This is a genomic window from Streptomyces sp. a15 (assembly GCF_059026085.1).
Window position 1 is genome coordinate 1 of the sequence record NZ_JBWLKM010000008.1, and the last position, 55,653, is coordinate 55,653.

52 protein-coding genes, 1 tRNA gene and 2 pseudogenes are annotated in these 55,653 nt (G+C 68.6%); 23 read left to right on the forward strand and 32 right to left on the reverse strand.

The window, feature by feature from the left end:
- Window positions 1–387 precede the first annotated feature (387 nt).
- The 7 genes and pseudogenes from AC5P09_RS11130 to AC5P09_RS11160 form a co-directional block, all read right to left on the reverse strand.
- Window positions 388–2,043: an AMP-binding protein gene (locus AC5P09_RS11130; RefSeq protein WP_493873699.1), complete on the reverse strand. Its 1,656-nt coding sequence runs from the start codon at window positions 2,041–2,043 to the stop codon at window positions 388–390.
- A 39-nt stretch (window positions 2,044–2,082) separates the two neighbouring features.
- Window positions 2,083–2,544 carry a DUF3592 domain-containing protein gene (locus AC5P09_RS11135; RefSeq protein WP_493873700.1) on the reverse strand — a complete coding sequence of 154 codons (462 nt, stop codon included), beginning with the start codon at window positions 2,542–2,544 and terminating at the stop codon, window positions 2,083–2,085.
- A 118-nt stretch (window positions 2,545–2,662) separates the two neighbouring features.
- Entirely contained in the window at window positions 2,663–3,268 is a 606-nt protein-coding gene (locus AC5P09_RS11140; protein WP_493873701.1) for a lytic polysaccharide monooxygenase auxiliary activity family 9 protein, read from the reverse strand.
- Window positions 3,269–3,386: 118 nt separating this feature from the next.
- Entirely contained in the window at window positions 3,387–4,568 is a 1,182-nt protein-coding gene (locus AC5P09_RS11145) for an SPFH domain-containing protein (RefSeq protein ID WP_493873702.1), read from the reverse strand.
- Window positions 4,569–4,636: 68 nt separating this feature from the next.
- Window positions 4,637–4,852, reverse strand: a complete 216-nt coding sequence (locus AC5P09_RS11150; RefSeq protein WP_493873867.1) for a peptidoglycan-binding protein — start codon at window positions 4,850–4,852, stop codon at window positions 4,637–4,639.
- Between the two features lie 108 nt (window positions 4,853–4,960).
- Window positions 4,961–5,161: pseudogene (locus tag AC5P09_RS11155) on the reverse strand (peptidoglycan-binding protein); the annotation flags it as partial.
- Window positions 5,162–5,494: 333 nt separating this feature from the next.
- A pseudogene (locus tag AC5P09_RS11160) lies at window positions 5,495–6,121 on the reverse strand (NlpC/P60 family protein); the annotation flags it as partial.
- 107 nt (window positions 6,122–6,228) lie between these two features.
- Here AC5P09_RS11160 and AC5P09_RS11165 point away from each other — a divergent pair.
- The 3 genes from AC5P09_RS11165 to glxA all read left to right on the forward strand — a co-directional run bounded on the left by AC5P09_RS11165 (window position 6,229) and on the right by glxA (window position 10,688).
- Window positions 6,229–6,302 (forward strand) — tRNA-Lys (locus tag AC5P09_RS11165).
- 439 nt (window positions 6,303–6,741) lie between these two features.
- Window positions 6,742–8,754 carry a glycosyltransferase family 2 protein gene (locus tag AC5P09_RS11170; protein ID WP_493873703.1) on the forward strand — a complete coding sequence of 671 codons (2,013 nt, stop codon included), beginning with the start codon at window positions 6,742–6,744 and terminating at the stop codon, window positions 8,752–8,754.
- Complete coding sequence (gene glxA / locus AC5P09_RS11175) at window positions 8,751–10,688, forward strand: radical copper oxidase GlxA (RefSeq protein WP_493873704.1); 1,938 nt, start codon at window positions 8,751–8,753, stop codon at window positions 10,686–10,688. The genes AC5P09_RS11170 and glxA overlap by 4 nt, the downstream gene beginning before the upstream one ends.
- Window positions 10,689–10,769: 81 nt before the next feature.
- Here the strand turns inward: glxA and AC5P09_RS11180 are convergent, their stop codons facing one another.
- Entirely contained in the window at window positions 10,770–11,789 is a 1,020-nt protein-coding gene (locus AC5P09_RS11180; RefSeq protein ID WP_493873705.1) for a glycoside hydrolase family 6 protein, read from the reverse strand.
- Between the two features lie 168 nt (window positions 11,790–11,957).
- On the opposite strand from AC5P09_RS11180, the gene AC5P09_RS11185 reads away from it, so the two are divergent.
- Window positions 11,958–12,779 carry a GAF and ANTAR domain-containing protein gene (locus tag AC5P09_RS11185; RefSeq protein WP_493873706.1) on the forward strand — a complete coding sequence of 274 codons (822 nt, stop codon included), beginning with the start codon at window positions 11,958–11,960 and terminating at the stop codon, window positions 12,777–12,779.
- A gap of 291 nt (window positions 12,780–13,070) precedes the next feature.
- Here the strand turns inward: AC5P09_RS11185 and AC5P09_RS11190 are convergent, their stop codons facing one another.
- The 6 genes from AC5P09_RS11190 to AC5P09_RS11215 form a co-directional block, all read right to left on the reverse strand.
- Window positions 13,071–14,645, reverse strand: coding sequence for a COG1361 family protein (locus tag AC5P09_RS11190; protein ID WP_493873707.1), 1,575 nt, complete (start codon window positions 14,643–14,645; stop codon window positions 13,071–13,073).
- A gap of 185 nt (window positions 14,646–14,830) precedes the next feature.
- Window positions 14,831–15,496, reverse strand: a complete 666-nt coding sequence (locus AC5P09_RS11195) for a class F sortase (RefSeq protein ID WP_493873708.1) — start codon at window positions 15,494–15,496, stop codon at window positions 14,831–14,833.
- A gap of 6 nt (window positions 15,497–15,502) precedes the next feature.
- Entirely contained in the window at window positions 15,503–16,069 is a 567-nt protein-coding gene (locus AC5P09_RS11200; protein ID WP_493873709.1) for a hypothetical protein, read from the reverse strand.
- 128 nt (window positions 16,070–16,197) lie between these two features.
- Window positions 16,198–16,977 (reverse strand): HAD-IIA family hydrolase, encoded by a 780-nt coding sequence (locus AC5P09_RS11205; protein WP_493873710.1) that lies wholly within the window; start codon window positions 16,975–16,977, stop codon window positions 16,198–16,200.
- Between the two features lie 129 nt (window positions 16,978–17,106).
- Window positions 17,107–17,895 (reverse strand): hypothetical protein, encoded by a 789-nt coding sequence (locus tag AC5P09_RS11210; protein ID WP_493873711.1) that lies wholly within the window; start codon window positions 17,893–17,895, stop codon window positions 17,107–17,109.
- 346 nt (window positions 17,896–18,241) lie between these two features.
- Window positions 18,242–19,477: an ROK family transcriptional regulator gene (locus AC5P09_RS11215; protein ID WP_493873712.1), complete on the reverse strand. Its 1,236-nt coding sequence runs from the start codon at window positions 19,475–19,477 to the stop codon at window positions 18,242–18,244.
- Window positions 19,478–19,533: 56 nt separating this feature from the next.
- Between AC5P09_RS11215 and AC5P09_RS11220 the strand changes: the two genes are divergently transcribed.
- From AC5P09_RS11220 to AC5P09_RS11230, 3 genes are all read left to right on the forward strand, one after another.
- Window positions 19,534–20,616: a Gfo/Idh/MocA family oxidoreductase gene (locus tag AC5P09_RS11220; RefSeq protein WP_493873713.1), complete on the forward strand. Its 1,083-nt coding sequence runs from the start codon at window positions 19,534–19,536 to the stop codon at window positions 20,614–20,616.
- Entirely contained in the window at window positions 20,616–21,149 is a 534-nt protein-coding gene (locus AC5P09_RS11225; protein WP_307675096.1) for a heme-degrading domain-containing protein, read from the forward strand. The genes AC5P09_RS11220 and AC5P09_RS11225 overlap by 1 nt, the downstream gene beginning before the upstream one ends.
- A 111-nt stretch (window positions 21,150–21,260) precedes the next feature.
- Window positions 21,261–22,127: an LLM class F420-dependent oxidoreductase gene (locus AC5P09_RS11230; RefSeq protein WP_493873714.1), complete on the forward strand. Its 867-nt coding sequence runs from the start codon at window positions 21,261–21,263 to the stop codon at window positions 22,125–22,127.
- A gap of 110 nt (window positions 22,128–22,237) precedes the next feature.
- Here AC5P09_RS11230 and AC5P09_RS11235 read toward each other — a convergent pair whose 3' ends face one another.
- The 4 genes from AC5P09_RS11235 to AC5P09_RS11250 form a co-directional block, all read right to left on the reverse strand.
- Entirely contained in the window at window positions 22,238–23,095 is an 858-nt protein-coding gene (locus AC5P09_RS11235) for a fumarylacetoacetate hydrolase family protein (protein WP_493873715.1), read from the reverse strand.
- A 139-nt stretch (window positions 23,096–23,234) separates the two neighbouring features.
- On the reverse strand, window positions 23,235–23,951 hold the full coding sequence (locus AC5P09_RS11240) for a YidC/Oxa1 family membrane protein insertase (protein ID WP_493873716.1): 717 nt from the start codon (window positions 23,949–23,951) through the stop codon (window positions 23,235–23,237).
- 140 nt (window positions 23,952–24,091) lie between these two features.
- On the reverse strand, window positions 24,092–24,403 hold the full coding sequence (locus AC5P09_RS11245; RefSeq protein WP_493873717.1) for a DUF6412 domain-containing protein: 312 nt from the start codon (window positions 24,401–24,403) through the stop codon (window positions 24,092–24,094).
- Window positions 24,404–24,481: 78 nt separating this feature from the next.
- A complete protein-coding gene (locus tag AC5P09_RS11250; protein ID WP_493873718.1) occupies window positions 24,482–25,009 on the reverse strand; it encodes a winged helix-turn-helix transcriptional regulator in 528 nt (175 codons plus the stop codon).
- Window positions 25,010–25,078: 69 nt separating this feature from the next.
- Between AC5P09_RS11250 and AC5P09_RS11255 the strand changes: the two genes are divergently transcribed.
- The gene (locus tag AC5P09_RS11255) at window positions 25,079–26,491 is read left to right on the forward strand and encodes an MFS transporter (protein WP_493873719.1); all 1,413 of its coding nucleotides are present in this window, start codon (window positions 25,079–25,081) and stop codon (window positions 26,489–26,491) included.
- Window positions 26,492–26,532: 41 nt separating this feature from the next.
- Here AC5P09_RS11255 and AC5P09_RS11260 read toward each other — a convergent pair whose 3' ends face one another.
- Window positions 26,533–27,333, reverse strand: a complete 801-nt coding sequence (locus tag AC5P09_RS11260; RefSeq protein ID WP_493873720.1) for a class E sortase — start codon at window positions 27,331–27,333, stop codon at window positions 26,533–26,535.
- Between the two features lie 305 nt (window positions 27,334–27,638).
- Between AC5P09_RS11260 and AC5P09_RS11265 the strand changes: the two genes are divergently transcribed.
- The 5 genes from AC5P09_RS11265 to AC5P09_RS11285 all read left to right on the forward strand — a co-directional run bounded on the left by AC5P09_RS11265 (window position 27,639) and on the right by AC5P09_RS11285 (window position 32,206).
- Entirely contained in the window at window positions 27,639–29,111 is a 1,473-nt protein-coding gene (locus tag AC5P09_RS11265; RefSeq protein WP_493873721.1) for a glycoside hydrolase, read from the forward strand.
- 61 nt (window positions 29,112–29,172) lie between these two features.
- On the forward strand, window positions 29,173–29,556 hold the full coding sequence (locus AC5P09_RS11270) for a hypothetical protein (RefSeq protein ID WP_493873722.1): 384 nt from the start codon (window positions 29,173–29,175) through the stop codon (window positions 29,554–29,556).
- Window positions 29,557–29,667: 111 nt separating this feature from the next.
- A complete protein-coding gene (locus AC5P09_RS11275) occupies window positions 29,668–30,681 on the forward strand; it encodes an SEC-C metal-binding domain-containing protein (RefSeq protein ID WP_493873723.1) in 1,014 nt (337 codons plus the stop codon).
- A 38-nt stretch (window positions 30,682–30,719) separates the two neighbouring features.
- Entirely contained in the window at window positions 30,720–31,697 is a 978-nt protein-coding gene (locus tag AC5P09_RS11280; protein ID WP_493873724.1) for a NaeI family type II restriction endonuclease, read from the forward strand.
- Between the two features lie 11 nt (window positions 31,698–31,708).
- Window positions 31,709–32,206, forward strand: a complete 498-nt coding sequence (locus AC5P09_RS11285) for a very short patch repair endonuclease (protein ID WP_493873725.1) — start codon at window positions 31,709–31,711, stop codon at window positions 32,204–32,206.
- On the opposite strand, the gene AC5P09_RS11290 is transcribed toward AC5P09_RS11285, so the two are convergent.
- On the reverse strand, window positions 32,117–33,391 hold the full coding sequence (locus AC5P09_RS11290) for a DNA cytosine methyltransferase (RefSeq protein WP_493873726.1): 1,275 nt from the start codon (window positions 33,389–33,391) through the stop codon (window positions 32,117–32,119). The genes AC5P09_RS11285 and AC5P09_RS11290 overlap by 90 nt on opposite strands.
- A 92-nt stretch (window positions 33,392–33,483) precedes the next feature.
- Entirely contained in the window at window positions 33,484–34,191 is a 708-nt protein-coding gene (locus AC5P09_RS11295; RefSeq protein WP_493873727.1) for an HNH endonuclease, read from the reverse strand.
- Between the two features lie 132 nt (window positions 34,192–34,323).
- Here AC5P09_RS11295 and AC5P09_RS11300 point away from each other — a divergent pair, with 132 nt between their 5' ends.
- Window positions 34,324–35,421: a DNA cytosine methyltransferase gene (locus AC5P09_RS11300; RefSeq protein WP_493873728.1), complete on the forward strand. Its 1,098-nt coding sequence runs from the start codon at window positions 34,324–34,326 to the stop codon at window positions 35,419–35,421.
- Here AC5P09_RS11300 and AC5P09_RS11305 read toward each other — a convergent pair.
- Both AC5P09_RS11305 and AC5P09_RS11310 read right to left on the reverse strand, forming a co-directional pair.
- The gene (locus tag AC5P09_RS11305; protein ID WP_493873729.1) at window positions 35,411–36,661 is read right to left on the reverse strand and encodes a DNA cytosine methyltransferase; all 1,251 of its coding nucleotides are present in this window, start codon (window positions 36,659–36,661) and stop codon (window positions 35,411–35,413) included. The two genes, AC5P09_RS11300 and AC5P09_RS11305, sit on opposite strands and share 11 nt — an antisense overlap.
- Window positions 36,662–36,861: 200 nt before the next feature.
- Complete coding sequence (locus AC5P09_RS11310; protein WP_493873730.1) at window positions 36,862–37,491, reverse strand: ATP-binding protein; 630 nt, start codon at window positions 37,489–37,491, stop codon at window positions 36,862–36,864.
- 219 nt (window positions 37,492–37,710) lie between these two features.
- Here AC5P09_RS11310 and AC5P09_RS11315 point away from each other — a divergent pair, with 219 nt between their 5' ends.
- The 3 genes from AC5P09_RS11315 (at window position 37,711) to AC5P09_RS11325 (ending at window position 39,428) form a co-directional block, all read left to right on the forward strand.
- On the forward strand, window positions 37,711–38,556 hold the full coding sequence (locus AC5P09_RS11315; protein WP_493873731.1) for a helix-turn-helix domain-containing protein: 846 nt from the start codon (window positions 37,711–37,713) through the stop codon (window positions 38,554–38,556).
- A 1-nt stretch (window position 38,557) separates the two neighbouring features.
- Window positions 38,558–38,788 carry a DUF397 domain-containing protein gene (locus AC5P09_RS11320; protein WP_493873732.1) on the forward strand — a complete coding sequence of 77 codons (231 nt, stop codon included), beginning with the start codon at window positions 38,558–38,560 and terminating at the stop codon, window positions 38,786–38,788.
- Between the two features lie 343 nt (window positions 38,789–39,131).
- On the forward strand, window positions 39,132–39,428 hold the full coding sequence (locus AC5P09_RS11325; protein ID WP_493873733.1) for a hypothetical protein: 297 nt from the start codon (window positions 39,132–39,134) through the stop codon (window positions 39,426–39,428).
- A 691-nt stretch (window positions 39,429–40,119) separates the two neighbouring features.
- On the opposite strand, the gene haaN is transcribed toward AC5P09_RS11325, so the two are convergent.
- The 4 genes from haaN to haaT all read right to left on the reverse strand — a co-directional run bounded on the left by haaN (window position 40,120) and on the right by haaT (window position 44,967).
- Window positions 40,120–40,593, reverse strand: coding sequence for a cyclophane-containing RiPP N-acetyltransferase HaaN (gene haaN, locus AC5P09_RS11330; protein WP_493873734.1), 474 nt, complete (start codon window positions 40,591–40,593; stop codon window positions 40,120–40,122).
- Window positions 40,594–40,685: 92 nt separating this feature from the next.
- On the reverse strand, window positions 40,686–41,849 hold the full coding sequence (locus AC5P09_RS11335) for an FxsB family cyclophane-forming radical SAM/SPASM peptide maturase (protein WP_493873735.1): 1,164 nt from the start codon (window positions 41,847–41,849) through the stop codon (window positions 40,686–40,688).
- A 13-nt stretch (window positions 41,850–41,862) separates the two neighbouring features.
- Window positions 41,863–42,054, reverse strand: a complete 192-nt coding sequence (gene haaA / locus AC5P09_RS11340) for a HaaA family cyclophane-containing RiPP peptide (RefSeq protein WP_493873736.1) — start codon at window positions 42,052–42,054, stop codon at window positions 41,863–41,865.
- Between the two features lie 132 nt (window positions 42,055–42,186).
- Window positions 42,187–44,967, reverse strand: coding sequence for a cyclophane-containing RiPP biosynthesis TPR protein HaaT (haaT, locus tag AC5P09_RS11345; protein WP_493873737.1), 2,781 nt, complete (start codon window positions 44,965–44,967; stop codon window positions 42,187–42,189).
- 203 nt (window positions 44,968–45,170) lie between these two features.
- Here haaT and AC5P09_RS11350 point away from each other — a divergent pair, with 203 nt between their 5' ends.
- Window positions 45,171–45,833 carry an HAD family hydrolase gene (locus AC5P09_RS11350; RefSeq protein ID WP_493873738.1) on the forward strand — a complete coding sequence of 221 codons (663 nt, stop codon included), beginning with the start codon at window positions 45,171–45,173 and terminating at the stop codon, window positions 45,831–45,833.
- Here the strand turns inward: AC5P09_RS11350 and AC5P09_RS11355 are convergent.
- Complete coding sequence (locus tag AC5P09_RS11355) at window positions 45,814–47,088, reverse strand: NsdA family TPR-like regulatory protein (RefSeq protein WP_493873739.1); 1,275 nt, start codon at window positions 47,086–47,088, stop codon at window positions 45,814–45,816. The genes AC5P09_RS11350 and AC5P09_RS11355 overlap by 20 nt on opposite strands.
- 343 nt (window positions 47,089–47,431) lie before the next feature.
- Between AC5P09_RS11355 and AC5P09_RS11360 the strand changes: the two genes are divergently transcribed.
- From AC5P09_RS11360 to AC5P09_RS11375, 4 genes are all read left to right on the forward strand, one after another.
- Window positions 47,432–47,773 carry a hypothetical protein gene (locus AC5P09_RS11360; protein WP_493873740.1) on the forward strand — a complete coding sequence of 114 codons (342 nt, stop codon included), beginning with the start codon at window positions 47,432–47,434 and terminating at the stop codon, window positions 47,771–47,773.
- Between the two features lie 234 nt (window positions 47,774–48,007).
- Window positions 48,008–48,445: a UCP032817 domain-containing protein gene (locus tag AC5P09_RS11365; protein ID WP_493873741.1), complete on the forward strand. Its 438-nt coding sequence runs from the start codon at window positions 48,008–48,010 to the stop codon at window positions 48,443–48,445.
- Window positions 48,446–48,759: 314 nt separating this feature from the next.
- Complete coding sequence (locus tag AC5P09_RS11370; RefSeq protein WP_493873742.1) at window positions 48,760–48,891, forward strand: hypothetical protein; 132 nt, start codon at window positions 48,760–48,762, stop codon at window positions 48,889–48,891.
- A 50-nt stretch (window positions 48,892–48,941) separates the two neighbouring features.
- Window positions 48,942–49,244, forward strand: coding sequence for a hypothetical protein (locus AC5P09_RS11375; protein WP_493873743.1), 303 nt, complete (start codon window positions 48,942–48,944; stop codon window positions 49,242–49,244).
- On the opposite strand, the gene AC5P09_RS11380 is transcribed toward AC5P09_RS11375, so the two are convergent.
- A complete protein-coding gene (locus AC5P09_RS11380; RefSeq protein WP_493873744.1) occupies window positions 49,237–50,085 on the reverse strand; it encodes an NAD(P)H-binding protein in 849 nt (282 codons plus the stop codon). The genes AC5P09_RS11375 and AC5P09_RS11380 overlap by 8 nt on opposite strands.
- 97 nt (window positions 50,086–50,182) lie before the next feature.
- Here AC5P09_RS11380 and AC5P09_RS11385 point away from each other — a divergent pair, with 97 nt between their 5' ends.
- Window positions 50,183–50,599 carry a winged helix-turn-helix transcriptional regulator gene (locus AC5P09_RS11385; protein ID WP_493873745.1) on the forward strand — a complete coding sequence of 139 codons (417 nt, stop codon included), beginning with the start codon at window positions 50,183–50,185 and terminating at the stop codon, window positions 50,597–50,599.
- An 18-nt stretch (window positions 50,600–50,617) separates the two neighbouring features.
- Here the strand turns inward: AC5P09_RS11385 and AC5P09_RS11390 are convergent, their stop codons facing one another.
- The 3 genes from AC5P09_RS11390 to AC5P09_RS11400 all read right to left on the reverse strand — a co-directional run bounded on the left by AC5P09_RS11390 (window position 50,618) and on the right by AC5P09_RS11400 (window position 55,279).
- Window positions 50,618–51,055, reverse strand: a complete 438-nt coding sequence (locus AC5P09_RS11390) for a hypothetical protein (protein WP_493873746.1) — start codon at window positions 51,053–51,055, stop codon at window positions 50,618–50,620.
- Between the two features lie 161 nt (window positions 51,056–51,216).
- Entirely contained in the window at window positions 51,217–51,948 is a 732-nt protein-coding gene (locus tag AC5P09_RS11395) for a hypothetical protein (RefSeq protein WP_493873747.1), read from the reverse strand.
- Between the two features lie 22 nt (window positions 51,949–51,970).
- Window positions 51,971–55,279, reverse strand: a complete 3,309-nt coding sequence (locus AC5P09_RS11400) for a CHAT domain-containing protein (protein ID WP_493873748.1) — start codon at window positions 55,277–55,279, stop codon at window positions 51,971–51,973.
- Window positions 55,280–55,653: the final 374 nt, after the last annotated feature.

Here is a 55,653-nt window from a genome sequence, read left to right on the forward strand (position 1 = left end):
TCCTGCGGAAGCGGGGGGCCTTCAGCGCGAAATGAACCACGCCGACCCGCAGAAAGCGGCTGGGGGTCCGGGGGTCATCCCCCGGGAAGACACAGCATCAGCGGGTCCGGGGTTCGAGTCCCTGGCGGCGCACAGACGACCGAAGGCCTCCTGCGGAAGCGGGGGGCCTTCAGCGCGAAATGAACCACGCCGACCCGCAGAAAGCGGCTGGGGGTCCGGGGGGCATCCCCCGGGAAGACACAGCATCAGCGGGTCCGGGGTTCGAGTCCCTGGCGGCGCACGATGTCGAGGGCGAGGCGTGTTCGCGGAAAGCGCGAACCGGCCTCGCCCTCGTCGCTTCTGCGCGGCTACGCCGCGCGTTGCGGGGGCGCCGCCACCCACGCCCCCTCAAGCAGGGCCTCTCGTGGAAACGAGGGGCCCTTCGGCGTCCGCCGAGGTCAGCCTCCGGTACGCCTGCTCCCCGGGCGGCCGCCACCACACCGGACCGGTACACCGGACCCCCTCCTTCCTGAGCCGCGCCCGGTGGATCTTGTTCGTCGCGGTGACCGGCATCCGCTCCAGCACGCGCACGAACCGGGGCGCCATCTTCGTCCCGAGGTCGGGCTGGGCGAGCAGGAACTCGGCGAAGGACCGCGGGTCGAAGTCCCCGGCGATCGCCGCCATCACCTGGTCCCCGGTCACCGGGTCCGGTACGGCGTAGACAGCGACGGCGACCGCGCCCTCGTAGCGGGCGAGGATGTTCTCGATCATCGCGGCGGCCAGGTTCTCGCTGTCGACGCGCAGCCGGTCGTCGGTGCGGCCGGCGAAGTAGAGGAAGCCGTCGGCGTCGCGGTAGAAGAGGTCGCCGGTCCAGTACCAGCCGTCGTCCCGCAGCCGTGCCGCGTCCGCGTCCGGGTTGCGCCAGTAACCCTCGAAAGGGCTGGGGCCGCGGTTCACCAGCTCCCCGATGGCCTCCTCGCCGTTCAGCAGCCGCCCGGCCGCGTCGAAGACCGCCGGCGGGCACTCCTCGCGCGTGTCCGGGTCGAGCACCACGAGGCCGGGTGCCGCCGGGCCGACCGCGCCGGACGGTGTGCCCGGCGCCCACTGGATCGCCGCGCCGCCCTCCGACGACCCGTACCCCTCCACCAGCCGCACCCCGAACCGCCGCTCGAAGGCCGCCGCGTCCACCGCCCCCGCCTCCGTGCCGAAGCCCAGCCGCAGCGGGTTGTCCCGGTCGTCGGGGCGCGGCTCGGTGGCGAGGAGGTACTGGATCGCCCGGCCCACGTAGGTGAAGTACGTCGCGCGGTAGCGCCGTACGTCCGCCAGGAAGCCGGACGCCGAGAACCGCCGGCGCAGCGCCACGCCCGCGCCGGCCGCGAGGGCGGGGGCCCAGTCGGCGATCACCGCGTTGCCGTGGAACATCGGCATGCAGACGTAGTGCACGTCGTCCGGGCGGACGGTGAACTGGTCCGCCAGGGAGCGCCCGGCGGCGGCCAGGCGGCCCTGGGAGCAGAGCGCGGCCTTCGGGGCGCCGGTCGAGCCGGAGGTGAAGTAGAGGAGGAGGCGGTCGGCCGGGGTGGCCCGGGAGGGGTCCGGCCGCGCGTCCGCGTAGGGGGCGAGCAGGTCGTCGTACTCCTGCGCATCGGTCACCAGAAGGCGTACTCCCCCACGCTCGACTGCGCTCGCGCGGGGGGACCCCCATGGCAGCCGCAGGCCGGTCAGGAGCGGCAGGTGGGCGCGCTCGGTGACCAGGATGCGGCACTCGGTGTGCAGGATGTCGCGGGCGAGTTCGGGGCCGCGGCGGGTGGGGTTGACGCCGGCGACGGCGACCCGGGCGAGGGCCGCGGCGCTCAACCACAGGGGGTACTCGGGGGTGTTGTCGAGCAGGACCCCGATGTGCGCCCCGGGCGGCAGGAGGTCGGCCAGCAGCGCCGCACGGGCCGCCGCGCCCGCCGCCACCTCGTGGTGCGTGAGCGTCCGCTCCCCGCACCACAGCCCGGGTCGGTGGTCGCCCCACCGTGCCGCCACGAGTTCCGCGACCGTGCTCCGTCGACTGGACTCCATGGGCGCGCACGGTAGTTGACGTACCGTCAGATGTGGAGGCTAGGGCATGAATCCGTCCGCCACGTCGAAGATCGCGTGGGCCGTGACCATGAAGCCGAGGCAGAACAGGACCATCGTCCCGAAGAAGGCCAGCAGGCAGCCCGTGCCCGCCGCCAGCTTCCCGGGCGCCGGCGCCTTGGCCGTGGCCCGCTCCGGGCGGTCCGCCGCGTAGTGCACGGTGACGAGGTCGCCCTCGATGGTCGTCCCCCGGCCGCCCGTCTCGTCGAACCGGACGACGCGGCCCTCGCGCGTGGCGAACTCGTAGACGTGGTGCAGGGTCGTGCGCACGGACGAGTCACCGCCGCCGCTGGTCGTCGTGTACACCCGCAGACAGCGCGCCTGGGCCGTCAGGCCGCTGTTCCAGGCGCTGCTGACCTCCCGGGCGCGACGGACCACCGTGAACGCGGCGAATCCCAGGATCCCGATCATGAGCAGCGGCACGACGTAGAAGAACGCTTCCATGGTGTCCCCCGATGTTCGTACGCCGTCACGTTCGGCGGCGTGTGGGGAACCTACCCGCGGGGGGTGCCGGACTGTCTCAAGCAGTGCTCAAGCTTCCGGCAGCCCCCGCGGGCGGCGCTCAGAACGTGACGTCCGAGCAGGCGTAGAACGCGTTCGCCGTGTCCGCGATCGTCCACACCGCGACGATGACGTGCCGGCCGCTCAGGCCGGACGGCAGGGTGCCGCTGTGGGAGAGCGTGGACGGGGGTCGCTGGCCGTTGTAGGGGACGGTCAGGAACGGGGTGAGGTTGAGGTCGGTACGGGCCAGGTTGTGGTTCTGGTTCCAGCCCGGCTTGGTGACGTAGTACTTGAAGTCGGTCGTGGCGTGCATGGCCGTGAACTGCCAGCGGAACGTGTAGCTCTGACCGCCCGACACCTTCGTCGTGGGCCAGGCGCCGCCCGACGGGGTCTTCGGGCTGTCGAGCTGGGCGAAGGGCGTGTTGCCCCCGGAACAGATGCGGCCGTCGGCCGGACCGGACGCGGGGAAGCCCTTGGGGCCCTCGACGCTCTGCGGCTCCCACTGGATGTTGCCGCAGTTGGTCACGGTGCCGTTCTGGCAGAGCTTCTGACGGCTGATGGGGAGGTCGGTGTAGCCGTGTCCGCTCGCACCGCCGGACGAGAGCACGAGGGCTCCGGTCGTCGTGAGGCCGAGCGCGGCGGCGTACCACTTGGTCTTTTTGCGCATGCTGCCGCTCCTGGTGAACGTGGGGGAGTTTCAGTGAGCTGTGCAGGTAGGTCTAGACCAAGTCCCAGATTATTGCCGACAGTTGACTGTGTCCATATCAAAGACGTGTCCATACCAATCAGGAGGTTGCTTCCCCACGCCCCGCGCAGAACGCCACCGTCAAGTCCTTCACCAGCGCCTTGCGTTCGTAGTCGTCCAGCTCCACCAGCCCGCGCATGGTCAGCCGCGTCACCGTGTCCTCCACCGAGTCGACGACCGAGGTGAGCACGGTCGCCCGGTGCTGGGCGTCCAGCGCCGCGATCCGGCGGCGGTGCATCGCGGACGCGACCTCGGGCGCGTACTCCAGCCGCACCGGCTGCACCGAGAACACCTCGACCCCGACCGGCGCCGCGTCCGCCGCGACCATCCGGGTCAGCGCGTCCCCGGCGGTGTCGGCGGACCCCCGTCCGGACCCGGGCATCACCACCGGCACCCGGGCGAGCCCCGCCTCCACGCACTCGCGCAGATACGTCTCGTGGTCCTCGACGCCCAGCGTGGCCCGCGCGGTGTCCCGCACCCGCCACACCACCAGCACCACCGCCCGGAGCGCGACCCCGCTCGCGTCGGCCGCCGGCATCGGCTCGCTGCGCCAGTGCCGCAGCCGTACGTCCACCCGGCGGCGCAGCAGCAGCGGGTTGACCCACAGCAGGCCGGTGCGCCGGACGGTGCCCCGGTAGCGGCCGAACAGGCCGAGCACCCAGGCCCGCCCGGTCCGCCCCCGGGCCAGCCCGCCGAAGCCGAACAGCCCGAGCGCGCCCGCACCCGCGTACGCCGCCCACTGCGCCGGGCCGAGGCCCGCCCCGGCGTACGACGGCAGCCGGAGCGCCTCCACCGCGAGCGGCGGCAGCGCGCCCGCCCACCACGACGTGACCACACAGCCGGCCGCTCCGCAGACACCGGCGAACACGCCCGCCGCGCCCGGCAGCACCCGCGCGGGCCGCTCCCTCAGCGCGGGGTCGACCTCGGGCGCGGGCCGGGGCTTCGACGGCATCGGCCGCCTGAAGCGGGGCTGCTCCCCCGTCCCCTGCCGGCGCCCCACGACGGCCGGCTTCAGCGGCACCGACACCGGGTCGGGCTCGTCGCGGAACAGCAGATGGACGGGGATCTCGGTGGTCGCCTCGTTCTGGATGAGCCGGGCGGGACGGGAAAGCCCCTCGGACTCGGGGATGCGCTCCGGGATGCGCTCGGGAACGTGCTCCGGGATGTGCTCAGGTGTGTGTTCGGGGACGTGGTCGGGTGTGTGTGAAGTGGTCGTGCTCATGCGTGCCTCCAGCCTCCGCGCCAGATACGCCGTGCCAGTGCGTGGGTTGCCCATGCCGGTGCGTGGGTTTACGAGAAGAGCCGCCGCCAGGTCTCCGGACCCGGGTAGCCGTCCGCCGCGCCGCCCCGCCAGCCCTGGGCGCGCTGGAAGGCCTCGACGCCTCGCCGGTCCGCCTCGCCCCAGCGCGGTCCCGGGCCGGTCGTGTAGTACGTGCCGAACCCTTTCTTCACCAGCTGCTTCCCGAGCTGGGTGACGTACTGGTTGGTCGCCCCGGGCCGGAACATCGCCCGCCCCGGATAGCCGGGCACCCCGTGGGAGGCGGGCCCGGCAGGCACGGGAGGTCCGGCCGCCCCGGCCGTGACGTCCCTGCCCTGTCCCGTCACCAGCAGCTGCCAGGTCCGCGGCCCCGGCAGCCCGTCGGCGTCCCCGCCCCGCCAGCCCTGGGCCTGCTGGAAGGCCTGGGTCGCCCTGCGGTCCGCGTCCGACCAGCGCGGTCCCGGACCGGAGGTGTAGTAGCGCCCGGCGCCGCGCTCGACGAGCATGCGGCCGAGCTGGGTGACGTACTTGTTGTTCGCGCCCGGCCCGAAGTACGCCGCTCCCGGGAACGGCGCGTTCGCCGGGGCGGCCGGTTTCGCGGTGTCCGGCTTGTCGGGATCCGGCTTCGCGAGGTCCGGTTTCACGGGGTCCGGTTTCACGGGGTCCGGCTTCGCAGGGTCCGGCTTCGCGGGATCCGGTTTCGTCCCCGCCGTACTGCCCGCGAGCCCCTTGTAGCGGTAGGCGACGTACCGGTCGGAGTGGCTCCAGTAGGCGTACGGGGTGGACTGCCTGCGGGCGTACGGGCGGGTCGCCTCGTAGGCGATGTAGTAGGTGTGCGTGTAGTCCGTCCAGCCGCCGAAGATCACGACGTGCGAGCCCTTCTCGGGGTCCGCCGGATTGTGGAAGAGGAGGATGTCGCCGGGCCGCAGATCGTCCTTGGCGATCCGCACCCCGTACTGGCCGAGGCTGCCCGTCCACTCGTTCCCGGGGAGATTCCAGGCCATCGACACAAAGCCCGAGCAGTCCTGCCGGTACCCGTCGCCCCAGTACCCGCTCATGCTGTACGGCACCTTCGCGGCGACCCACCGCTTGGCCCGTTTGATGATGTCCGCGCGGGTGGTCGCGGGCGTCTTCACCGGCGCCGGCCGCCCGCCCGGGCCGTGCAGCGGGGCCTTGCCGCCCTGCGGGGTATCGGGCTCGTCACCTGCGGGAACGCCCGGACGGGCGGGCGCGTGGGGGGCGGCGAGGGCCGGTGCCGTATGGCCGGAAACCAGCGCCGTGGAGGCCGCTGCCGCGAGGATCACCGCCCGGTGGGCAGCGGGGTGACGGCCGGTCGGGGACGACGGGGAAGACGGCAGGACCCGTCGCCAGTGAACGCATCCGGGGCAGTCGCAGTCGCTCGCGGGATCGAATTCCTCGAAGACCGGAGTCGTCATGCGATTCCCCTCACACTCCAGATGGAAATGTCCGCACCTGTGCACATTCGCCAGTTTCTCAACTGTCTTCCCGACGCGCATGCTGACGGTCCGAATGATGTACGGCGGCCCGCTCCGGGCCGCCCTCCGGCCCCCGTCGGCGGTCCGGAGCACCCTCCGCCATCCGGTAAGCTCGTGCAGGTCAGCAGGCGCCGCTAGCTCAGTTGGTTAGAGCAGCTGACTCTTAATCAGCGGGTCCGGGGTTCGAGTCCCTGGCGGCGCACAGACACGACAGGCCCCCTGCTCAGGCGGGGGGCCTGTCGCGCTTCCGGAGGGGTCGTCACCCACCCTGCTGTCCACAATGACTCCACAAGGTCCCCACAGGCGCCACAATGAACGCGTATGACCGGTAAACACCGCGTTTCGCATCTTGCGATCATGATGAACACCGTAGAACCCTGGTTTTCAAGATGCTGCGGATTCGCGGCAGTTGGGGGGCAAGGAGCCGGTTGCCCGGTTGATCGGGGAGAGGGGCCCCGTTCGTGACCGGATGCCGAGGGGGGCATCATGCAACCGGAAGGTCGTGGTTCCGTGTCTTGTAAGTGTGGAGCATGTGGTGACTGCGACCCACCGCTGATACGAATGTGAAGGTCGAGGGGGACCTGAGCAGACGTAAGGAAACGACGAAACACGCGGCGCTCCCGCGTGTGGGGGGATGACTCATGACGTCGACGCCGACGGGCGCCCGGCAGGACTCCGACCCGTCCCGAACCACCCAGCTCAGGGTGCCTTCGCATCGGACCGGTACGTTCCGCCGGATCAAGAAGACACTTCCGAAATACGACTACGAGCACTACAGCAGACTGGCCGGCCCCCTCACGCAGCCCGATCCGGGCAAGCCGTACAGGGTGCAGTACCGCTCGTTGATCTCGCAGGAGCCGCACCGCATCAGGGTCGCGCTGATGCTCGCCGCCGCGCCGCTGCTCTCGCTGGTCCTGCTGGCCTGGCTGCTCCAGCCCGAGCACTGGACCGAGCGCGACTACCCGGCCTTCTCCTGGCTGCCCGCGCTCGACATCGTGATGCTCGTCTCGATCGGCCTGATCGAGTTCTTCCGCTGCATGAACGTGCTGTCGAACGCGCACGCCACCCTCGTCGCCCGCGACCCGATCCCGGTGGTGCCCGAGACCGGCACCAGAGTCGCCTTCCTCACCTCCTTCGTGCCCGGCAAGGAGCCGCTGGAGATGGTGACGAAGACCCTGGAAGCCGCGGTGAAGATCCGGCACCGCGGCCTCATGCATGTCTGGCTCCTCGACGAGGGCGACGACCCGGCGGTCAAGGAGGTCTGCGAGCGCCTCGGCGTGCACCACTTCTCCCGCAAGGGCGTCGCGAAGTGGAACCAGGCCTCGGGCCCGCACCGTGCCAAGACCAAGCACGGCAACTACAACGCCTGGCTGGACGCGCACGGCGACAACTACGACTTCTTCGCCTCCGTCGACACCGACCACGTGCCGCTGCCGAACTACCTGGAGCGGATGCTCGGCTTCTTCCGCGACCCGGACGTCGGCTTCGTCATCGGCCCGCAGGTCTACGGCAACTACGACAACTTCGTCACCAAGGCCGCCGAGTCGCAGCAGTTCCTCTTCCACGCGCTGATCCAGCGCGCCGGCAACCGCTACGGCTCGCCGATGTTCGTGGGCACGTCGAACGCCGTACGCATCAGGACGCTCAAGCAGATCGGCGGCCTGTACGACTCGATCACCGAGGACATGGCCACCGGCTTCGAGATCCACCGCCACAAGAACCCGGTAACCGGCAAGAAGTGGCGCTCGGTCTACACCCCGGACGTGCTCGCGGTCGGTGAGGGCCCCAGTGCCTGGACGGACTTCTTCACCCAGCAGATGCGCTGGTCACGAGGGACGTACGAGACGATCCTCAAGCAGTACTGGAAGGGCTGGTACTCGCTGCCGCCGAGCAAGCTCTTCAACTACACGATGATGATCATCTTCTACCCGATGTCCGCCCTCAACTGGATCCTCGCCGCGATCAGTTGCGCGCTGTTCCTGGGCCTGGGCGCCTCGGGAGTGAACATCGACCCGACCGTGTGGCTGATGCTCTACGGCAATGCCTCCGCGCTGCAGATCGGCCTCTACATCTGGAACCGCCGGCACAACGTCTCCCCGCACGAGCCGGAGGGCTCCGGCGGTGTGGCCGGCATGGTGATGTCCGCGCTGTCCGCGCCGCTCTACGCGAAGGCGCTGATCGACTCCGTCCTGCGGCGCAAGAGCAAGTTCGTGGTCACCCCCAAGGGCGACTCGGCGAGCCCGGACCGGTGGTTCGGGACCTTCCGGTACCACTGGTACTTCATCGTGCTCTTCACCGGCTCGATCGCCGCAGGATTCGTCTTCGGGCACTCGCACCCCGCGATGATCATCTGGGCGATGTTCGCCACGCTGATCACCGCGACGCCGATCTTCGCCTGGCGCCACATGCTGCGGCAGGCGAAGAAGCGGCCCGACGTGCCCGAGCAGGGGCCGCAGGACGCGGCTCCCGTCGCCCCCCAGACCGCGGCTCCCGCAGCTCCCGCAGCGGGGCCCTACGAGCCGCAGCCGCTGCCCGCGCAGCGCACGCCGGCCCAGCACGCCCCGCAGCACAAGCCGAGCTGGGCCGCGTCGAACGGGACGGGCGACCAGACCATGCAGATCGCCCTTGGTGGACTTGGGGGACGTAAGGAATGAAGGACCAGGCCGGCCGCCGCCGTGTCCGTCGACTCGCGATAGGCACAGCGGTGGTGCTCGCGCTGGCCGGGATGAACGGGCCGTGGCTGTACCGCTTCGGCACCGAGAAATACCACCAGTACCAGATCAACAGACCCGAGTACAAAGCCGAGAACGGCAAGTGGGACGTCATCGAGTTCCCGGAGGAGTACCGGCAGAACACCATCCACGCGGCGCTGCTGCGCACCGGCAAGGTCCTGCTCGTCGCGGGGTCGGGCAACAACCAGCAGAACTTCGACGACAAGAAGTTCGACACCCGGATCTGGGACCCCGTCAAGGGCACCATCAAGAAGGTCCCGACGCCCAAGGACCTGTTCTGCACCGGCCACACCCAGCTCGCCAACGGCAACCTGCTGATCGCGGGCGGCACCAAGCGGTACGAGAAGCTGAAGGGTGACGTCACCAAGGCCGGCGGTCTGATGATCGTCCACAACGAGAACCCGGACAAGCCGATCACCCTGCGCGCGGGCACCAAGTTCGTGGGCAAGGAGAACGGCCAGACCTTCGTGTCGAAGGACCCCGTCGTCGTCGAGCGGGCGAAGAAGAACTTCGACAAGGAGACCGGCAAGTTCCTCGGCAACACCCCGGGACTGGGCCGTATCTACGTCGAGGCGCAGAAGAGCGGCGCCAAGTACGAGACCGGCACGCAGGACAACTACACCGTCCAGGGTCTGTCCGGCGCCGACGCCAAGAACACGTACGGCATCGCACAGAAGCTCGCCCTCGACAAGAAGGACTTCCAGGGCATCCGGGACGCCTTCGAGTTCGACCCGATCGCCGAGAAGTACATCAAGGTCGACCCGATGAAGGAGGCCCGCTGGTACCCGACGCTCACCACCCTGAGCGACGGGAAGATCCTCAGCGTCTCGGGCCTCGACGACATCGGGCAGCTGGTCCCCGGCAAGAACGAGGTCTTCGACCCGGAGACCAAGAAGTGGAAGTACCTGCCGAAGACCATGCAGTTCCCGACGTACCCGGCGCTGTTCCTGATGCAGAACGGCAAGATCTTCTACTCGGGTTCGAACGCGGGCTACGGGCCGGACGACGTGGGCCGCGACCCGGGCGTCTGGGACGTGGACACCAACAAGTTCACCAAGATCCCCGGGCTCAGCGATCCGAAGCTGCTGGAGACGTCCGGGACCGTGCTGCTGCCGCCGGCGCAGGACGAGAAGTACATGGTGATCGGCGGTGGCGGGGTCGGCGAGTCCCCACGGTCCAGCAACAGGACCCGGATCGTCGACATGTTGGCGGACAGTCCGAAGTTCGAGGACGGGCCGACGCTGGAGAAGGGCACGCGCTATCCGCAGGCCTCGGTGCTGCCCGACGACACCGTGCTGGTGTCGGGCGGTTCGGAGGACTACCGCGGGCGCGGTGACTCCAACATCCTGCAGGCGCGGCTCTACCACCCGGACACCAACACGTTCGACGAGGTCGCCGAGCCGCTGGTGGGCCGGAACTACCACTCCGGGTCGCTGCTGCTGCCGGACGGGCGGGTGATGTTCTTCGGGTCGGACTCGTTGTACGCGGACAAGGCGAACACGAAGCCCGGGGTGTTCGAGCAGCGGATCGAGATCTACACGCCGCCGTATCTCTACCAGGGCTCGCGGCCGTCGCTCTCGGGCGGGCCGCAGACCATCGAGCGCGGGGAGTCGGGGACGTTCACCTCGCAGCACGCGTCGTCGGTCAAGTCGGTGCGGCTGATCCGGCCCAGTGCCGCGACGCACGTGACGGACGTCGACCAGCGGTCGATCGCGCTGGACTTCAAGGCGTCGGGCGACAAGCTCACCGTGACGGTGCCGAAGAACAAGAACCTTGTTCAGTCGGGGTGGTACATGGTGTTCGTGAACGACGACCAGGGAACGCCCAGCAAGGCCCAGTGGGTCAGGGTTCCCTAGGACGTACGAAAGGACGTACGTGACTGGGGGCGCCCTCCGGGTCGGAGGGCGCCCCCAGTCACGTAAGGACCGGTGGTCGGACTAGTCGGAAGCCTTGGCCAGCCTCAGCGCGTAGTCCGCCCACCACTCGCCCGCCTTCGGGCCGCCCTTGCACTCGCCGTCCGACTCTCCCGGGCGTTTGACCCAGACGTAGGCGTCCACCAAGGGATCCGCCGTCTTGGTCGTCGGGGTCTCCCCCAGTGCCCGGCCCGGCGGGTTGCACCAGCGTTCGTCGGGGTTGCCGCCCGTGTAGGGGCCGTTGCCGTTGCGGCTGGTGTCGATGACGAAGGGCTTGTTGCCCACCTTCGAGGAGAGCTCCTTGCCGTAGGCGATGGAGTCCTCGGTGGAGTAGAAGTTGGAGACGTTGACGGAGAAGCCGTCGGCCTGGTCGATGCCGGCGCGCTGGAGGGGTTCGAAGATCTGGTCGGGCTTGCCCCAGCCGGCGTTGCCCGCGTCGATGTAGACCTTGGTGTTCTTCTGGGACGTGAGCTTGCCGACCGCCTCGTTGAGCAGGGCGTAGCGCTCCTCGTGGAACTCCTCCGGTGTGCAGTTGTCCACCATGTGCAGTACCGCGTCCGGTTCCAGGATCACCGTCGCGGGGCGGTCGCCGATGCCCTTGACGACGCTGTCGACGAACGCCCGGTACGCGTTGCCGTCGGCGGCGCCGCCTCCCGAGAACTGGCCGCAGTCCCGGTGCGGGATGTTGTAGAGGACGAGCAGCGCGTCCCGGTCCGCCTTCTCGGCGGCCTCGGTGTAGCCGCGGGCCTGCTCCTCGGGGTTCTCCGGGACGATCCACTCGGCGGTCGGCTGCTCCGCTATCTTGCGGATCTGCTCGGCCTCCGCCTTCTTGCCCGCCTTCTCGTAGTCCTTCACCTGCTGCGCCGCGCTGCCGTCCGGGTTGACCCAGAACGGGTCCGTCTCCTTGGGCTGTTGGGTGATCGCGGCACCGGCGTCGTCGTTCTCCTTGTCCCCTCCGTCGTCCGAGGAACAGCCTGCCACCAGCAGTGCCGCCCCCAGCACCACCGCGGCAGCCCGCGTTCCGGCCCCCCTGCTGACGTACATCCAACTCCCCCTTGGGTGCACCGTTCCAAGTCTCAATCCTGACACACCAGACACGTTGCCCACGAGGCCGTCCGAACCTTGTCCAAGAGCTGTTACAGCGCCGATGGTCGGGGTACGCGCGCGCCCGTCCGGGGGCGCCCGTCCGACTCGGAAGAGGAGTGCTCGGATATGCGGTACACCACCAGGGAGATCCGGCTCGCGGCAGCACTGGTGGAGGCCGCGGACACACTCACCGACGGCTTCGAGACCACGCCCTATTTACAACGGATGTCCGACCACTGCGTCGAACTGCTCTCCGCGCGGACGGCCGGGGTCATGCTCATCGACGGCGGCGAGGCGGTGTCGCTGGCCGGCAGCAGCCGGCACCAGGAGGTGGCGCTCGACCTGCTGGAGGCGCAGTACGGCGGCGGACCCTGTCTGGAGAGCTACGGCTCCGGGAAGCCGGTGGCGCCGGTGTCCATCCGGGTGGCGCACGCGGACGCCCGCTGGCCGGCCTTCACCGAGCGGGCCCTCAGGCACGACATCGTGGCGACCTACGCGGTCCCGCTGCGGCGGCGCGAGACGCTGCTGGGCGCGCTGAACGTGTTCGTGCCGACGCCGCCCTCCGGGACCGAGGACTCCGAGGGCCCCGAGGATTTCCAGGACTCCCAGGATCCCGAGGACGGTACGGCCCAGGAGCTGCTGGTGGCGCAGGCGCTGGCCGACGCGGCTGCCGTCGGCCTGCAGAACCACCGTGTGTACAGCCAGTACCGCACCCTGTCCGGGCAGTTGCAGCAGGCCCTGACCAGCAGGGTGCGCATCGAGCAGGCGAAGGGCATGCTCGCCGAGCGCTGGCGGGTCGGCGCCGACCAGGCGTTCCTCGCGATGCGCCGGCACGCCAGGCGGCGCCGGCTGTCGCTGGACCGGGTCGCGGGCGCGGTCATCGAGGGGCTCGCGGACGACGCCGGACTGCGCCGGGAGGTGGAGGGGCCGCTCGACGGGCCGTCGTAGAAACCGCGTACCCTTCGCGTCGCACCAGGCATCACCAGCACTGATCACGGAGAGCCACCGGCCCGGGACTTGGCGTCAAACGACCTCTAGGCCCCGGCGCGCATCCGTTCTAGAGTCTTCTCATACGGCCCCGGCCCCCGGCCACGCGTTCACTTGCTCCGTGGCTTCCAAGCCTCCCGCGCCGGCGCCGGGTTACTCCCGCAACCCGTGCGTGCGCGGTCGAGGACCAGCCCGGTCGGCGGCTTCGGGGGGAGCGGGTCGCCGACCGGGCCGGGTGCGACTGACTTCTGTTCAGGCCCGCCTGTGCCTCACGAAGAGGACCAGCGCGCCGCCGAGCAGCAGTGCGCCGGCGCCCGTGGCGGCGGCCACGGGCAGGATGCCGCTGCCGCCGGTGCTGGCGAGGGAGCCGGTGTCGTCGGCGGCGGAGACCGTCTGGGTCCGGGGCGTGTTGCCGTCGGCCGTGGGCGTGGCGGACGCCGACGCGGAGGCGCTCGGCCCGGCGGCGCCGTCGCCGCCCTCCACCTCGACCGTGACGGCCGCGGTGTCGTTGCCGTGCCTGTCGTCGAAGCTGAGGGCGCTGCCGGACGGCGTGCTCGCCTGGGCGTGCCCCGTCGTGGTCACGGCGTTGTCGCGGACCTGCAGGCCGAACCGGTAGGTGCGGGTGTCCCCGACGGTGAACTCGCTCGGACGGGGCACGCAGATGTACTCCGGTGCGCCCGGCGTCTTCTCACCGGTGCCGGACGACGCCTCCTTGCTCCACACGCTGCACTGGTCGGGGATCTCCACCGCCTTGGCGCCGGTGGGCACGGTCAGCACCAGGGACGGATAGAAGTCGCCGTTGATGTAACCGACGCGGCCCGGGCCCTCGTTACTCAGGGAGATGTCCACGTACACCATGTCGCCCGGTGCGCCCTCGGCGGTGTCGCCGCCCGCGACCATGTCGGCGGTGTTGTCGACGTCGATCTTCTGCCGGCCGACCTCCGTGCCGTCCGCGGCTGCGTCTCCGGCGGGGACGAGGGAGAGCGCCGAACCCTTGCCCGACGGCGGCGTGGCGTCGGCGCCGGACACGGGCAGGGCCTCGCGGCCGAAGTACTCGAACAGGGCCTCCTCGCTCACGTCCAGCCCGACGGGCCGGTCCAGCCGGTAGCTCTTGCCGGGCTCGATGACCGTGTCGAACGTGCACAGCGCCTGCTGCGGCGCGTAGGACTCGTTCGGGCCGCTGGTGACCGTGGAGTACACGCAGTTGGAGAAGCGGTCCTCGTACGAGAGCCCGAGGGTGGTGAGCATCCGCAACTGCACGCCCTCGGCGGGCAGGCTGCCGGTGTTGCTGATGGTGACCGGGGCTTCGATCGTGGACCCGGGCTTGTCGCCCTCGCGGTTCGGCAGGGGGTTGACCTTCAACTCGGTGCTGCCCACGGTCACCTGCGCGGTGACGGGGACCACGGTGCCGTTGGCGGACGTGCCGCTGAGGGTCACCGTGCCGGTGGTGCCGAGCGGGGTGCCGGGCTTGGCGTTCAGGCCGATGAGCGAGCCGGCCGCCGCGCCCTCGGGGACGTCACGGGTGGGCCAGGTGTAGATGTGGTCGGCGGGCACGGTCGCGTCCGGGGTGACCCAGTCGATGATCTCGCTCAGGTCCGCCGTGATGGTGACGTCCTCCGCGGTACCGGGACCGTCGTTGCGCAGGCCCCAGTTGATCAGCGGCGGGTCGGACGACGGCGGCAGGGGCAGTGCGAGGTCGTCGTCCTGCAGGTGAATGCGTACGACCGGGCCGTCCGCTGCCTGCGCGGAGGTCACGGGCAGCCATACGGCGATCGCGGCCGCGAAGGCGGCCACTGCGGCCCCGACACGGCGCCGACGGGTGGTCATCCTGGCTCCTCCCGGCGGAGCGCCCTTCGCCCCTGCCAGCCCTTCAGACACTCGAGGAACACCAAGGGTTGTCCGGGAGTTGGGCCCGAAGTCCCGTGCCCGTGAGATACGTCCAGGGTCCGTGAGGTACGTCCAAGGTCCCGGACCCCGGAGGTACGTCCAGGGTCCCGGACCCGTGAGGGGGCCTAGAGTCCCGTGCCCGTGAGGTACGCCGAGACGATCACGTTCGCCGTGTAGCTGCGGCTCGCCCGGTCGAAGTTGCCGCCGCAGGTGATCAGCCGCAGCTCGGCCCGTCCGGTCTGGCGGGGGCCGTACGCCTGCTGGGCGTCGAAGTGGTCGCGGGTGACGACCTGGACGTCGTCGACGGTGAACTCGGCGACCTTGCCGTCGTCGCGGATCACCCGGACCGTCTCGCCGGGCTTGAGGGAGCTGAGCTTGTAGAAGACGGCGGGCCGGGTCTCGGTGTCGACGTGCCCCACCATCAGCGCGGTCCCGCCCGCCCCCGGCTTCACGCCCCCCGCGTACCACCCGACGACCCCGGACTGCTCGAACGGGGGCGGGTCGATCGCCCCCGCCCCGTCGAGCCCCCGCGCCACCACCGGTGCCTGCACGTCGAGGAAGGGGATGTCGACGCGCTGCGGCAGGGCCGCGCCGATCGGCCGGTGTGCGGGCGGGAGTTCGACCTCCGGCGGCCGCCCGACCGCCGCCATGTCACCCGTGGTGGGCGCGGAGGTCCCGTGCCGTACGTCGGTCACCTCGCGCCCCCACAGCCACAGCCCGAGCAGCAGCACAGCCCAGGCCACGCCGGTGATCAGACGTCCGGTGCCGGAGGAACGTTCGTGGTCGGACATGGCGGGTCAGCCCGTCCCGCGGCTCCGGCGGGTACTCCGGAGCACGACGGCCACCGCGGCGGCCGCGGCGAGAAGCAGTCCGATCACGGTGTGTCCGGTACCGGGACCGGTGGCACGGGCGTCCTCGCCGGCTTCCGCACCGGCGAGGTGCGCGGTGCCACCGCCACCGGCCTGCACGGGGGCGACCGGGGAGGCGGGGGTCGTGGGCTGATGGGTCGGCTGGTCCGGCCGCGGCGTTTTCTCTACGACGGTCAGGCGGGCCTTGCGGTCGGCGCCGCCGCAGGTGACCGTCACGTCGTACGCGCCCGCCTGGAGCGAGGTGCGGATGCGCGTCTCGCCGACGAGTGTGCCGTCGGCGCCGGTGAGCCGGACCTCCGCGACGAAGGCCGCGGAGACCGCCGTGGCGGTCTTGGCTGTGCAGCCGGAGACGCGCAGCGCGATGTCGGTGCCGGGGGCGGGGGACGAGGGGGTCACCGCGATGCCGCTGCCTCCGTCCGCCGCGTACGCCGCCGGGGTGAGGGCGGCGGTGGCGAGCATCAGGCCGGTACAGAGAGTGAGACGTAGGGAACGCATCGTGAACCTCCAGATACCTGGAGCCTCCCCCTCCGGCCGGGGCCCCGCATCCTCAGCGGGGCCCGCACTGCTCCGAACGGGGGACGTTCCGCCGCTCCGAACGGGGCACGTTCCGCCCCTGCCGGGTTTCAGACCCGGTCGACGAGGTCCGCGATCGAGTCCACGACCTTCGACGGCCGGTACGGGAAGTTCTCCACCTGCTCGGGCCGGGTCAGGCCGGTGAGCACCAGGTATGTCTGCATTCCGGCCTCCATGCCCGCCAGGACGTCGGTGTCCATCCGGTCGCCGATCATCGCGCTGGTCTCGGAGTGCGCGCCGATCGCGTTGAGCCCGGTCCGCATCATCAGGGGGTTCGGCTTGCCCGCGAAGTACGGCTGCCTGCCGGTCGCCTTGGTGATCAGGGCGGCGACGGCACCGGTGGCCGGGAGCGGGCCCTCGGTGGAGGGGCCGGTCTCGTCGGGGTTGGTGGCGATGAAGCGGGCGCCGCCCTCGATGAGCCGTACGGCCTTCGTCATGGCCTCGAAGGAGTAGGTCCGCGTCTCCCCGAGGACGACGTAGTCGGGCTCGTGGTCGGTGAGGATGTAGCCGATGTCGTGCAGCGCGGTGGTCAGGCCCGCCTCGCCGATGACGTACGCCGATCCGCCCGGCCGCTGGTCGTCCAGGAACTGAGCGGTGGCGAGGGCCGAGGTCCAGATGGACTCGACCGGAACGTCCAGGCCCATCCGCCGCAGCCTGGCGTGCAGGTCGCGCGGGGTGTAGATCGAGTTGTTGGTGAGGACCAGGAAGGGCTTCCCGGACTCCTTCAGCTTCTTGAGGAAGGCGTCGGCGCCGGGGATCGGTACGCCCTCGTGGATGAGTACACCGTCCATGTCGGTGAGCCACGACTCGATGGGCCTGCGGTCTGCCATGTGCGGGATCTCCTGCCGTACGCATGCCGCATGTACGCGGTGCTGGATGCGCCCCCAGCCTAAACAGTGGCCGGATCTTGGGGAATGGCCAGTTTCCGGTGGGGTGGCGGAGAGCGGGTCAGCACCGGGTCAGCGGCGTCTGCGGGCCCGCAGGAGGGTGGTGCCGGTGAGGATCAGCAGGGCGGTGCCCGCGAGGGCGACGACCACGGGGAGCCCGGTGCGGGCGAGTTCGTAGGCCTGGTCGGGACGGTCGGCCCTGTCGTCTTCATCGGCTTCGCCGGTGCCGGGGTCGGTGGCTGTGGCTGTGGCTGTGGCGCTCGGGCCGCGTTCCCGCTCCTCGCTCGGCTCGCTGTCGATGCGGAAGCGGTAGTCGTTGGACTGGCCGATCCACTCGCCGTCGTCGTCGTGGCGTTGTACGACGGCCGCGTTGGCGGTGACCTCGTTCGGTACGGCGTCCGAGGTGACCGCGAGCCGGACCTTCACGGTGAGGGTCCTGCCCGGGCCGACGGTGAAGCCGGGGAAGGCGGCCAGCTCGTCGGCGAAGACACCCACGAGTTCGTCGGCGTCGGTGCGCTCGAAGCGGACGGGGTGCGGGCGGGTGCCGCCCCGCGCTGTGCCGTCGTAGAACTCCAGGCGCGGCTGCGAGGGTTGGAGCGCCCGCTCGTCGTCGGCGAGGACGACAACGGGGTGGATGTTCGCGCAGATCCGGCGGGTGGTGTTGGTCAGGTCCAGATACCAGGTGCCGTAACCACCCCCGGCCTCATAGGACTCGGGCCCGCCATGAATCCGCGTGGTCACCGGAAAGTCCCGGTCACCGGGCGCGACACAGGAGACACCGGAGTCGGCGTACGCGGCGTACGCCGACGCGGGAAGGAAGGCGGCGGCGGCTGCGAGACAGAGGGATACGGGCACGGGCATAGGCAGTCGCATGAACACATGACCATGCCGGGTGGGGGTGAGGTGGTGGCGGTGCCATGCCGGGTGGAGCGGGGGTGGCTGGTGGAATCCGCCCGTTTGGCGGGGGGGGTGTGCGGTGGCCGGCTGACGCCGTCAATCCGCGGGCAGTCGTACCGCTGGGGCAGCTCCCGCCCCAAAGAGACGCGGCACCCCGTCAGCGCCGGGCTGCGACACCCGCCCGTCAATCCGCGGGCAGTCGTGCCGCTGGGGCGGCTCCCGACCCAAAGAGGCGCGGCACCCCGTAGCGCCGGGCTGCGCGACCCACCCCCGGTCAGCCACAGCCAACCCGCACGCACCACACGGCCGGCTATCCGTCGCCCCGCCCGAACAGCGGCGCCAGCAGCAGCTGGGCCGCCCCTTCCGCCACCCCGCCGGAGGCGACCCGTACCGGTACCGCCCCCTCACCCCGGGCCCGGGCGTCGAGAACGTCCGCAACCCCTCGTACGAAAGCGTCCGGCGCCCCGACGACCGTACGGCCGCCCAACAGAACGAGGTCGATGTCCAGCAGGCCGACCAGGTTCGCGGCGCCCTCCCCCAGTACCCGCGCCGCCTCCTCGATCTCGCCGCGCGCCACCGCACCCAGACAAAGGGTCTCCACACAGCCCCGGTTCCCGCACTCACAGCGCGGCCCGTCCAGCTGGATGACCTGGTGCCCGAACTCCCCCGCACCGGTCCGGGCCCCCCGATGCACGGCCCCGCCGATCACGAGCCCGGCACCGAGCCCCGTACCGAGATAGAGGTAGGCGAAGGACCCGCCCGCGCCGCCCTCTCCGGCCACCGCCAGTCCGAGCGCCGCCGCGTTGGTGTCCTTGTCGACGACGACCGGCACCCCGAGCCGCCGCACCAGCGCGTCCCGCAGCGGAAAGCCGTCCCACTCGGGAAACCCGGTGACCCGATGCAGCACGCCTCGGACGTGATCAAGAGGCCCGGGGAGAGCTACGCCGACACCGAGAAGAGAGCCGATGTCAGAGACGGACGCGGCAACCGTGGAATCCGGCACAGAGGGAACAGGCGGAACAGTGGGAACAGACGGCCCAACCGACCCGGTCGGCCCCGCCGCCCCCAGCCCCTCCCCCACCAACCCCTCGACCACCCGAGCCACCGCCCCCACCACGGCCTCCGCCCCCGCACCAAGGTCCAGCGGCGCCCGGCGTTCCCCCACCACAGCCCCGTTCAGGTCGACCAGCACCGCACGCAGCTCGTCCCGGTCCAGATGGACCCCGACCGCATGCCCCGCCCCCGGCACCAGCCGCAGCACCGTCCGCGGCTTGCCGCCCGTCGACGCCCGGTGCCCGGCCTCCGCCGCCAGCCCCTCCTCCCGCAGCCGGGCGGTGATCTTGCTGACGGCCTGCGGGGTCAGCCCCGTCCGCTCGGCGAGTTCGAGCCGGCTGATGCCCTCCGCGCCGGCCGTGCGCAGCAGGTCGAGCACCAGCGCGGTGTTGTGGCTGCGCAGAGCGAGCAGGTTCACCCCCGCCGGGCCACCGACCACCCCCGCACCCCCGTCGGCCCCCGCACCGCCGCTACCGCCCTTCGCCCTGTTCACACCCCCATTCTCCCCGGCGCTTGCACTTTGGCAACAGCGTTGCGAAAGTGGAGGCCATGACTGGACGCAAGACTGCTGGTACTCCCCTCCGCGTGGGCCTCGTCGGTTATGGCCTCGCCGGCTCCGTCTTCCACGCCCCGCTGATCGCCGCCACCGAGGGCCTCACCCTCGACACGGTGGTCACCTCGAACCCCGAGCGGCAGGAGCAGGCCCGCGCCGGGTTCCCGGACGTACGCCTGGCCGCCGCGCCGGAGGAACTGTTCGACCGGGCCGACGAGCTGGACCTGGTCGTCGTCGCGTCCCCGAACAAGACGCACGTCCCGCTCGCCACCGCCGCCCTGAAGGCGGGCCTGCCCGTGGTCGTGGACAAGCCCGTCGCCGGCACGGCCGCCGAGGCACGCGAGCTGGCGGCCCTCGCCGAGGAACGCGGCCTGCTCCTGTCCGTCTTCCAGAACCGCCGCTGGGACAACGACTTCCTGACCCTGCGCAAACTCATCACCGAGGGCGAGCTGGGCGACGTCTACCGCTTCGAGTCCCGCTTCGAACGCTGGCGGCCCCAACTGAAGGGCGGCTGGCGGGAGTCCGGCGACCCGACAGAGATCGGAGGTCTGCTGTACGACCTCGGCAGCCACGTCGTCGACCAGGCGCTCGTCCTCTTCGGCCCCGCCGCCTCCGTGTACGCCGAGTCGGACGTCCGCCGCCCGGGCGCGCAGACCGACGACGACACGTTCATCGCGATCACCCACACGAGCGGCGTGCGCTCGCATCTGTACGCCTCCGCGACGACCGCCCAACTCGGCCCCCGCTTCCGGGTGCTGGGCTCCAAGGCGGGCTACGTGAAGTACGGCCTCGACCCGCAGGAGGCGGACCTGAAGGAAGGCCGCCGCCCAGGGCCCGACTGGGGCCTGGAGCCCGAGGACCTGTGGGGCCGCGTCGGCGCCGGGGAGTCCCCCCTGACCGGCGGCGGCCGCCCCGAACCGACCCTCCCCGGCGACTACCCGGCCTACTATGCGGCCGTGGCCAGGGCCCTGGCCGACGGCGGTCCCAACCCGGTGACCGCGCTGGAGGCGGCCGCCGCCCTCGACGTACTGGAGGCGGCGCGCCGTTCGGCCCACGACGGAGTGGCGGTGTCGCTGTGATGAGCAACCAGTCGCACAACAAGTCGAACCAGTCGCACCACCAGGAGATCACCCCGAAGTTCCACCCGGAGCTCACCCCGCCCCTGGAGGAGCTGGAGGCTCAGGAACGCCGGCTGGTCTTCCGCCAGTTCACCCACGACGACGCGTGGGCGCTGGGCTCGCTCCTCGTCGACCTGGCCCGCGAACGCCAGGCCCCCGTCGCCATCGACATCCACCGCGCGGGCCAGCAGCTCTTCCACGCCGCCCTGCCCGGTTCCGCCCCCGACAACGACGCCTGGATCGCCCGCAAGCGCCGGGTCGTGGAGCGCTACGGCTCCGCGTCCTACCTGGTCGGCGCCCGCTGCCGCGCCAAGGGCACGACGTTCGAGGAGTCCTCCCGCCTGGACCCGGACGAGTACGCGGCCCACGGCGGCTCCTTCCCGATCAACGTTGAGGGCGTGGGCGTGATCGGCGCGGTGACGGTGTCCGGGCTGCCGCAGTTGCAGGACCACCGGTTCGTCGTGGAGGCGCTGGAGCAGTTCCTGGAGCAGTAAGGCGTACGGGCGCATTGGCGTGCGGGGAAGATCTCGCCGCCCCCTCCGGTTGGCACCGATGTGTTGGCACCGATGTACAGCACACCCACCGACCGGAGGGATCCCTACCCCATGAGTGACGCCTTGAAGGAAACCATCGGACGGTACGGCATCTGGAGTGCCGGCCTGCGCTCGGAGGACCCCGCCCGGCGCGGCGAACTGACCGAGGCGGCGGCCGAGTTGGAGGAACTGGGTTACAGCGCCGTCTGGCTGGGCGGCAACAGCGCCGCCGCCCACGCCGTACCGCTGATCGAGGCGACCTCGACGCTCACCGTCGGCACCAGCATCCAGAGCATCTGGGAGCACGAGCCCGCCGACAGCGCCGCGAGCTTCGCGGAGTTGGAGGCAGCCCACCCCGGCCGCTTCCTCCTCGGCCTCGGCGTCAGCCACGCCAAGCTCGCGGACCAGTACCGCCGCCCCTACTCGGCCCTGGTCGCCTACCTCGACGCCCAGGACGAGGCGGCCGCACCCGCGAACCGCCGCCTCCTGGCCGCCCTCGGCCCGAAGACCCTCGAGCTGGCCCGCGACCGCTCCGCCGGCTCGATCCCGTACCTGGTCCCCCCCGAGCACACCGCATACGCCCGCGAGATCCTGGGCGAAGCCCCGCTGCTGGCCCCCGAGTTGGGGGTGGTCCTGGAGTCGGACCCGGCCCGCGCCCGCGCGCTGGCCCGCGGGTTCCTCGCCATCTACCTCCCGCTCCCGAACTACACCAACAACTTCCTGCGCCACGGCTTCACGGAGCACGACCTCACCGACGGCGGCAGCGACCGCCTGATCGACGCCCTGTTCGCCTGGGGCGACGAGACGACGATCCGCACCCGCATCGACGCGTTCTTCGAGGCGGGCGCGGACCATGTGGCACTGCAGGTGGTGAACGGCGAGCCTAGGGATGCCCTACCGCGCAAGGCATGGCAGAGCCTGGCTTCCCTACTGGCCTGAGCTGACCGACTTCTCAGGGGCGCGGGGCTGTGACATATGCGGCTCCGCCGCGTGGGCGCGACCAGCCACGGACGGCCCGCAGCCGCCGTACAAGCGCAGTCCCCCGCCCTCTACGCGTCCTTGAACTCCTGCCGCTGCCGACCGAGCCCTTCGATCTCCAGCTCCACCACGTCCCCGGCCCGAAGGAACGGCTTCGGGTCGGGCGCCCCGAGCGCAACCCCCGCCGGGGTACCGGTGTTGATCACGTCACCGGGATACAAGGTCATGAACTGGCTGACGTACCGCACGACTTCTCCCACGGGGAAGATCTGCTCGGCGGTCGTGCCGTCCTGCTTCAGCTCCCCGTTCACCCACAGCTTCAGCGACAGATCCTGCGGATCCGGCACCTCGTCCGCCGTCACCAGCCACGGCCCCAGCGGGTTGAAGGTCTCGCAGTTCTTCCCCTTGTCCCAGGTCCCGCCCCGCTCGATCTGGAACTCCCGCTCGGACACGTCGTGCGCGACGGCGTACCCGGCGACACACCCCAGCGCCTCCTCCACGGACTCCGCATACCGAGCCGTACGCCCGATGACGACCGCCAGCTCGACCTCCCAGTCGGTCTTCACCGACCCGCGAGGGACCAGCACCGTGTCGTAGGGCCCGACCACCGTGTCCGCGGCCTTGAAGAAGATGACCGGCTCGGCGGGCGGCTCGGCCCCGGTCTCGCGGGCGTGGTCGTGGTAGTTCAGCCCGATGCACACGATCTTGCCGATCCGTGCGAGCGGCGGTCCGACCCGCAGCCCGGTGGCGTCCAGCGCGGGCAGCGAACCCGCGTCGACGGCGGCTCGGATCCGGCCGAGCGCCGCGTCGTCGGCGAGCAGCGGTCCGTCGATGTCGGGTACCACGCCGGACAGGTCCCGCAGGGTGCCCTCGGCGTCGAGCAGCGCGGGCCGCTCCGATCCCGCCGTACCGACTCGCAGCAGCTTCATGATCACAATCTCCCTCGATCGCGGGGTCGCCGACCGACGGGTGCAGCCATCGGATGACTGGTAGATCGTCCAAGGTCGGCGTCCAGTCCGCAATACCCGGTTCACGGACTGGACCGTAACCACCTCGGGCCCCTGCTGGTCAGCGGTACAGCACCGCCCGCTCCACCGCACTCCACGTCGTACTGGTCACCACGTACAGCGCGGCGGCGAGCGGCACCACCGCCACGGTGACGAGCGTGAAGAAGGACATGAACGGCATGACCTTGGTCATCGCGCCCATCCCGGGCACCGGCTGGTCCCCGTTCCCCACCGGCATCGCCGGATTCGCGGCCATCATCCGCTTCGTACGGCGGAAATTGAACACGGCCACCACGGCGACGAACACGAACAGCCCGACGTACACGAGCCCGGGGGCCCCGAACATCCCGCCGTCGCCGAGCGCGTCGGCCCAGCGCTCGCCGAGGGGCGCGGCGAACAGCTGGTGGGAGAGGAGCTCGTTGGCCTGTCCGCCGATCTGTGTGTTGGAGAACGTGTGGTAGAGCAGGAAGAACGCGGGCAGCTGGAACAGGCTCGGCATACAGCCCGACAGCGGCGACACCTTCTCCTCGGCGTGCAGCTCCATCACGGCCTTCTGGAGCTTCTGGGGATCCTTCCCGTGCTTCTTCCTGAGCTCCGCGACCTTCGGCTGGAGCGCGGCCCGGGCCTTCTGTCCGCGCGCGGCGGCCCGGGACAGGGGATGCACGAGGAGTCGTACGAACGCGGTGATCAGGACGATCGCGGCAGCTGCCGCGGTGGCTCCGAACAGCGGCTGGAGCAGGTCGGCGAGGTGCCGGACCAGATCGGCGAAAACGGACATGGGTGAGCCCTCCGAGGGTCTCGTCGTGCCGGGGTGAAGAGTGAGTCGGCATGACGACCCGCGCGGGGTCGGACTCGTAAGAGGTGCCCTACGGCCTTACTGCTCTACGGCCTTACTGTCCTACTGCCTTACGGCAGGCCCTACGCGACGGTCGCCGGGAGGGCGTGTCCCGGCGCTCGGGGGCGGGTGCGCCCCCTGGCATCGGGGTCGCGTTGGGGCAGGAACGCCGTACGGCGGTCACGGTCGCGGATGGCCGTACGCACCCTGGTGGGCGGCACGGCGAGCGCGGAGCGCGAGGCGACGAGCGAGCAGACGGCGAACGCGGAGCCGGCCGCGGCGGTCGCGGCGAGCGCGACGGTGGCGGAGAGGCTGCCGGCGTCGAGCAGCACGACGTCGAGGAAGAGGATCAGCAGGAGGGCGGCGGGGCGAAGCTTCGACAGCGTACGGTTCACGCTCGGCCCCTCCCCTCTCACGTCTACTGGTTCTACTGGCTCTACTGGTCCTGCCCTTGGTTATACCTGATCGACTGGTTATACCTGATCGACCAGGACCGGCTGCAACAGCCGCCTGGGCTTCAGCAGCGCCCGGCTGACCGGATCCGCCGGGTCCGGATCGAGTCCGGGGCCCGGCTCCATGAGGACGTCCTCGACCGGTACGACGGTTGCGCAGGCGGGGCATTCGCCGTACGGGCCGAGTTCGGTGCCGCAGTCCGCGTGCCGGAAGTAGCGCAGCTGGGCCGTGGAGAAGTGCTCGCGGCCCCACAGGCCGAGCGAGCGCATGGTGGGCCACAGCGCGATGGCGCGGGCGGTGACGACGTACTCGTCGCGCGGCGGCGACTCCTGATAGCGGCGCTTCTCCAGGATCCCCTCGGCGGTGAGCGTGTGGAGGCGGTCGGCCAGGACGGCGCGCGGGATGCCGAGGTGGACGAGGAAGTCCTTGTAGCGCCGGACGCCGTAGAGCGCGTCGCGGATCACCAGGAGCGTCCACCGCTCGCCGACGATCTCAAGCGCGCGGGCGATCGAGCACTCCTGTGTCGCGTAGTCCTTGCCCAGTGCCATGGCGTCCACTGTAACCACTTTGCGAGGGGTTGATTCAATGAACGAACCGATGCTGCTACGGTACGTCGCATGGCTAGGTTCAGTGAACGAACTCTCGTTGACGTCGAGGCTACCCGCACCGCACCCGAAGCGGAGGTGCCCGCACGCCCCGCCGCCACCCTCGCCCTCACCAGCGCCGCGACCGCCGTCGCCCTGATGACGTACACCGCGCCGATGGTCACCCTCCCCGAGACCGCCGCCGCCCTGCACACCCCGCTGTCCGCCCAGGCCTGGCTCCTGAACGGCACCCCGCTGGGCCTGGCCGCGCTCCTCCTGGTCGCCGGCACCCTCGCCGACGACTACGGCCGCCGCCGGCTCTTCGTCTCCGGCACCCTCGCCCTCGGCATCACCACCGCCCTCGGCGCCCTCGCCTCCACGACCTGGCTGTTCACCCTGGCCCGGGTCGCCCAGGGCGCGGCCAGCGCGGCGCTCCTAGCGAGCAGCCTGGGCCTGATCGTCCACGCGCACCCGACGCCGGCCGCGCGACTCCGGGCCACCGGGGTGTGGGGCGCGTTCGTGAGCGGCGGCATCGCGCTCGGTCCGGTCGTCACCGGGGCGATACCGAACTGGCGGCTGTCGTACGGCGTCCTGGGCGCGGCCTCGCTGATCGTGGCGGCCCTGGCGGCCCGCACGCTGACCGAGTCCCGCGCCCCGCGCGGCGGCCGCCCCGACCTCCTGGGCGCGGTGACCTTCGGACTGGCGCTGGTCGCACTCGTGGCGGCGCTGACGCTCGGCCGGGACGGCTGGCTGCGCGCCCCGGTGGGCCTGTTGCTGCTGGCGGCCGTCCTCCTGCTGGGGCTCTTCGCCGTCGTGGAACGACGCATCCGTACGCCGATGATCGACCTCGGTCTCTTCCGCAGCCCCCGCTTCCTCGCCTCCTCCCTCGGCGGCCTGTTCACCGGCCTCGCCGTGATCGGCCTGTTCAGCTTCCTGCCGGCGCTGCTGCAACAGACCCTCGGGCTGTCCGCGATGGACACGGCGTGGCTGTTCCTGCTCTGGTCGGGCCTGTCGTTCGCCGTCGCCCTGCAGGCGCGGCGACTGGCCGGCCGCGTCCCCCATCGCCTGCAACTGGCCCTCGGTTTCGTCCTGCACGCCGCCGGCACCCTCACCATGCTCGGCGCCCTCGACGCGGGCTCCTGGCCCCGCCTGCTGCCCGGCCTCGTGATCGCCGGCGTGGGCAGCGGCCTGCTGAACGCCGCGCTGCCGCTGCTCGCGGTGGAGTCGGTGCCGGCGGGACGGGCGGCGATGGGCTCGGGAGCGCAGCAGACGTTCCGCTACATCGGCTCCTGCGCCGGAGTCGCCCTCACCATCGCCCTCGCGACGTCGACGGGCGGCAGCGGGATCGCCGGGCTGGCGCACGGGGCCGACATCGCGATGGTGGTGTCGGCGGGGCTGGCGCTGGTGGCGGCGGTGGGTGTGGGGGTGGCCCGGGAGCGGGCGTGAGTCCTTCCCGGTGCCCGGCCCAGCGGTGGCCTGGCGGTGGCCTAGCGCGGCCGCATGGAGACAAGCTTGCCCCAGACCACCAGCCGGTACTTGGAGGTGTACTCCGGGGTGCAGGTGGTGAGCGTGAGGTAGTACCCGGGGTCAGTGTAGCCGTAGGCGGGACGGACGGCGGAGCGCGGGACGGGCCGGATCACGCCGCCGTCGCCGGCCGAGGTCTGCGGAAGCGTGGCGTCGACGGCGTACGTGTAGACCCCGCTCCGGGTCTCGACCTCGATCGTGTCCTTCGGCCGGAGCCGGTTGATGTACCGGAAGGGCTCGCCGTGCGTGTTGCGGTGCCCGGCGAGCGCGAAGTTCCCGGCCTGGCCGGGCTGCTGGGTGCCGGTGTAGTGGCCGACGTACCCCTTGTTGAGGACCCCGCCCTTGCTCGTCCCCTCGGCGACGGGGACGCGGAGGTCGAGGCGGGGGATGGTGAGGATGGCGTAGGCGCGGGACCAGTCGGGGCGGGGGGAGTCGGGGCCTGAGGAGCCGGTGCCGGCGGGCCTCTCCGGTGAGGCGGACGGGGCGGTCGTACGGGGCTCGATGGACGTAGGTTCCATGGCCGTGGGCGACGGGGCGGGCACGGCGTCGCCCTCGGCGCCGCTGGCGTCCCACTCCCGCTCCAGCGCCCGTACCTCCCGCTCGGCTCCCTCCCTGGCCTCCCGGTTGGTCCACCACACCTGATGGACGACGAACAGCAGAAGCACGACCCCGACGGTGACGAGGGTTTCCCCGCCGGTCCACAGCAGGCGCCGGACAAGGGCGCGCCGCCGCCGGGTGCCGTGCCGTACGACGGGAACGCGCATCGGTGCACCGCCCTCCTCCCCGGGCCGCCCGCACCGGCCGCCCGCACGATAAGGGCCGAGGCCTCAAGTAGCCAGAGACCCGTCCACGTCTCCGGACCTCCAAGCCGCTTGTGACAGCGGCCTGTTCGGTACCTCGCACAGTCGCCTCCCTCCTTCCTCCACAGGTTTGGAAAAGGGCTGTGGAAAAGGGCTGTCGCACCCCTCGACAACCCCACACGCCACACCCGATGCTTCGTCGTGGCATGAACGGGACAGGCCGCCACGACGTCGGTTCAGGGCCGTCGTCGATTCGAATCGGAGAAGCCATGATCCGACGCAGAACTCTGCTCACGGCCGCGGGCGGGACGCTCCTCGGCAGCGCCCTGGCGACCGGCACCGCCCACGCGGACGCCACGATCGCCGTCAACCCCGGGACCTCGTACGGCACTTGGGAGGGCTGGGGCACCTCCCTGGCCTGGTGGGCCAACGTCTTCGGTTCCCGCAACGACTTCGCGGACGCCTTCTTCACCACCAACTCGGTGACGTACAACGGCACGACGCTCCCCGGCCTGGGCCTCAACATCGCCCGCTACAACCTCGGCGCGTGCAGCTGGAACACCGTGGGCGGCGAGTCGATGGTCGAGTCGGCCAACATCCCCGCCTTCAAGCAGATCGAGGGCTTCTGGCAGGACTGGAACAACGAGGACCCCACCTCCTCGGCCTGGGACTGGACGGCGGACGCCAACCAGCGCGCGATGCTGCAGAAGGCGGTCCAGCGCGGCGCGACGACCGAGCTGTTCGCCAACTCCCCCATGTGGTGGATGTGCGCGAACCACAACCCGTCCGGCGCCGCGGGCGGCGGCAACAACCTCCAGACCTGGAACTACCGCCAGCACGCCTCCCACCTGGCCGCGACCGCCCTCTACGCCAGGAACAACTGGGGCGTGAACTTCGCGACGGTGGACCCCTTCAACGAGCCGGCCGCCTCCTGGTGGACCGCCACCGGCACCCAGGAGGGCTGCCACATGGACCCGGCCGTCCAGGCCGCCGTACTCCCCTACATGCGCAGCGAGTTGGACAAGCGCGGCCTCACCGGCCTGCGCATCGCCGCGTCCGACGAGACGAACATCGACACGGCCCGCTCCACCTGGGCCTCCTTCAACTCCTCCACCAAGGCCCTGGTCAGCCAGGTCAACGTGCACGGCTACCAGGGTTCGGGCGGCCGTAGGGACTTGTTGTACACGGACGTGGTGACGACCTCCGGCAAGAAGCTCTGGAACTCGGAGACGGGCGACAGCGACGGCACAGGCCTCACCATGGCCTCGAACCTCTGCTACGACTTCCGCTGGCTCCACCCCACCGCCTGGGTCTACTGGCAGGTCATGGACCCGACGGCGGGCTGGGCGATGATCGCGTACGACCAGAACACCCTCCAGCCGACGACCGTCCAGCCCAAGTACTACGTAATGGCCCAGTTCAGCCGCCACATCCGCCCGGGCATGCGCATCCTCGACACGGGCGTCAGCTACGCGGCGGCGGCCTACGACGCGGCGGCGAGGCGCCTGGTGATCGTGGCGGTGAACACATCCACCTCCGCCCAGACCCTCACCTTCGACCTCTCCCGCTTCACCACGGTGACGGGCGGCTCGGGCGGCCTGGTCCCCCGCTGGAACACGGTCACCACGGGCGGGGACAAGTACGCGGCGTACTCGGACACGCGGCTGAGCGGCAAGTCGGTGGCGGTGCCGTTCGCGGCAAAGGCGGTGCAGACGTTGCAGATCGACGGGGTGACGATCTAGAACGGATGTCCACGCCTCCGGAGTCCCGGGGACGCCGGAACCCCGGGAAGGACACCCGCCAGTGCTCGCGTCCGTTGCCGAAGAGTGGCTGTGGCTGATGGCGGCCACAGCCACCGTCGTCCACTGCTCCGCCATGGCGAGATGGATCCCCGCCCAGAAATTCTGGAGGGTGTATCCCTTCATCTGGGTTCTGTGCCTGGCCGGCATGATCGTCGTCGGCCAGGCAATGGGTCACTCCCTGGCCGCCATGCTCGTCATGTACGCCTTCATGCTCATCGGCCTCACGATCGGCATGTTCCCGACCCGCAAGCTGTTCGCGCAGTGGAGCACCGCGATCAAGGCGGGCGAGACCCCCGAGGGCTACGACTATCCGCGCTCCCACCTCACGTTCTGCGTGGTCATCGTGGTCCTCATGCTGTTCGCGGCGTTCGCACTGACACGCTGATCCACGTCTGGGGCGATCTGAGAAACCAGTGCCTCCCGACGATCTCCAGATCCACGGGCTGGCCTGGGGATACCTCTCCCTTTGTCACGGCCCGGCAGTACCGTGTCCTGCATGCGCCCCGACACGCCTGCCGAGAACGTCGACCACACCGCCGAAGCCGCCCGCCTGGAGCGGACCGCCGGCCTGTATCCGGAGGACGCCGAAGCCCTGCTCCTGCAGGCCGCGGCCCACCTGGAACTCGCCGGCGACCGCCCCGCCGCGAGCAAGCTCTACGACCGCCTGCTGTCGCCACCGGCGGACCTGGAGAACCCGTATCTGGTACGGGCTCTCAAGGCGTCCAACCTCTGGGAGTACGGCCACGAGGCCGAGGCCCGCGCCATCATCGAGGGCGTCCGAGCGGCGTCCCCGCGCGAGGCGGCCCCGTGGGTGATCGTGGCGGAGGCGCTGGAGGCGCACGACGAGCTGGAGCAGGCCCAGGAGACCTTCACAGAGGCCGTACGCCTCCTCCTCTCGGAAGAGACGGAACCCCCCTACTCCACGCACCCCCTCCTCTTCGGCCGCCACAGGGTCCGCCGCATGCTGGGCGTGGGCCACGACGACTGGGACGTCCTGGCCGACACCCTCCACTCCTCCCCGGTCTCCCTCGACGAACTCCACGACCCGAAGCGGGTGTGGTCCCTCGGCTCGGACAACCCGGCGGAGTTGGCAGCGGAGATCTCGAGGCTGCGAGCAGAACTCGGCACCTACCGCGAGGCCCTGTCCCGCCCTTTCCCGGTGGCGGTACTCCACTGGCCGGCGGGCGAGCTGACGGAGCTGGTGTCGGCGTACCCGACGCTGGCGATGGAGTACCCCTCGCATGAGGAGCACCTCGCGACGATAGAGGCCTCGCTGCGGGAGCTGTCCTCTTCGGGAACGCCGAACCTCGGCATCGTGACGGGCACTGTGCCGTCCTACGAGGCGTTCGCGGCGTCGGAAGGCGTGTCGCCGGGGGACGTGGCGCTGCTACCGCAGTACGCGACGACGTTGGCGGCGCGGGGGCGGGCTGTGGTTTGGCCGCCGCAGCGGGGGGCGGTTTGCTGGTGTGGGTCGGGGCGGGCGTACGGAGAATGCCACGGGCTTTCTTAACTAGCGAAACATTCCACACAATTCGAGGAAAAAGAGCTTTGGAAGACGCCCTTTTCTCGCGCGACATAGCCGCTGCGAATAATATTGCCCGAACTGCAGGGCCTCTCGAAGAAGACCCCGACCTACAGGAAGTCTTCCACTGGTTTACGAAGCAGCCAGACCTTGAGAAGCGGTTCGGTCAATCAATTCGGCAATCGATCGATGAAGTGCTTGACGGCCAACGGACGGGTCGATTCAACATCGATGAACTCGAGAAGACAGAGAAGACGTACCTGGGCACAAAAGTCGAGATCATCCTTCGTGCGGAGTTCCGCCTTGACCGCGGACGGGATATGGATTATTCCATAGCAACTCACGAAGTGGACTCAAAGTTCACAATAGGGGAAAACTGGACGATTCCCAGCGAGGCGGATCGGCATATCTGCCTACTGGCCAGGGCAAATGACCATAGAGCCAGCTACAGGGCAGGGTTACTGCGCATTCATAGCGACTTCCTGAACGCCGGAAAGAACAGAGATGGAAAAAGAACTCTATCCGCTGCGGGCAGATCGGCCGTAAGATGGATTATCCCCAACGGCAAGCTTCCCGAGAACATCTTGCTTACTCTTTCCAGCGAGGAAAGAGCCTCAATATTCAACGCCTCCGCTGGACGTCGCGGCAGCGGAAACGGCGGCCAATCACGGACGAATGAGCTGTTCCGCCGAGTCCAGGAGCGTCTCATCAATCGAAACACAGTCCTCACTGTGGCGCGACAAGACGACAGCCCCAAGCGAGTGCGTGACGCTCGAATCCATCTTCGCGGTGATGGCATCATCATCCTCGGCCACATGAAGCGGCACCCGCATATTGCTCGCGACCTGGTCCTTCCTGTGCCCGATAAAGGATCCTGGGTAGCAGCCCGCGTTGCAGAGGTTACCTCCACTGGTTCAGGGCGGAGAACAACACGGATCTCAGGCAGGGACTACGCGATTTGGCAGAAGGGTGACCGCGATGACGTTGCCCCTGCCGAATACTGACTGACGGCGAAATGAAAGAAAACGAATCAGGGAACGAACATTCCCCCTGGACGCCCCCGGAAGGCTCATGGGCATCGTCCGCGGCGCGTCGCCGCAACATGCAGGCCATCCGCAGTCGCGACACCGCTCCTGAACGCCTAATCCGTCGGCTTGTCCATGCTCAAGGGTTGCGCTATCGGGTAGGGGCCAGGCCCCTACCCGACCTTCGCCGGACGGCAGACATGGTGTTCCGGCCGACGAAGGTCGCCGTCTTCATCGACGGTTGCTACTGGCATGGCTGCCCGGAACACTATGTGCCGCCGAAAACCAACCCTGGCTACTGGTCAGGCAAGGTCGCCGGAAACGTGGCCCGTGACCGGGACACTGACCGCCACCTCACCGAAGCGGGCTGGACAGTCCTGCGATTTTGGGAGCACGAGTCACCGGAGGAGTGCGCTAGCACTGTCCTCCGCGTCGTCCTCGATCGTCGGGACGCTCTGCTGAAAGGGAAGCTCCGGAGCCAGGAATGATGGATCTTCTTCAGGCTCAAATTCGGGGTTCGGGTCGTCGCGAAGTGGTCCGGTGCGAGTGAGCGCCTCCCTGATGCACTCACCTACGGCATGAGCCACGGGTGGCGGAAACGCGTTACCTACCTGGCGGTATCGTGTGGTCTTTCCTCCGTGAAACTTCCAGGCGAGGCTCCCGTCAGCTTCTTCAGGGAAGCCCTGAATGATCGCCGCCTGCTCCACCGTAAGCTTCGGCCCCCTGTCCACGGTGCCTAGGTCACGTTTCGGATCCACCATGTCACGTTCATCGTTGGCTACACCCATTGCGTCTACGCCTAGGGCTGCCCACGCCTTCTTTGCCCGGGTAGGCCCCAGATCCGCGCCACCGTGCTTTTTGGATCCGCCCACAAGAGTCGGTGCAACTGTGCCATGTTCGACATTCTCCAGCCAACGCTTGTGGAGCGGGCTGCCCTTGCCGAGCCGCCTCTCCATTGACGGCCCTAGCGCCTCCAGAACCGTTCTCACCTTGAGCTGAGGACTAGGCCAGTCAAACCCTCTGTAGTGATCCTTGTGAATAGCGACAAGAATTGCCCGAGGCCGAAGTTGCGGCACACCATAGTCTTGAGCCTGAAGCAGACGCCACCCGCACACCACATATCCAGCCTTGCGAAGTCTGTTTTTGATGTGGTTCCGGTAGTAGCGGAATTTGTGTTCAGGCTCCACCAAACCGCGCACATTCTCAATCATTACGGCGCGCGGCCGGAGCTCCTCAACCAATGCAAGCATTCGAGGAAATAGATCCCGCTCGTCCTCGCGACCGAGCTGCTTCCCTGCAGCCGAGAAAGGCGGGCAGGGCACTCCCCCAGCCAGCAGATCAAGTTGCCCCGGCTGGAGCAGTTCGGGCGTTTTCTTCCCTTTTGCCGACTTCTCTCCCTCCGAGCACTCCGCAGTCTGGTCATGCAGCTCGGGGTTGGCCACCTCTTCCAGTGGCCGGAAGTCGTTGACGTCTGCTTCCCGAATCAGGCAGTGCTTCTTCTCCCAGCTCCACTCGGGGCGATTGTCAACGTTGATCCTCAAGGTCTGCGCCGCATCCTTGTCGATCTCAACAAGCGCAAGATGCCGGAAGCCTGCACGGTGGAGCCCAATAGCTTGGCCACCGGCACCCGCGCAGATCTCGATCGAGGTCAGTTTGCGGTCGGCGGTACCCATCGGCTCCTCCTGGGGCGGTGCTTACAGACACGCAAGTGTCGCATCCCCCACTGACAGGAGCCACGAGGCCGGCCGGATGTCCCGTACATCACTCAGCGCTGAACGAGTGCCTCCAGGTCACGCGCAAGCTCCTCCCGGGCGACGGCCGGGAGCTGCCGGTACATCCCCCAGACCTTCTCGGCCTCGTTGAGCAGTCGGCGATCCTCCTGGATCCACTTCAGAAGATCCCTCTTGTCTCGCGCCCGAAGCTCCCGCACTCGGTCCCAGACTTGCTCCTTGGTCATCTGCACACCGGTGAGATGCCTCACCGTCTCGTTGCAGCGAGCGCATTCAGTAATCAGGTCTTCGGCGTTCGCCGCGCCACCTGAGTTGTGCGGCTTGACGTGACCTAGCGTGAGCTGGGCCCGGGTGCCTGGATCGTCCGCGTACGCTTCGCCGGCTGCAATCCCACAGCGGCGGCACATGTGGCCATCATGCTCAAAGACAAATCGCTTCGTCTTGGCACTAATCTGCCTCAGGCCCGCCGCACGATGCTCTGGCTCCCAGACCGGCAGCCCCATCTGTTCCAGGTACAGCTGGTCCGGCTGGAGGCTCGGCATGTCCCGATAGGTCCTGATGACCCAGCCCGCAGGCCGCAGATCCCGCATGCGGCGATCCACTTGCTCCGTGCCCTTGATCGCCTCCCGGAGCCGCGCCTTGGAGAACGTTCCGCCCTCGCCGACCTCATCCCGGAGCCACAGGGCCACACGGATCCGGGCCCCCAGCGATTCGTTGCGCCAATCCAGGCCTCTATCAGACATGCATTCCCCCATCGGGTTTAAGTCCAGAATTAACCAGTTCGAGTGAGCACCCTAGCTTGCCGCCACTTGCCGCGGCAAGTGGCGGCAAGCTGACCTGGCTTCTTGCTACCGCCCTTAGAGAGGACTCCGGCCGTGCCCCACCAGCACTATTCCACTGCCAGCCATACCTGCGTCGAACTCTGTGCGGGTGCTGGCGGACAGGCGCTTGGCCTGGAACAGGCCGGCTTCCGCCATATGGCGCTCATCGAACTGGATAAGGACGCATGTCGGACGCTGCGCACGAACCGGCCGAACTGGAACGTTGTGGAAGCGGATATCCGGTCTCTTCCCGCAGTTTCGATCAGCGGCGGCGACCGCGTCTCCCTGCTGGCAGCAGGAGTTCCTTGCCCACCCTTCTCACTTGCTGGCAAGCAACTGGGAGCCGACGATGAACGCGACCTCTTCCCTTCCGTCTTGTCGCTGATCTCAGTGATCAAGCCGCGGGCAGTCCTCATCGAGAACGTGAAGGGTCTGCTTCAGCGAAAGTTCTCCACCTACCGGTCCAACATCATCGAAACTCTGGCCGTCCTGGGCTACACCGCCGAGTGGAAGCTGTTGTACGCCCGCGACTTCGGGGTCCCTCAACTCCGCCCGCGTGCAGCCCTGGTAGCCCTGGAGGCACACGCCTTCGGAAGCTTCCAGTGGCCGAGGGCTGAGTCGACGATCAGTGGGAACGCACTCGTGGGCAATGTCTTGCGCGACTCGATGGCCTCCCGTGGATGGGAGCTGGCAGATCTCTGGGCCCAGCAGGCCCAGCAGATTGCACCTACGCTCTGCGGCGGCTCCAAGAAGCATGGCGGACCAGACCTCGGACCCTCGCGCGCGCGGCAGGCTTGGGCAAGGATTGGGGTGAACGGCTCAGGCGTTGCCGACGTACCACCCGCCCCCGGCGATCCCCTTCCTGTGAAACTCACTATCGAGCAGATGGCGCTTCTCCAAGGCTTCCCCCCTGACTGGAAGTTCGAGGGACTCAAGACATCGGCGTACCGACAAGTGGGCAACGCCTTCCCTCCCCCAGTAGCTCAAGCGGTCGCCCTCAAAATTGCGGAAGCGCTGCGCCAAACGGATCTGCCAGCAAGCTGCGATACGCCGCAGACAAGCTTGGATGCTGAAACAGCTCTCAACGGAATCTGCCGACCGTCTCCTCTGAAGCTGCCCGAAGCGACGAGTTCACTCTCGTCTAAGCGCTGAGCCGCTCGCTGCCCAGGGCCACCTCCTGAGCAGACTCGCCGCATGCCCCAGCTGCAAGGAGTCCGTAGATGGCGTCGGCGAGGGCGCGGCCCAATCCAATAGGTACGGCGTTGCCGATCTGTCGGGCGATATCGAGCTTGTTTCCATACCAGAGGTAGTCGTCGGGGAAGCCCTGAATCAGTGCTGCCTCGTAGTGCGTGATGGGGCGGTGCTCGGTGGGGTGGAGGTAGCGGCCCTTTTCGGGCTTGAAGAACTCGGTTCGGATCGTGACAGAGGGCCTGTTAACGTGCAGGCGACCCATCACGTCTGCGGAGCCGCTGAGGTGGCTGTCCCAGCTCTGGGTGCTCAGGTACTGGCCATCGTCGCTCCACTTGCCGGTGAGATCATGCCGGTTGCCGCCTGGCGGGATCGCCTTGTACCGGGCCACGGACAAAGCAGTCGGCGTCCGTCCAATGTGCAGCTCGTCGGTGCAGTAGGGTCCGGGCAACCCGTGCGAACTGCGTCCCTCTGGCAGATGGTTGCTGCTGATCTCCATCCGCGCCGACCGCTGGAAGACGGTACTCACGGCCGCCCAGGGCTCAAGGGCCTTCTCGGCGCCGAACAGAACCGCGCCATCCGCCACGAAAGGTTCCTTGGCGTGGGTTGGTGCGGGATAGCGCACAGGTTCCCCCAGATCGCGGAGGGATCCGATGACGATGGTCCGTTTGCGAGCCTGCGGCACGCCGTAGTCGGCCGCGTTAAGGACCTTTGCGTCCAAGTGGTAGTCGCGCAGCACACCGCCGGATCGTGCTTCGGCCTTCAGCAGAGCGAATTCTGAGGAGGCGGCGAAGCGGTCGACGTTCTCCATGACGAAGACCTTCGGCCGAACCACGGTGACGACCCGCAGGTACTCCTTCCACAACTCATTGCGAGGATCGTTGCCGGATCCGCGGCCAAGGCCGGAAAAGCCTTGGCAGGGAGGCCCGCCGGCGATCACGTCAACACCGTCTTTGAACGGGCGGGGGTCGAAGTCGGCTATATCACCACGGGACAGGAAGTGAGGTTGATGATTGGCTTCATAGGTCGCTGCTGCGGCCTTGTCGAACTCCACTGCGGCAACAGAGCGGAAGCGGGGCAGGCGGGCGCCCTGGCCAACCGCACATGACCGAAACCCTTCACTGAAGCCGCCACAGCCCGCGAAGAGGTCCATCACCGTGAACGAGTTGCCTTCAGGCTCCGGTTCGTGATCGCCAAGTGTCATGCCCTGGAGCATAAGCAGCACCACTGACAGTGCGCTTGACCTGCGGCGTCAGCACTTGTGACGAAGGCCCTCGATGTATCGGCGCGGCGCCGCTCCCTCAAAGAAGAGGGATCGGCGCCTCACCACGAAGCACACGCCCAACTCATGGACATGGGTCCCACACGAAACCCGCCGATGCGAGGACGGAGAGGTACACAGGCTTACGCAGCCTCAGCCTCTGCCTCGAAATGCATCTGCGCCCGATCGAGAACGTCATCCGGGTCTCCACCCTGCGCTGCGAGCCAGTGGAGCAGGTCCGCAATGACGTCCGTGACCGATTCCTCCAGCACGGCGTAGGTCGGTACGACGGTCGAGTCGGCACCGATCACCCGGCGATACTCATCGAGCACGGCCGCTGCCCGCTGGACTTGCGTGCACTGGGGCACAGGGTCCAGCGAGATTTCACACCACACTGCCTTACCAGCCGCCGTGAGAAGAGTGCCCCAGCCCAGGCTCATCCCTGAGAGCAGATGGAGCCCGCGGCCACACTCGTCCTCACAGCTCCCTGAGCTCGGAGTCGGCACCTCGTGACTCTTGTCGTGGAGTTCCAAACGCAGCCGATCTGACCTGGGTTCCAGGACCAACGTCGCAGCAGCTCCCTCCCCAACATGCTTGACAACATTCGTTGCGAGCTCGGTTACAGCAAGCTCCACCTCATCGGCCACGGCCGCCGCTCCCCACTGCCCAAGTGCGCAGCGGACTCGCTTACGTAGCAGCCGTAGCTCTGCAGGCACGGCTTCGAACGGCATGACACAGCGAAGCCGAGGTTCGAAGTTGCCGTATTCCGACATGGCCACACTCCCTCCCACGCGCCACAGCGCTGCGCCAGCCGTAACCATACGGCTGCACTGTGTAACGCTTTGTGACGAGTATGGCATTGAGAAGTCTTGCTGTGTAACTTCTCATGAAACTCGATCGGGTGAATCGGTAGTAGATCAACTCCAGCCGCACCTAGCCTGATTGACGCTCACCAGGCATGTGGTGCAGCACCCCACCGGGAGGACCACACCATGTCCACAAGGGCCACAACTCGGCGTCGCCAACTTGGCGCTGCCATGCGCAAGTTGCGGGCACGCAAGGGCATGACGCTGGAGGAGGCCGGGCGACTCGTCGGGGTTTCGAAGGCGACAGTCAGCCGCTATGAGACTCAGGCTGGACCAGTGAAATGGCTGGTCATCGATGCACTTTGCCGCGCGTACGGGGTAAGTGATGCTGAGCGTCGGGCGGTTGTCGCACTAGCAAAGGATGCCAAGCAACAGGGCTGGTGGAGTCCCTTCGCCGACTCCATCCCGGAGAGCATGAACCTTTTGCTCACGCTTGAGAACGAGGCTGTTCGCGAGGACCACTTCTCCTGTGTCTACGTCCCTGGGCTCTTGCAGACGCGGGAATACAGCACAGCTCTGCAACAGGCCAACGAAGTACGCCTGGAGCCCACTGAGATCGAGCGACTCGTGGACATCCGCATGAGACGTCAGGAGATCCTTACGCGGCCGAGGCCTCCGCACCTATGGGCGATTCTCGATGAGTCCGTGATCCGCCGAGTCGTCGGTTCACCGGAGATCATGAAGGAGCAGCTCGGAAGAATGCTCGAAGTGAACGAGTCACCGCACATCACGCTCCAGGTGCTTCCGTTCTCCAAGGGCGCCCACTCCGCGGCGCTCGGCAGCTTCGTCATCATCGGTGGCAGCGAACCGACCCTGGACGTGGTCTACGTCGACTTCCACACGGGCTCCCTCTTCCTGGAGAAGGATGAGGAACTGGATCGATACAGACTTGCGTTCGAGTACCTCCGCGCACAAGCGTTGGACATGGAGGCTTCCTCCACCATGATCCATCGCGCCCGCAAGGAGCTATGAAGTGACCGCTTCCCCTCAGGCTGGTTCCCAGCCCATATGGTTCAAGTCATCTCACAGTGGCGGTAACGCTACCGAATGCATTGAAACTGCCTTCGTTTCATCCGGCGTGCTCGTGCGTGACTCCAAGCGGCAAGGATGCCCACCTCTTGCGTTCTCGGCTGGTGCATGGAACTGGTTCATAGCCAGAGCGCGGCATGGGCTGCCCCTAATTTTCCGGACAGAGGACCAATAGTCAGCAGCAGGAGGCTCTGGGCAGGGAATTGAAGGCTTTGGGGGGATGTTGGGCTTCGCCATGCGAATCTCGGTAGTGATCGGAGACGCGGGTGCCGACGGTGATCATCATCATGGCCAACGCAGGTACTCACCTACTGCGGAAGTCCCGAGATCATCTTGTCTTTTTCCTTCACTGAAAAGCCTCTTCGTTTTGCGGATTGTTTTGACGACGAGTCCGCGAACCTCAGTGTCGTCGGGTGCCAGCGAGCCAAGGATGTAGTGGCGCCGACCATCCACCGCCGTCGAGGTGATGTCCCCAAGCTCTCTTAGTTAGGACAGCGGACAGCAAGGAGTTGACGATCGTGAGCGCACAGTACGCGGAGACGCCCGGGCCTGCGGCGCTGCCGTTGAAGACCATCGGTGACATCCGAGCTGCTTTTCGGTCCGGGCATGGCTTTCCGGGGGACCGGGAGTTCTTTGAAGCAGATCTTCAGCGTGCGCTGGAGGCATCGTCCGAGACGGATCTCAACGCTGTTGCCGCGGTGATCGTCGACTACCGGGGCAGGATCCGCCTCTACCAGGATCCCGACTTTGACATCGTTGTACAGGAGGGCATTGACCTCACGGCTCGGTTGAAGCAGGAGGAACAGGGCCGATGAGCGGCATGATCAGGCCGTAACAGCTCGGGTGGCCGATCGGGCCAAGGCTCTCGGAGCCGAGCAGGCACTGGAGACGCTCCGGCAGGAGCTGGAACAGGTACCCAGGCTCGGGGTCCTGCTCGGGCCGCCCCGTCAGAACGGCACCGAAGTCCGCAAGACGCGGATCGAGCCGCGGGGCGGAATGCCAGGGCTCGCGGTGGCGTACGTGTACACACCGGCGCCGCCGCCTCCCACCGGAGCCATCGTCGCGGTGACCCCTGACGATGGCATTCCGGCTGAATGATCCTCTGGGTTGAGGACCGTCACCTGGCATCAAGGCAACAACCCACCTCATGCCACGGCACTGTCGTCCAGGCGGAGGGCGACGGCGCAGAGCTATGACGCCTTGCCTGCGATCTCGGCGGCCATCAGCAACGCCATGCCCGGGCCCGATGGATTCTCACGCAGGCCAGCCGCGCGCGAACGATGGAGGCGTACACCGATCTGCCACGTGCGACCTGGACGGCGTACATCCTGAGGCTCGGGCCTGTGCCGAGTTATGCCGAGTCGGGACCGCTGATCTCACGCCACAGGGCAATTACCTCGTCGGGCCGGAGCACGTTGACGTCCTGATCGAACTCGACATCGGGCCAGCACGTTCGGTCGCTGAAAAGCGTCCGCCGCTGGCCCTGGCGTCACGACCCGCCCGCGCTCACGCCACTCCGCTGTCGACCCGATAAACGATCTTCCCGTCGAACTCCGCGAACCCAAGCGACTTGTAGAAGGCACGAGCGCCCGGGTTGCTGCGGTCCGTCATCCACTCGACGCGGCTGCAGCCAGGGCGGGCGGCGGCCAGGACACGCAGTTCGCTCATGAGCTGGGCGCCGACTCCCTGCCGACGGAGCGTGTCACGGACGTACAGCTCCTTGAGGAAGAGCGAGTGGGAGGAGCCCGCCGCCGGCCAGAGGAAGGAGTAGGCGGCGAGGCCGACCAGCTCTCCCTCCTCGTCCTCGACCACGAGAGCGGATGCAAGGGGCGGGGAGCCGAAGAGCGCCTCCTCGACCTGGGCCTGGCGTTCCTCGAAAGGCTGGACATCGGTCGCCCCGTAGAACCGCTCGATCTCCTCGATCAGTTCGGCCAGGGCCACGGCGTCCCCCTTCTCGGCGGGACGGATCGTCGCGCTCATCGGCGTGCATCTCCTGTCGTTCTCGTGTCGCTCTCGGCTCGGCTGGGCTCGCTGTCTTCAACGCCTGCGTCCATCGTGATGGTGCGGCTCGGCTACGGAGGCGAGGCGGCAGTCGGGGTGTATGGATCCCAGCCGTGCCGGCGCAGTGATTTCTGGACGTGCCGGATGAGGTACTCCAGGTCCGCGCAGTAGACGGAGGGGTTGAGGTAGCCGCTGGCCGTGCTGAACCGGTGCGGGAGGTAGCCCCCGCCGCACACCTCCACCAGCGGGCAGCGCTGGCACTGCTCGGCGAGCGCATCCTTGCCGTACAGCCGGTGCTGGAGCTTCGGATGGGCGAGGGCGTCGTCGAAGGACTGGTCGAAGACGTCGAGTCCGAGCCAGGAGGCACCCTCCTCGACGGACCGCAGGGTGTCCACGCCCTCGACGGTGCCGTCGGACTCGATGACGACGCTGGTCGGCGGGGCGAGGCCGAGTGTCTCGACCGAGCCCCGCACGCCGGAGCTGAGCGCTACGACGTCCTCCAGCATCCGGACGCTGTGCTGGTGGTCAGGGTGGGCGAGCCAGGCGTCGTACACGCGGCTCATCCACAGTCCGTACTCGGGCACGTCGGGGTCTTTGCGGCGCGGTGGGTCGTCGTGAGTCCCGTGCGGCAGGCCGAAGTCGATCACTGGTGGCTCGAAGGAGGCCAGATAGTCGTGGACCTCGACCGGGTCGTTGGCCAAGTCCACGACGGCGAGCAGTCCCGCGAACAGGTGCGGCCGGGATCGCAGTAGTTCGATGCCTCGCACCGTGGCGGCGGCGCTCGACCGCCCGCTGTGCGTGAGCCGGTGCCGGTCGTTCGCAGTGGGCGGTCCGTCGAGGCTGACGCCCACGACCACCTCGTACTGATCGAAGAGGTCCAGCCACGCTTCGGAGAGAAGGGTTCCGTTTGTCTGGAGCTCGAAGCGGACCTCGGTGCCCGTTGGAATCCCTTCCCGGACGGTGCCCAGCAGATCGGCCATGTGGCGGACCCCGGCGAGCAGCGGTTCTCCGCCGTGCAGCACGACATGCACGGTCGGCAGCCCGTGCGCTGCCGCGTGTTCGCCGATCCGCCGGGCTGCGGCCCGGGCCACGTCCAGGTCCATCCGTGCGGGCAGCCGCCGTGCCACCTGGTCCTTGGAGTTGAAGACGAAGCAGTAGTCGCAGTCCACGTTGCAGCGGTTGACGGCCTTCAGGATGAACGTCCGGAAAGGGGCGGTGACTTCGAGCGGGATCATCGAGCGTGCGGGCTCACAGGGGCCAAGGCCAGATGAGCGAAGCCGCGTGGGAGCCGTCGCCGACACGGTTCGTCGTGGCCTGCTCGACTGCCCGCCGCTGCCGTACGCGGGCGGCGACGCGGTCGAGGACCACGTTGCCCTGGTCGGGTTCCCGATCTGCGGAGGCCGTGGCGTGCGGCGCGGAAACGGACGTGCGTGACGGCATTCAACGCTCCTCGTGTTGGACATGCCGGAGAGGACAGGCACGGGCGACGGCGGTGGTTGAAGCGACAATCGGCTCGCAACGTAGCAGCCCCGCCGCTCACCGCGACACAGAGAATCCGGCCAGGTCCCCGGGTCATCCCGCCTGCGACGCCAGGAGCCGTTGGACGTCATCGGCCGACGCGCTCACGCCCAACCGCTGGTACACGGTCAGGGCTTCGCGCAGCGACCGGTCGGCGGCTGCGGGACCGTCGGTCATCCGGTCGCACCGTCCGATGCCCTCCAGCGCCCGCGCCTCCTCCAGCGGGCAGCGGATGTCCCGGGCCAGGCCCAGCGCCTGCTCGAACCGCCCGCGTGCCGCGGCCGCGTCACCAGAAGTACGCAACAGCGCTCCCCAGTGGTTCAGCACTTCCGCCTCGCCGCTTCGGTCGCCGAGCTCGCGCAGGATCTGACGGCTCCGCTCGAATGCTTCGACGGCACCGTCCCGTTCACCGAGGACTGCGTGGGCGGCCCCGAGCTCGCTGAGCGCGGCGGCCTCGCCTCCGCGGCTGCCGAGTTCGCGGTACGCCTCCAGGGCTTCCTCCAGCCCCCGGACCGCCGCTGCCGCGTCCCCGGACAGGCGGTCCAGCAGTCCGAGGTGGCGGACGCTGTTCGCGCGGCCGAAGCGCTCGCCGAGTTCGGTGTAGTGCTCCAGGGCCTGGGTGTGGGCCTCGCGCGCGCCATCCAGATCGCCGGTGAGCCGTCGCACGACACCCAACTCGTTCAGGGCGTACGCCTGATGGACCCGGTCGTCGAGTTCCCTGTAGATGTCGAACGCTTCGCGGTGCCGCTCGCCAGCCCGCTCGTACTCGCCCATTAGGCAGTGGATGACGCCCAGGTCCCGCAGCGAGTTGGCCTCTCCGTAACGGTCGCCGAGCTCGCGGTAGATCGACAGGGCCTCGGACTGGGCCGCGACGGCCGCGTCGAAGTCGCTGGTCTGGCGACGCACCATGCCGAGGTCGGCGAGTGCGTTGGCCTGCCCGAGCCGGTAGCCGAGCTCCCGGTAGAGGGCGAGGGCCTCTGTCTGGGCACGGGCGGAGGCGTCGTTGTCCGCGGTCAGGTACCAGACGATGCCCGCCTGGTTCAAGGCGTCCGCCTTGCCGCGCCGGTCGCCGACCGCGTCGTAATGCGTCACCGCCTCGTTCAGCGCTTCGGTTGCCGCGGAGTAGGCGGCCATGAAGCGCCGTACGACGCCGAGTTCGGCAAGTGCGTCGGCCAGGGCCTGTCGGTCGTCGGTGTGCCGGGCGGCCGCGGCGGCGGTCCGATGGAGCCCCACTGCCTGGTCCCAGGGTCCGGACTGGCGCAGGAAGGGTGCCATGGCCGCGGCCATCCGGATCACGGCGTCGTAGAGGGCGAGCCCGTTCGCTCTCCGGATGCAGGCCAGGATGTTCGCGCGCTCGTTCTCCAGCCAGCTCAGGGCGTCCGTTCGGGACTCCAGGGCGGGGGTCTCCACCTGCTGAGCGCCGTCTGGAGGTGGTAGCACCGCGGCACCGCTGCGGACGATGCGCTCGTTGGCGACGGCGAGAACGGCGAGGTAGTAGGTGCACACACGTCGAACGGCCTGTACGTGGTCCATGCTGTCTCCTTCGTCAGCAAGACCGCGCGCGTAGTCGCGCAGGAGATCGTGCAGCCGGTACCGGCTGCCGGGGTGCTCGTCGATCAGGTGGGCGTCGTAGAGCGCGTCGAGCTGATCACGGGCCGCCGTCATCGACTCCGCACCGAGCGCGGCGGCGACGTACGCGTCGAGATCCGTGCCGGGGTAGAAACCGAGGCTCCGGAAGAAGCGCTGCCGCTCCGGCGGGAGGTCCCGGTAGGACAGCTCGAACGTCGCGGCGACCGCGCGTTCCCCGGCCCGCAGTTCGCCGAGCCGGTCCCGGGCCGCCATGAGTCGTTCGCGCAGGTCGTCGGCGCTCCAGGACGGGTGGTGCCGCAACCGTGCCGCGAGGAGCGACACCCCGAGCGGCAGATACCCGCACAGCCGTACGAGCTCCTCAAGCGCATCCCGGTCGAGCGCATCCGCCGGCCGCCCACTGAGCCGTACGAACAGGTCGACCGCGTGATCCGGCGGCAGCGCCTCCACCGGCACCACCACCTCCTCGTGCGCGGCCAGCCGCTTACGACTGGTCACCAGCACGAGACAGCCGCTCCCACCTGGGAGCAGCGGCTCCAGCTGCCGGTAACTGGCCGCGTTGTCGAGGATGAGCAGCGCCTGCTTCCCCGCAAGCCGGCTGCGCCACATGACAGCCCGCGCCTCCGTGATCGCCCCCACGTCGTCACCGACAGGTATCTGCTGCGTCGGCACGCCGGCGGCCGCGAGCAGCGAGGCCAGGGCCTCGGTCGCCTGCACAGGGCTACGGCCCGTCGTATGCCCGTTCAGGTTCACGAAGAGCTGCCCGTCCGGGAACCGCTCGGCCAGCACATGACCGGCGTGGACGGCGAAGGTCGTCTTTCCGACCCCAGGCATCCCGTCGATCACATGAACCGGCAGGACCTCACCGGTCTCCTGCGCGGCACGCACCGAACGCACCAGAGACTCCAGCTCGGCAGCGCGGTCGGTGAACGCGGTGGCATCGCGCGGCAGCGACCGCAGCACCAGGGCCGCGCCGGGCAGGCCCGACCCGTCATCCGAGCGGACTGTCGGCTCCGGACTCCCGTCCGGTGCACGGCGGTCGTCCAGCGCGGCGAGCAACGCCGTCAGCCCGGCCGTGACCGTCCCCAGCAGGACGAACGACAGCCAGGGATGCTCTTGTAACCAGCCCAGCCAGGCGGGCCAACCCGACTGCTCCGGGACGGCGTTCGTGACCAGACCGACGAGCATCGTGGTGACGGCACCGCCGCCGGCCACTACGGCTACGGCCACGCCTCGTCTCAGTCTCATACGGTCACCGTGCCGCTGTGGTCAAACCGTAAGAGCGCAGGTTGAACCAGCCTGGACACCAAGAGACCCCCGAAATCGGCACTCGACCGTCCAAGGGCATCAGGCACACGCCGAGTGGTCAAGGATGCGTATCACTGCACGGGCCTCCGGCGACGACCTGGCGCACTCAATCTCCGAGCCTGGTGCCTCGCTACCCTGCCCCCATGATTCGCGCAGTGGTCTTCGACGTCGGTGAATGCCTTGTAGACGAAACCCGTGAGTACGGGACCTGGGCCGACTGGCTGGGCGTGCCGCGGCACACCTTCCATGCGATGTTCGGCGCCGTCATCGCTCAGGGGCGCGACTACCGGGAGACCTTCCAGGAGTTCAGACCCGGTTTCGACCTCTACGAAGAGCGCGAGAAGCGGGCCGCTGCCGGGCAGGCGGAGACGTTCGGGGAGAGCGATCTGTACGGGGACGTTCGGCCGGCTCTCGCTCAACTCCGTGCCGACGGACTCTGGCTAGGCGTCGCGGGCAACCAGACCGTCCGGGCGGGGCGAATTCTGCGGTCGCTCTTCTCCGACGACGTCGACCTGATCGGTACGTCGGACGACTGGGGCGCCAGCAAGCCAGATCCCGAGTTCTTCAAACGGGTCGCCGATGTGGTGCCCTTCCCGGCCGACGAGATCCTTTACGTCGGTGATCGATGCGACAACGACATCCGTCCGGCCCGCGAAGCCGGCATGCTCACCGCGCTCGTGCGTCGCGGACCGTGGGCGACCATCCAATGGAACACACGGGAAGCCAGGGAGCTGCCGACCTTCCGTGTCGACAGTCTGCTCGAACTGCCCGACAGCATCCGGGTGTTCAACGGCCCAGTGCGCTGATGGTCGTCGACCAGTCGTACAGCCGGTCGTCGAGCTCGCGGACGCAGGGGTGGTGCTGGTGTGGGGTCAACGTGCGGCGGACCTCGCGTACGCGGTCCATGCCCGTCGCGTACCAGGTGATGGCCAGTTGATCGAGTGCTCGACCCGCGTACTCACAGGCTGACTCGAGGTTTCCGGACGCCGCCTCGACAGCAGCGAGGTCACCGTAGACGACGGTGCGCTGTTTGTCCTCACCGGGGGACATCGCGTCCAGGACTCCGAGGAGCGTCTCGCGAGCCTGGACGAGGTGCCCTGCGGTCATCTGGGTGTTCCCCTTGAACGCCGCCAGCCGGGCCGGAGAGAACCAGTCCATCCACTCGGGTGAGGAATGCTCGTTGCCGGTCTCGAGAATGTCCTCGGCGTGCCCGATCAGATGCAGGGCGGTGCGCGCATTGCCGCAACGGGTCTCGCATTCGGCTTCCACCGCGTCCAGCCATGCGAGGAATGCTGCCGAAGCGGGGACGCGCCGAGCGTAGGTGCGTGCCGCGATCATTCGCTCCAAGGCTGCGTCGCGATCGGCCGCCCAGCCCGGGACGAACGCCATGTGCGCGAGGATCGCCGAGCCGAGTAGGGGGTCGTCGGCCTGGCCCGCGGCTTGCAACGCGAGGAGGAGGGTGTCGTTCGCCGTGCTCGGTTCGCGGAGGTCGAAGAACTCGATCCGACCGGCGAGCAGATACGTCTCCGCCAACGCGGCCGCGATCGTACGACGAGTGGTGTCCGTCGTCTCGGGGAGCAGCGCACACCCCAGCGTCGCGTGCGCGATGACGGCGGGGTGCAGCGTGGTCGGTGCGACCGACCAGTAGAGCCGGCGGTGGGAGCGCGTCACAGCGTCGAAGTCTGCGCCTGCTGTAGCTGGTTGAAGCGCTGCGACGACCCGTCCGGGCACCACCGCCGGTCCGAGAGCGGCGGTACCACCGGCCACCAGCGGGCGCCGGGTGTGATTGGGCTGGGGTCCGTCCGAGCCCCATGGGGGTGTGAAGCCGAGAGCTTCCATGCTTTGGCCCAACAGGTGGACCAGTACACGCTGGCAGTCAGGTTGCGGCCACGGCGGGTTGTCGGACTCCCATCGGCGAACCTGCCGTACGCCGACAGACAGGCCGCGAATACCCATCTGCCTGGCGTTCCGGGTCAGGGCGTCGGCCAGGTCCTGCTGCGAGTTGAAGCCCGCAGCTACACGGGCGGCCTTGAGACGGACGTTGCCTGTGGGCCGGGGCAAGGAACACACCTCCTGGTAGCGGCTGCTGCAACCATGGCACAGCAAGTCCAGTGTTGGGCGTGTGATCACTCTCAGGGTGTCATCCAGGCCCTATTAAAGCCCTATTGATGGCCTGTCAGAGTCCTCGAATTGGCGATTCCACTCATGAACTCTATGTGCCGTACCTGATCGCAAGCGCCGACGAGGGCAGGCCATGGACAGACAAGAGACTTTGGACAGAACGATCACGGAGTGGCTCGCGGGAGCGCACCCAGCGCCGGAGCAGGCACGGGCGGAATGGTCGAACCAGGGGGTAGCGCTTTTACCTCTTGGTCAACGATTCGCCGCTGTAAGGCTCTCGGGGGTGCTGGTGTACGCCGCGCTGGACTCCGACGACCCGAGCGTGGTGGCCGAGGCTCTGTCTGAACGGCTGCGCGGTCCCGTCATCCACGACAACCGCACCGCGGGCCCGACGTACTACGCCCTCATCCAGTGGCACGCCGGCCTGGTCTGGGACTACAACCGCAGCGCGCCGTGCCTTCGGGACGACACGTATCTGGGCGTCCCGCGCATCGATCGCCGGGAGCCGCCCGGAACGTACTGGGTCGTTCCGCCTCGCTACGACGGCGACCTGTGCAGGCCACAGGCGGTGCGAGACCTGGTCGACGCCGGCCACCGGCAGCTCGTCCAGCAGACGTTGGTCTGACCGCCCGCTCGGCCGTCTTCCGCCGCGCGGCCTGTCCGCACGACGTCGCGCCGCGGTCTGCAAACCCCCTCTCCCTTGAGCACACGACAGGCATTCAGCACTTGAGGAGAGGGCTGCCCGAAGGTCCACCCCACGGTGAGGTGAATCCGTGCTGCACACAACCCCGACCGGTCCCGACATGCCACCGGGTCCGACTCCACCCAGGAACGACAGTGGTACGAAGGGAGGCTTCCGATGACGACCGCCGCTGCCGCCGGACTCCGCACCGGCCAATCCCTCGTCACGGACGCTGAGTTCGACATGCTCGCCGCGTTCTGCGCTGACGAGTACGGCCTGGAGCGCTGTGTCGCCGACCGTGTCGTCGACCAGGCCCTCGCGATGGTCTTCGTCATGGGCTCATCCGGTGCGGGGGCCGCCATGGCGCCTTCGCAGCAGGTCGATCCGGGGTGGCACACGCTCATCCTGCACACCGGTTGGTACGCCGACTGGTGCGAGAGGAGCTTCGGCTACTTCCTGCATCACCAGCCGAACTCGAAGGTGCGCACGCGCGGGCTGATGGTCGACGTCGTGGACCGGATCAGGTCCGCCGGCTTCGAGGTCGACGAGCGGCTGTGGGGTACGGCCGCGGACTGCAACCCGCCTGCGTGCTGCGGCGACGGTCCCTGCTGCTGATCCATCCCCCGGGTTGGGCGGGTCGGCCTCCCCGGTCGGTCCGCCCGCCCCCTGTGCCAGAACGGACCCCGCCCCTTGTCCCTCACCGAGCTGACCGCGACCAGCCGCGTGACCGTCTTCCCGCTGGAAGGTCTCATCGTCGCCTACACCACGCAGTCCAGTGACGAGCGTTGCCTCGGCGACATCGGGCTCGTCACTGTCGTCGATGCGGGCAGCGATGGCGAAGAGCTGTGGCGCCTCGCCTACGATCTCGGCGGCATCAGCAACGTCCTGCCCAGGCCCGCTGGATTCTCACGCAGGCGAGCCGCGCCCGCGTGGTCAAGGCGCACACGGACCTGCCGTACGCGAAGTGGGCGGCCCACATCAAACGGCGCTTCGACCTCGACGCACTCTTCGCGAACCACGACGTGCTGATGACCGGCCGGATCGTACTGTTGGATCTCTGAGCGGAGGTGCCTCAATGCAGGAGACAGCTGCCAGCAAGGACCCAACGATCGTGAACGCAGGGGACTCGGAGATACCCGGGCCTGCGGCGCTGCCGTTGAAGGCCACCGGTGACATTCGAGCTGCTCTTCGGTCCGGGCACGGCTTTCCGGGCGACCGGGAGACCTTTGCACCAGCTCTTCAGCATGCGCTGGAGGCGTCGTCGGAGACGGACCTCAAAGCTGTCGCCGCGGTGATCGTCGACTACCGGGGGAGGATCCGTCTCTACCAGGACCCCGACTTCGACACCGCCGTACAGGAGGGCATTGACCTCGCGGCTCGTTTGAAGCAGGAGGAGAGCCGTCGCCCTACTTGAAGGCCCCGACATTGCGCGCAGCCCACTCGCCGAACGTACGAGCCGGTCGCCCCAAGACCCGCTCGACGTCAGGGCTCACCCGCTGCTCGGCGGGTTTCGGCGTGCCCAGGATGCCGAGCGTGGCCTCGACCACCGGCTCGGGCATGAACCGCAGCATCTGGGCGCGGGCCTCCTCGCGGCTCTGCTCGACGAACGTCACCGGTTCCCCCAGCGCGTCGGCGATCGCGGACGCCTGTTGGCGGGGGGAGATCGGGGCCGGGCCGGTCAGCTCGTAGGCGTTGCCGGCGTGGCCGGTGTCCAGTAGTGCCGCGGCGGCGACCTCGGCTATGTCGGTCGGGTCGATGGTCGGCAGGGCGATGTCGCCGAAGGGCGCGGCCACCGTCCGTCGGGTGCGGACCATGTCGGCCCACTGCAGGGTGTTGGAGTCGAAACCGCCCGGCCGCAGCAGGGTCCATTCCAGGCCCGACTGCGTGACGGCGTCCTCCAGTGTCGCGGGGTGGCTGCCTGTGGCGACGCCCTGGGAGGACAGCAGGACCACCCGGCGGATCCCGGCGGTCCGCGCGACATCGAGGACGTCGCCGACGCTGCCACCGGCTGATACGAAGTCGCCCGAGGTCAGCAGGAACAGCGCGTCGGCGCCGTCGAGCGCGGGGGCGAGGCTCTCCGGGTCGGTCAGGTCCGACAGGTCGGCCTGATGGTGTCGTACTCCCGGCCCTGCCCCCGTCGGCAGGTCCTGCGCGCAGATGCCTCGCGATACCGCCGTCACCTGTTCGCCGGCCGTGACGAGCGCCCGTACCAGCGGCCGTCCGACGTTGCCCGTGGCTCCGGTCACCACAATCATGTTCGCTCCCGTTGTCGAATCCGTGTTCGCCCAACGGAAGCTACCGGCATGGGGATAGTAGGTACCTAGGGGAAAGTATTGGACAGGAAGGCCCACTGTGACTCAGCACACGAATCCGGCGGCTCATATCGATGGCGCCCCCGAGCAGGCGTGCCCGATCGCCCCGGTGGTCGACATCGTCTTCAGCCGCTGGACCACTCCGATTCTGTGGGCGCTCCATGAATACGGGCGGCATCGGTTCGTCGAGCTGGAACGCCGCATCACCAGCATCACGCCCAAGGTGCTGACCGACCGGCTACGGCAGTTGGAACGCGACGGGCTCGTCGTGCGCACCTACCACCCCGAGGTTCCGCCGCGGGTGGAGTACGAGATCAGTGAACTGGGACGCAGCCTGGGGCCGATGTTCGCCGCACTCTCCGAGTGGTCGGTCAACCTGGACACGGTCGAGCAGGCCCGGCGGGAGTACGACACCAAGGAGCGGCCCGGCAGCCGTCGCGCCGTCAGGCATAGGTAGGGCCCGCCCGTATGGTCTTCAACCTTCGGGCGGGTGGCTCGGGTCCATGGGCCGTGGCACTCGCCGTCCCCTGGGAGTCGCCCTCGCCTGAGAGCGCGCAGCGGTTGCAAGCCCGGTCGCTCCGGCACCGTCAGGTCGAGGAACGCAGGGCACGCGCGACGCGTCGAGCGTTGCGAAGTCGGCGTCGCGCAAGCCCTGTCGTGGGTCGACCCGATGGAGCAGTGCGGGGCCGTCGTGGTGCTTCGCCACGAACAACTGGTCGAAGTAGTCGATCTCGTCGTCGACCCATGCGAACGGCCTGCCGTCAGCGTGCGCGACCAGGTAGCGGGTCTTCCAGACCGTGCCGTCCGGTCCTGTGCCGAGCATCGTGGGCCAGTCCACCACGGGCAGTTCCGGCAGATCGAGGACGGAGGCCGGGCAGCTCGTCGGCGTATCCAAGGCGACGGTCAGCAGCACTCGTGCAGGTCGATGAAAGGCCAGCCACGCAGACAGCGAGGAATCGCCGCATCGCTAACCCATCGGAGAAGTCAGTAGGGGTCCATGCGCCCGTTGAGCAGCTTCACGCCGGCCCAGCATGGCCCTCGCCTCGACCAGCAGTGGGGCCGGGGAGAACGGTTTCAGGGCAGCGTAGTGACCCGGTGGGGCTCCGCATGAGTCGTGGTGGGCCAGAAGAACACATACCGTTTGCGTGCGGAGACGCATCCGACGTCGAGGCGCGCCTGCACGACGCTGTCGCGGGGAGCGCGCACGACCATGACGAGTCGGGTGCACCCACGCAATTCTGCTGATCGGGTGCGTCGTAGAACCCAGCGGCCGGAGGCCGTCTTCTCGTTGAGAGCTTCGAGGCTGACATCTTCCAGGACGCGTTCGACGCCGCGCTCCACTTGGGCATCGATACCGATGTCGGCAATCGCGAGGCTCGGTCCCAGCGTCACTTTGGTGCTGCGCGTCACCTCGCGTGCGCTGCGGTCCGGTTTCATTGACCAGGCCACCGCCGCCGGTTCGCCCCCATCGGTCCTGTCCAGAGCGACATCGACCCAGGCGCGCTCGAAGCGCTCCTGTCCCCCGTCGTCGGGGTGGAGGGACAGCGCCATGACGCCGAGCACCCACCGCCATGCGGGGTCGTCTCGGAACGCGGCGATCTCGGGATCATCCTCGGAAGGTCCGACGGGCAGTGGCGCCCAGAAGGGCCCGCCCAGGAGCAGTCTGCCCGGCGGCAGGGGAGGACCCGCGTCGGTGCCGCGTACCTCCCGAGGATCGAGAGGCACAGCAGCGAACGAGAGATCAGGAACGTTCATCTGCACTAGCGTTGCCCTGTTCTGCTGTGAGCCGTCGGCCTCAGTCGCCATTCACGTTTCCTCTCTGGAGCATTTAGTCCCAACCACCGATGAACGAGAAAGCCCCCCAGTCCCGGTACACCGGGTACCGCTCGCGGGTGCTACGGAGCGCCGCGGCAAAGGCGTAGTGGCGGGGCATACCCGAGTGGACCCGTTCGTACAGTTCACGGTAGAAGAACTCGGCTGTGTCCGACCGAACTTCCCACAGGGTGCCGACGATCGTCCGCACGCCGGCGAGGAGGAGTGTCGCCGGCAGCCCCCACGCGTTGTCGGCCATGTCCATCCGGCCCAGTGACGTCTCGCACGCGCTGAGGGTGACCATCTCCGTCCCGCGCAGGTCCAGGGAGGTCAGCTCGTGAGCGCGGAGCAGTCCGTCCGATGCTTCGTCCGGTGTGAGGTAGACACACTGGAATGAGGGCGCGTGAAAGTCGTGGCTCCCATGCGCCGCCAGATGGACGAAACGCGATGTCTGGAGCGCTTCGACAAAGCGGCTTTCGGTCGCGTCGTCATCCACGAGCGGTGCCACTCCGAAGACGTCGCCGATGGCGCGCGCCTCACTTGAGGTGTGGGGCAGCGGGGACATGGCGTGCGGGTTTCCCTCGGGGTAGGTCAGCGCAAAAGTCGTGAGCTGCCGCTCCCGGCGGGTTGTCGTGGTGGCACCGCCTCGTTCGTCCAGCAAGAGTGCGTGGTTGGGAAGTGTCGTGACGGTCCAGTCCTCGAAGAGGGGACGCCCGCGGTGCCGCATAAGTCCGAACGGCACGTAGTGGAGTGCTCCGTGCGGTACGAAGCAAAGGTGGTCCTTCCCTTCGGCGCGCCATGTGTCGAGGCAGTCCGCCACGCCCGGCAGATAGCCGTTCAGCAGGGTGTCCAGTTCCTCTTGGGTTTCCGCACTCACGTCGTCCGGGTCACTCGGTTCCGTCAGGTTGCGACGCAATCCCGATACGAACAGTGAGACGACCGACCCCCGGGCCGAGGTGTCGTCGTCCCCGAACTGGAGTTCCGCGTCGGGGAAGTCGCTGACGGCCACTGCCCCACGCATGCCGGTCCGGGTCAGCGCCACCGTGTAGATCGCCAGCGTCTGCTGAGGGCTGACTCCGATGTAGACGTCGATGAGTACGGTCCTGTCGTCCAGGGCCCGCTGGATGCCGTCGGACGCCAGGAGCACCAGGTCCTCGGTGCGTGAGTCAGCGAGCAGACGCTGCGCCAGATGGCTGTCGTATGCGTGGCGCAGCGCCCGTACCCGGTTCCTGGACGTGTCGGTCAAGTTGTCCGGCGCCGCCGTCGAGTACGCCGTGAGCAGCATGTGCTCGTCCACTGGCTGGTCGGGCAGCTCGTCGGCGGGGTCGCCGCGCCCGGCCAGCTCGCTTTCCGCCGCATCGAGTCGGTCGAGCAGCCGTCGCCCTTGGTCGTCCTCCTGCCAGCGGAACCTGTTGCGGCTGAGGAGGAGTCCGGCGAATCGCAGCCCCTTCGCGAGCTGCAGCACCACGATCAGGGCTTCTGGGTTGATGCCCCTAGCGGGATCGCTTGACATCAGCGCCGCGATGGCATTTTTGCAGATGTTCTGCAGGTACCACGTCGCCGCGTCACCGTTGAGGTTCTCCAGGCGGATGGCGCAGGTGGCGATGCCGATGACCGTATTGATCGCGCCCTCGTGGTCGGTACGCGCGACGAGGTCGTCGATGCGGGCGAGAACGTCGAGGGCGGAATCGGGCAGTCGTAGATCACACATGGCGGACAGTGAAGTGGCGTAGGACTGGATGGCAGCAGCCCAGTTTTCTTCCTGCACCGCGTTGACCGCGATCCCGAGATGCAGGGTGGCGCGCAGATAGTCCAGCGCCTGTTTGTGGTCGTGGCACCACACCGGGGCAAGTTCCTCCGCCTCGTCGAGCACGGCCAGACCGAGTGCCTCGTCGTCGGTGTGGGGGCTGATCCCGGCGAGCCCCACGAGGGCGGCCGCGTGGCTCAGCGGATCCCAGTCCTCTGCGGCTGCACGGGCTTCGAAGGTCTCCCGTGCAAACGCCGGGTCTCCGTCCCCCAAACTGTCATACCCGCCCGGGACCTTGGCGGAGACGAGCGCCTGCACCTCATTGCTCCACTGCCTGCGGCGTGCCCAGCCGTGATCGAGAAGGTCGATCAGCGGACGGGCTCTGTCCGCCGCTTCGGGAGCTCGCTGCGGGGCCACGCGACGCAGCAGGGAAACGATGTTGAGCGCGACATCGACCGCGATCTCCTGGCCGTGATGGCGCAGCCTCTGGTCCAGGCTGGGTTCGAGCAGCGCGTCCACGACGGTCAGGTCGATCTCCTCCCCCATCGCGTCAAGGTTCTGCAGGATCGCGACCAGTTCCCCGGGGGCCAGGACGGGGTCGATGAGGCCGGCTGCTTCGTGGCCCCATTGTGCGAGGGAGGACCGGTCCACCGGGACCCCCGTGGTCTCGGCGATCAGCAGGCTCTGGACCACGGCTTTGAGGGACATGCCCCGCTCATGACCCTGCAGGAGCCCGGCAGCCCGCCGGTAGTAGTCCGCGCCGCGGGGAAGGGTCTCGGAGACGGGCGGCATCTGCCACGTCTCAGGGTCCAGTCCTTCGAGTTCCTGCCGGTGTGTCTCCCAAAACTGCCGTTGCCACTGATACAGCTCCGTCTCGAGGTTGGCCGAAGTCCGTCTGCCGGTATACGGATTGGTGCACAGAGATCCAAGACCGAGGAGCGCGGAGATCTCGAGTTCGACGTCGTTGGTCCGGCGAGCTTCCGCGAGCACCGCTTCCCCCGCCGCCAGCGCCATGGAGAACAGCCGTCCGTCTGCGTGCTCCACCAGGACACGTGCGGCGCGACCGAGGAACAATACCTCCGCATAGCGTCCCGCTTCATCAGCCAGTGCCCCTTCCGGTCTGGCAGCTGTTGCGGCGCGCACGATCCTGATCAGAGTCAGGGCCGCTTCGGGGTTCAGTCTCTTGGTGAGCGAGGCGAGCGCGCGGACATACGACTCGGACTCCGCGGGCCGGAAGGCGGCGGCCGCGGTCCGCTCCGCGGCAGCGAGACCGAGAACGCCGTCGGTGACCTGGGACCAGAGAAGCTCGTAGGGCGCGTAGCCGATGGGAAACTGCGCCTGCCGGTTAAGCCAGGCCGCGATCCTGTCCTCCAGCTGCCTGAGCAGCGAACTGATCGCCTTCTTCTCGGGCAGCCGCCGGGTGGCCTTTCGGAGCCGGTCGAAATACTGCTCGGCGTAGAGCTCCGGGTGCTCGTCCAGGAAGCGCTCCATGGCCTCGCCCGTCAGGGCTGAGGCCTCCTGCAGGAGTGCAATCCGTACCGCAATCCCGCCTTCGTCCATGTTGCCCCCCGTTTCCACCAGCAGCTCCGCAATGTCAGGCTACGCGGGTCGGACCGACTGGATGGTGAACTTCTTGCTTCACACTCGTCTCGCTCTTCGCGAACCACGATGTCCTGATGACCAGCCGGAGATCGTCCCGTTCACCGGGCTCAATCCGCACCAAGGGGCCTCCCCGTAGAAGAGACGTCTGGTCACGCTGAGGCCGGTGGGGACGAGTGATGGCGGCCGTTGCCAGGTTGCGGTCCAGGAGCGATGCACCCCTGGAACAGTTCCACCGAGAGCAATCTGCGCCACGCCATCTCCACCGCGTCCACGACGAGTTGAGCCTCCTCGGAGGTGGAGGCAAACCATCCGACGCTACGGCGGGAGAACAGCGCGAAGCGCCCGTCCGC

Excerpts from the sequence above, each read along its gene's own strand:
- AC5P09_RS11260 (WP_493873720.1), bottom strand. The coding sequence starts at position 27,333 with ATGCGCGTTCCCGTCGTACGGCACGGCACCCGGCGGCGGCGCGCCCTT.
- AC5P09_RS11180 (WP_493873705.1), bottom strand. The coding sequence starts at position 11,789 with ATGTACGTCAGCAGGGGGGCCGGAACGCGGGCTGCCGCGGTGGTGCTG.
- AC5P09_RS11285 (WP_493873725.1), top strand. The coding sequence starts at position 31,709 with ATGAAAGAAAACGAATCAGGGAACGAACATTCCCCCTGGACGCCCCCG.
- AC5P09_RS11365 (WP_493873741.1), top strand. The coding sequence starts at position 48,008 with ATGACGACCGCCGCTGCCGCCGGACTCCGCACCGGCCAATCCCTCGTC.
- AC5P09_RS11140 (WP_493873701.1), bottom strand. The coding sequence starts at position 3,268 with ATGCGCAAAAAGACCAAGTGGTACGCCGCCGCGCTCGGCCTCACGACG.
- AC5P09_RS11395 (WP_493873747.1), bottom strand. The coding sequence starts at position 51,948 with ATGGCGACTGAGGCCGACGGCTCACAGCAGAACAGGGCAACGCTAGTG.
- AC5P09_RS11265 (WP_493873721.1), top strand. The coding sequence starts at position 27,639 with ATGATCCGACGCAGAACTCTGCTCACGGCCGCGGGCGGGACGCTCCTC.
- AC5P09_RS11350 (WP_493873738.1), top strand. The coding sequence starts at position 45,171 with ATGATTCGCGCAGTGGTCTTCGACGTCGGTGAATGCCTTGTAGACGAA.
- AC5P09_RS11200 (WP_493873709.1), bottom strand. The coding sequence starts at position 16,069 with ATGCGTTCCCTACGTCTCACTCTCTGTACCGGCCTGATGCTCGCCACC.
- AC5P09_RS11290 (WP_493873726.1), bottom strand. The coding sequence starts at position 33,391 with ATGGGTACCGCCGACCGCAAACTGACCTCGATCGAGATCTGCGCGGGT.
- AC5P09_RS11210 (WP_493873711.1), bottom strand. The coding sequence starts at position 17,895 with ATGCCCGTGCCCGTATCCCTCTGTCTCGCAGCCGCCGCCGCCTTCCTT.
- AC5P09_RS11150 (WP_493873867.1), bottom strand. The coding sequence starts at position 4,852 with ATGTTCCGGCCCGGGGCGACCAACCAGTACGTCACCCAGCTCGGGAAG.
- haaT (WP_493873737.1), bottom strand. The coding sequence starts at position 44,967 with ATGAGACTGAGACGAGGCGTGGCCGTAGCCGTAGTGGCCGGCGGCGGT.
- glxA (WP_493873704.1), top strand. The coding sequence starts at position 8,751 with ATGAAGGACCAGGCCGGCCGCCGCCGTGTCCGTCGACTCGCGATAGGC.
- AC5P09_RS11255 (WP_493873719.1), top strand. The coding sequence starts at position 25,079 with ATGGCTAGGTTCAGTGAACGAACTCTCGTTGACGTCGAGGCTACCCGC.
- AC5P09_RS11205 (WP_493873710.1), bottom strand. The coding sequence starts at position 16,977 with ATGGCAGACCGCAGGCCCATCGAGTCGTGGCTCACCGACATGGACGGT.
- haaN (WP_493873734.1), bottom strand. The coding sequence starts at position 40,593 with ATGAGCGCGACGATCCGTCCCGCCGAGAAGGGGGACGCCGTGGCCCTG.
- AC5P09_RS11335 (WP_493873735.1), bottom strand. The coding sequence starts at position 41,849 with ATGATCCCGCTCGAAGTCACCGCCCCTTTCCGGACGTTCATCCTGAAG.
- AC5P09_RS11305 (WP_493873729.1), bottom strand. The coding sequence starts at position 36,661 with ATGACACTTGGCGATCACGAACCGGAGCCTGAAGGCAACTCGTTCACG.
- AC5P09_RS11185 (WP_493873706.1), top strand. The coding sequence starts at position 11,958 with ATGCGGTACACCACCAGGGAGATCCGGCTCGCGGCAGCACTGGTGGAG.
- AC5P09_RS11225 (WP_307675096.1), top strand. The coding sequence starts at position 20,616 with ATGAGCAACCAGTCGCACAACAAGTCGAACCAGTCGCACCACCAGGAG.
- AC5P09_RS11130 (WP_493873699.1), bottom strand. The coding sequence starts at position 2,043 with ATGGAGTCCAGTCGACGGAGCACGGTCGCGGAACTCGTGGCGGCACGG.
- AC5P09_RS11135 (WP_493873700.1), bottom strand. The coding sequence starts at position 2,544 with ATGGAAGCGTTCTTCTACGTCGTGCCGCTGCTCATGATCGGGATCCTG.
- AC5P09_RS11230 (WP_493873714.1), top strand. The coding sequence starts at position 21,261 with ATGAGTGACGCCTTGAAGGAAACCATCGGACGGTACGGCATCTGGAGT.
- AC5P09_RS11295 (WP_493873727.1), bottom strand. The coding sequence starts at position 34,191 with ATGTCTGATAGAGGCCTGGATTGGCGCAACGAATCGCTGGGGGCCCGG.
- AC5P09_RS11195 (WP_493873708.1), bottom strand. The coding sequence starts at position 15,496 with ATGTCCGACCACGAACGTTCCTCCGGCACCGGACGTCTGATCACCGGC.
- AC5P09_RS11240 (WP_493873716.1), bottom strand. The coding sequence starts at position 23,951 with ATGTCCGTTTTCGCCGATCTGGTCCGGCACCTCGCCGACCTGCTCCAG.
- AC5P09_RS11235 (WP_493873715.1), bottom strand. The coding sequence starts at position 23,095 with ATGAAGCTGCTGCGAGTCGGTACGGCGGGATCGGAGCGGCCCGCGCTG.
- AC5P09_RS11310 (WP_493873730.1), bottom strand. The coding sequence starts at position 37,491 with ATGTCGGAATACGGCAACTTCGAACCTCGGCTTCGCTGTGTCATGCCG.
- AC5P09_RS11380 (WP_493873744.1), bottom strand. The coding sequence starts at position 50,085 with ATGATTGTGGTGACCGGAGCCACGGGCAACGTCGGACGGCCGCTGGTA.
- AC5P09_RS11275 (WP_493873723.1), top strand. The coding sequence starts at position 29,668 with ATGCGCCCCGACACGCCTGCCGAGAACGTCGACCACACCGCCGAAGCC.
- AC5P09_RS11170 (WP_493873703.1), top strand. The coding sequence starts at position 6,742 with ATGACGTCGACGCCGACGGGCGCCCGGCAGGACTCCGACCCGTCCCGA.
- AC5P09_RS11145 (WP_493873702.1), bottom strand. The coding sequence starts at position 4,568 with ATGAGCACGACCACTTCACACACACCCGACCACGTCCCCGAACACACA.
- AC5P09_RS11190 (WP_493873707.1), bottom strand. The coding sequence starts at position 14,645 with ATGACCACCCGTCGGCGCCGTGTCGGGGCCGCAGTGGCCGCCTTCGCG.
- AC5P09_RS11250 (WP_493873718.1), bottom strand. The coding sequence starts at position 25,009 with ATGGCACTGGGCAAGGACTACGCGACACAGGAGTGCTCGATCGCCCGC.
- AC5P09_RS11315 (WP_493873731.1), top strand. The coding sequence starts at position 37,711 with ATGTCCACAAGGGCCACAACTCGGCGTCGCCAACTTGGCGCTGCCATG.
- AC5P09_RS11220 (WP_493873713.1), top strand. The coding sequence starts at position 19,534 with ATGACTGGACGCAAGACTGCTGGTACTCCCCTCCGCGTGGGCCTCGTC.
- haaA (WP_493873736.1), bottom strand. The coding sequence starts at position 42,054 with ATGCCGTCACGCACGTCCGTTTCCGCGCCGCACGCCACGGCCTCCGCA.